Here is a 56,389-nt window from a genome sequence, read left to right as displayed (position 1 = left end):
TGGAGCGCTACCGCGCGGTCATGGACGCCTACCTGGCGGGTCTGGAGAAGGCCCGCGAGCGCGGCCTGGACCTCTCGAAGATCCACTCCGTGGCGTCCTTCTTCGTGTCCCGCGTGGACACCGAGATCGACAAGCGCCTCGACGGCATCGGCACGGACGAGGCCAAGGCCCTCAAGGGCAAGTCCGCCCTGGCCAACGCGCGTCTCGCCTACGAGGCGTTCGAGGAGGTCTTCTCCTCCGACCGCTGGGCCGCCCTCGACAAGGCGCAGGCCAACAAGCAGCGTCCGCTGTGGGCCTCGACCGGCGTCAAGGACCCGGCGTACAAGGACACCCTGTACGTGGACGACCTGGTCGCCCCGGGCACGGTGAACACCATGCCGGAGGCCACCCTGGAGGCCACCGCCGACCACGGCCAGATCGTGGGCGACACCATCCGCGGCACCTACGAGGACTCCCGTCAGGTCCTCGCCGCCGTGGCGAAGCTGGGCATCTCGTACGACGAGGTCGTCCAGCTCCTCGAGGACGAGGGCGTCGACAAGTTCGAGGCGTCCTGGAACGACCTGCTCAAGTCGACCGAGGCGGAGCTCGCCCGCCGCGCACCTTCGGAGGCGTAATCACCTTGAGCGCAGTCACCGGAGCGAACCCGCTCCGTGACGCCGCAGACCGACGGCTCCCGCGCATCGCGGGGCCGTCGGGTCTGGTGATCTTCGGTGTCACGGGCGATCTGTCCCGCAAGAAGCTCATGCCCGCGGTCTACGACCTCGCCAACCGTGGTCTGCTGCCGCCGGGCTTCTCGCTGATCGGCTTCGCCCGTCGCGAGTGGCAGGACGAGGACTTCGCGCAGGAGGTCCACGACGCCGTCAAGCAGCACGCCCGCACGCCGTTCCGCGAGGAGGTGTGGCAGCAGCTGATCCAGGGGATGCGCTTCGTCCAGGGCGACTTCGACGACGACGACGCCTTCGACCAGCTGAAGACCACCATCGAGGAACTGGACAAGGCGCAGGGCACCGGCGGCAACTTCGCCTTCTACCTGTCCGTGCCGCCGAAGTTCTTCCCCCTGGTCGTCCGGCAGCTGAAGAAGCACGGCCTGGCCGACCAGAAGAACGGCTCCTGGCGCCGGGCGGTCATCGAGAAGCCCTTCGGTCACGACCTGGCCTCCGCCAAGGAGCTCAACGAGGTCGTCCACGAGGTCTTCCCGCCCGACGCGGTCTTCCGCATCGACCACTACCTCGGCAAGGAGACCGTCCAGAACATCCTGGCGCTCCGCTTCGCCAACACCCTCTTCGAGCCGATCTGGAACCGGTCGTACGTCGACCACGTGCAGATCACCATGGCCGAGGACATCGGCATCGGCGGCCGGGCCGGCTACTACGACGGCATCGGCGCCGCCCGTGACGTCATCCAGAACCACCTGCTCCAGCTGCTGGCGCTGACCGCGATGGAGGAGCCCGCCTCCTTCGACGCCGACGCGCTCGCCGCGGAGAAGACCAAGGTGCTCGGCGCGGTGAAGCTGCCGAAGGACCTGGGCAAGTCCACCGTGCGCGGCCAGTACGCGGCCGGGTGGCAGGGCGGCGAGAAGGCCGTCGGCTACCTCCAGGAAGACGGCATCGACCCCCAGTCGAAGACCGACACCTACGCGGCCATCAAGGTGGAGATCGACAACCGCCGCTGGGCGGGCGTCCCCTTCTACCTGCGCACCGGCAAGCGCCTGGGCCGCCGGGTCACCGAGATCGCGGTGGTCTTCCAGCGCGCCCCGCACTCCCCCTTCGACCAGACGGCGACGGAGGAGCTCGGCCAGAACGCGCTCGTCATCCGCGTGCAGCCGGACGAGGGCGTCACCATGCGGTTCGGCTCCAAGGTGCCGGGCACGCAGATGGAGGTCCGGGACGTGTCGATGGACTTCGCCTACGGCGAGTCCTTCACCGAGTCCAGCCCCGAGGCCTACGAGCGGCTCATCCTCGACGTCCTGCTCGGCGACTCCAACCTCTTCCCCCGCGTCGAGGAGGTCGAGCTGTCCTGGAAGATCCTCGACCCGATCGAGCAGTTCTGGGACAAGCACGGCAAGCCCGCGCAGTACCAGTCCGGGACCTGGGGTCCGGTCGAGGCGGACGAGATGCTCGCACGAGACGGCAGGAGCTGGCGCCGGCCATGAAGACCGACCTGACGGACACCACGTCCTCCAAGATCAACAAGGCGCTGGTGCTCGGGCGGCGGGCCATCGGCACCCCGGCCGTCGGCATGGTGCTCACCCTCGTCATCGTCACCGACGAGGAGAACGCCTACGACGCGCTCAAGGCGGCCAACGAGGCGTCCCGCGAGCACCCCTCGCGGACCCTCGTCGTCATCAAGCGGGTCTCGCGCTCCCCGCGGGACCGCGCCAAGGCGCGGCTCGACGCCGAGGTCCGCCTCGGCGCCGACGCCAGCACCGGCGAGACGGTGGTGCTCCGGCTGTACGGCGAGGTCGTCGACCACGCCCAGTCGGTGGTGCTGCCGCTGCTGCTGCCGGACGCGCCCGTCGTCGTCTGGTGGCCGGTGAACTCGCCGACCGACCCGGCGAACGACCCGCTGGGCGCCCTCGCCCAGCGCCGTGTGACCGACACGTACGCCGCCGAGCAGCCCATCCAGGAGCTGACCGCGCGCGCGGACGCGTACACCCCGGGCGACACGGACCTCTCGTGGACCCGGATCACCCCGTGGCGCTCGATGCTGGCCGCCGCGCTCGACCAGGTCGCGTGCGAGGTCACCTCGGCCGAGGTGGAGGGCGAGGAGTTCAACCCGAGCGTCGAGCTGCTCGCCATGTGGCTGGCGGACCGGCTGAAGATCCCGGTGCGGCGCTCGACGTCGGCCGGTCCCGGCCTCACCTCGGTACGGATGGAGACCAGCCTCGGTCCCATCGTGCTCGACCGGCCGGACGCCGCGCTCGCCACGCTCTCCATCCACGGACAGCCGGACCGCGGCGTGGCGCTCAAGCGCCGCGAGACGGCCGAGCTGATCGCGGAGGAGCTGCGCCGCCTCGACCCGGACGACACCTACGCCTCGGCGCTGCGGTTCGGCCTGGAGCGGCTCGACGAGGAGGCGGCGACCACCGCGCCCGTCACCGTCCCCGCCGAGGAGGCCCCCGAAGCCGAGGCTCCGGCCCCGGCGGCCAAGGCCGCGAAGAAGGCCCCGGCCAAGAAGGCGGCGGCCAAGTGAGCGCCCCTCAGCTCGTCGTCCACCGCGACAAGGAGCTGATGGCCCAGGCCGCGGCGGCCCGGCTGATCACGAAGATCGTGGACGCGCAGGCCGCCCGCGGCACCGCCTCGGTGGTGCTCACCGGCGGGCGCAACGGCAACGGCCTGCTCGCGGCGCTGCGTGCGGCGCCCGCGCGGGACGCGGTCGACTGGGCGCGGCTCGACCTGTGGTGGGGCGACGAGCGCTTCCTGCCCGAGGGCGACCCGAAGCGCAACGTCACCCAGGCCCGCGAGGCGCTGCTCGACAGCGTCCCGCTGGACCCGGCCCGGGTGCACGCGATGCCGGCCTCGGACGGCCCGTACGGCGACGACGTGGAGGCCGCGGCCGCGGCGTACGCGGCGGAGCTCGCGGCGGCGGCCGGTCCCGGCGACCACGGCGGGGTGCCCACCTTCGACGTGCTGATGCTGGGCGTCGGCCCGGACACCCACGTGGCCTCGCTCTTCCCGGAGCTCCCGGCGGTCCGCGAGACCGAGCGGACGGTGGTCGGGGTGCACGGCGCGCCCAAGCCGCCGCCGACCCGGGTCTCGCTGACCCTGCCGGCGATCCGCGCCGCCAAGGAGGTCTGGCTGCTCGCGGCCGGCGAGGACAAGGCGAAGGCCGCGGCCATCGCCCTGTCCGGCGCGGGCGAGGTGCAGGCCCCGGCGGCGGGCGCCTACGGCCGCTCGCGGACGCTGTGGCTGCTGGACGCGGCGGCGGCCTCGGAGCTGCCCCGCGCGCTGTACCCCCCGGCCACGGCCTGAGGACGCGCCACGGAGGCCCGGTTCACCCTTCGGTGGACCGGGCCTCCGGCGTTTCCGGGCTTCGTACGGGCCGGCTGCGCACGGACTCCTCACGTACGGACCCACCCTGTACGGGCTCGTCGCGTACGGGCTCCAGGAAGGGGCCCAGCAGGTCCGGTACGGCCTCGGCGGCGAAGGTCAGGCCCTGGCTCTCGCCCGCGTCGTAGACGGCGTACGCGCCCTCTCCGGCGGCCGTCGTGGCGCTCAGCGTGAGCACGCCGGCCCGGCGCTGGAACCAGGACTGCTTGACCGTCCAGCCGATGACCCCGGCCCGCTGGAGGGCGACGGTGGAGCGGCGCACGGTGCCCGAACGGGTGACCAGGTAGGCGCCGCTGACGCCGTGCCCGAGGTTCCGGTAGGCGTCGAGGGCGAGGACCAGCGCGAGCGGGGTCACCAGGGCGGCGAAGGCGGCCGCCGCGTACCCCAGGACCGGGGTGAGCCAGGCGCCGAGCAGGGCGAGGACGGCCGCGGGGCCGAGCCCGGTCCACAGCGCCCAGCCGAGCCGCCTGCGGCGGGCGGCCCGGGGGTGCCCGGCGAGCGGGGCGCCGGTCGGCGGCTCGGGCTCGCGCAGCACCTGCGCGGCGACCCGGTCCGCGACGGCGCGGGGCACCGGCGGCACCAGGTTCTTGAGGTCGGCGTGCTTGTCGTCGTCGTTCTGGGCGAGCCCGGTGGCGACGGCGTCGACGCGGGCCGCGCGGAAGAGCCGTACGCCGAGCGGTTCGACCAGCTCCACCCCGCGCAGCCTGCGCTCCTCCAGGGAGATCGAGCGGGCCGTGAACAGGCCCCGGCGGACCCGCAGGGTGCCGCCCGGCTCCCGCTCCAGGCGGTAGCGGAACCACATCTCGACCCAGAGGCCGAGGGCGCCGAACAGGCCGGCGACCAGCGCGATCAGGACGAGGTCGACGAGCATCCAGAGCAGCGAGACGTCCTCGAAGCGGTCCCCTATCCAGTGGATGACCTCGTCCTGCGCGCCGAACCAGTCGCTGACCTGCATCACGGCACCGCCCGCCGCGACGGCGAGCAGCGGGGTGACGAAGGAGACCGGGGCGTAGCGGATCCAGCGCGGGTCCACGGCGGCGAGGACCCCGTCGTGGACGGGGTCCTCGGGACCCTCGAGCCGGGCCAGCAGGGTGTGGCGGAGCCGCTCGCCCTCGGCGCGGGCGACCAGGTCGAGTTCCAGGGTGGAGTCGCCGTCGGTGTGTTCGCCGGTGCCGATCCCGACCTTGACCAGGCCGAGGACGCGTTGCAGCGGGTTGGCGGTGAGGTCGACGCTGCGGATCCGCTCGCGGGCCAGGGAACGCCGTTTCACCACGACGAGACCGGTGTGCAGCTCGACCAGTTCGGGGCCGATCCGGTAGCGGGTGCGGCGCAGCCGGACCCAGTCGGCGGCCGTGCCTCCGCCGATGAGCAGCACAGCCCCGGCGAGGACCCAGGCGGCGGCCTGCCAGGCGGGCCGGGAGCCGGAGGAGAGGCTGAGGAAGGCGGGCAGGGCGCCGCCGCCGGCGATCCCGCACAGGACGGCGGCGCCGGCCAGGAGGGAGCGCGGGTGGAGGCGCCGCCACTCCCGTGCCGGGTCGGCGGCCCGCGCCGGGGCGGGGTCGGGGTCCGTGACCGGGCGGGTACCCGTGTCCTCGCTCATGTGGCGTCCCCGGGGGTGGCCCGGGTGATCGCGGTGAGCCGTTCGGCGAGCTCGGCGGCGAGCTCGTGGTCGAGGCCCTCGATCCGCAGCGCCCCCTTGGAGGAGGCGGTGGTGACGGTGACCGTGGCCAGCCGGAAGCTCTGCTCCAGCGGGCCCCGTACGGTGTCGACGGTCTGGATCCGGGACATGGGCGCGATCCGCCACTCCTGCCAGAGGGCACCGGTCCGTACGTACACGGCGTCCTCCGTCACCTCCCAGCGGTGCACCCGGAACCACCAGGAGGGGAGGAGGGCGGCGCAGGCGAGCCCGAGGACCGCCACGATCGCGGCCGGGAGCAGCAGCCAGAACCGTGCCGGGGTGATGAGCCACCCCAGCACGGCCAGGACGGCCACCGGCACGGCCGTGGTGACGAGCAGCTGGACCCGCCACCAGGGCACGGCCCGGCGGTCCACGGCGTTCCTGGGCGGGCGCAGCCGCACCGCCCCCTCCCCCGTGGTCATCCGTCAGTCCCGGCCGCGCAGCGAGCGGTAGGCGGCGACGAGCCCGGCGGTGGAGCTGTCGAGCCGCTCGCCGCCCTCGCCCTCGGTGAGCACCGGCTCGATCCTCTTCGCGAGGACCTTGCCGAGCTCGACGCCCCACTGGTCGAAGGAGTCGATGTTCCAGACGGCCCCCTGGACGAAGACCTTGTGCTCGTACAGCGCGACGAGCTGGCCCAGCACGGACGGGGTGAGCGCGTCCGCCAGGATCGTGGTGGTCGGGTGGTTGCCCTGGAAGGTCTTGTGCGGGACGAGCTCCTCGGGAACGCCCTCCGCCCGTACCTCCTCGGGCGTCTTGCCGAAGGCGAGCGCCTGCGTCTGGGCGAAGAAGTTCGCCATCAGCAGGTCGTGCTGGGCGACCAGGCCGGCCGGCAGGTCCGCGACGGGCCGGGCGAAGCCGATGAAGTCGGCCGGGATGACCTTCGTGCCCTGGTGGATCAACTGGTAGTAGGCGTGCTGGCCGTTGGTGCCCGGGGTGCCCCAGACGACGGGGCCCGTCTGCCAGTCGACCGGCTGCCCGTCACGGGTCACGGACTTGCCGTTGGACTCCATGTCGAGCTGCTGGAGGTACGCGGTGAACTTCGACAGGTAGTGCGAGTACGGCAGCACGGCGTGCGACTGGGCGTCGTGGAAGGCGCCGTACCAGATGCCGAGGAGGCCGAGCAGCAGCGGGGCGTTCTCCTCCGGGGCGGCCGTGCGGAAGTGCTCGTCGACCAGGTGGAAGCCGTCGAGCATCTCGCGGAAGGCGTCCGGCCCGATGGCGATCATCAGGGACAGGCCGATGGCGGAGTCGTACGAGTAGCGGCCGCCGACCCAGTCCCAGAACTCGAACATGTTCGCCGTGTCGATGCCGAACTCCTCGACCTTCTCGGCGTTGGTCGACAGGGCCACGAAGTGGCGGGCGACGGCCTCCTGGCCGGCTCCGAGACCGGCGAGCAGCCAGTCGCGGGCGGAGGTGGCGTTGGTGATCGTCTCGATGGTGGTGAAGGTCTTCGAGGCGACGATGAAGAGGGTCTCCGCCGGGTCGAGGTCGCGGACGGCCTCGTGCAGGTCGGCGCCGTCGACGTTGGAGACGAAACGGAACGTCAGGTCGCGCCGGGTGTAGGAGCGCAGCACCTCGTAGGCCATGGCGGGGCCGAGATCCGAGCCGCCGATGCCGATGTTGACGACGTTCTTGATCGGCTTGCCGGTGTGACCGGTCCACTCGCCGGCGCGAACGCGGTCGGCGAAGGCGGCCATCTTGTCGAGGACGGCGTGCACCTCGGGGACGACGTCCACGCCGTCCACCTCGACCACGGCGCCGCGCGGGGCGCGCAGCGCGGTGTGCAGGACCGCCCGGTGCTCGGTGTTGTTGATCTTGTCGCCGCGGAACATGGCGTCGCGCAGCTCGGCGACGCCGGTGGCGGCGGCGAGCTCGCGCAGCAGCGCCAGGGTCTCGTCGGTGACGAGGTTCTTGGAGTAGTCCAGATACAGGTCGCCGACGCGCAGCGTGAAGCCGGTGCCGCGCGCCGGGTCGGCGGCGAACAGCTCGCGCAGGTGCGTGTCGCCGAGCTGCTCGCGGTGCTTGCCGAGGGCCGCCCACTCGGGCAGCTGGTTGAGCCTGGTACGGCCTTCGTTACTCATCTCGGACATCGCCCATTTCTTCGTCATGCCGCGTCTTGTCGCGTGTGTGCCCCGCTGCCCCTCCAACCTAATTGATCCGGTGTGCGAAACGCGTTCAGTGGCCGCCGCGGTGCAGCCGTCCCGCGTAGCGGGCTTCGAGGAGGGCGTTGCGCTCGTGGCCGCCGGGGAGGTTGGCGGAGACGTAGACCGGCGGCTCGTGCCCCTCCGCGAGCAGCAGCGCGACGGCTTCGGCGACGACCATCTGGACGAGCAGGGAGGAGGTGAGTGTGGAGATGCCGCACAGCGCGGTGCCGTCGGGGAGCGGGAGGACGGCGTCGCCGGCGGGGGCGCAGTTGTCGAGCACGGCGTCGGCGAGGTCGGCGAGCCGGTGGCCGGCGGGGTGCAGCGCGGGGACGGCGTGGGTGTGCTCCAGCGACGTGAGCGCGACGAGGCGGTGCCCGGCGGTGGTGACCTTGAGCGCCATGTCCACGATCGAGTTGTTGACGCCCGAGTTGGAGATGATGACGAAGAGGTCCTGGGGGCGGGGCGTGGCGAGGGCGTAGAGCCGGTCGGCGAGTCCCGGGGAGCGTTCGAGCAGCGGGTCCCGGAGGACCTCTGGGTCCTCGCCGCCCCGCAGCACGAGGTCGGCGAGCGCGATCCGGCTCGTCGGCACGAGCCCTCCGGCCCGGCCGGCCACTTCGAGCGCGGCGGCCTGCGAGTGACCGGTCCCGAAGGCGTGGATCACCCCGTCGGCCGCCACGCAGTCGGCGAAGAGCCGGGCGGCGGCGGGAACGGCGTCCTTGTTGGCGGCGGCGGCCCGGTCGAGGGCCGATCGGGCCAGGTCGGCGAACTGGGTTGCGGTGGGGGTGGGTTGGGGCATGCGGTTCGCTCCTCTGGTTCAGACAACCGGGCAGTGCGAGATCTTTCGGCTCAATGAACCAGTCCGGTGGGAGCGCGTCAAGGGTGCCGCTTCCACCCGTGGGGCGACGGGGGCCGGAACCTCCGCGGGGGTGGGGGTGTCCGGACTGCGACCTTCACTTCGCTTCGTTCCGTTACGGGCGCCGCCACGTCCGGACACCCCCACCCCCGCTCCGGCTCCGGCCCCCTCCCGCCGTCACGAGACCTCGCCTCCCGCCCCGCGTCGCGGACATCCGTGCCGCGGGACGGCGCCCTTCCCCTTGCCGACCATCGTTCCGCAGAGCGGTGCCCACCCCGTCGCGGACACTCGTTCCGCAGGGCCCGGGGTTCCCCGGACGAAGCCTGGGGAGGGCGGGCCCGACGGACGGCGACCCCTGCCAGGCCCGGGATTCCGCGCCCGCCCCGTCAGACCCGCAGCCGCGCCAACGCCACCGCCCCCGCGAGCCCGTCCCGGACCGGGTCCGGAGTGAGCCCCAGCGCCGACACCCGCGCCCTCAGGCGCTCCAGCAGCGGGCCCCCAGGGCCCAGGAGACCCCCGGTCACCACCAGCGGCTCGCCGGGGCGCGGGCCCAACGCCGCCACCGTGGCGCACAGTTCGTCCGCCGCCCGGTCCAGCAGGGCCGACGCCACCTCGTCCCCCGCCCCCGCCGCCTCCACCACCACCGGACTCAGCGCGGCCAGCCGCACCGGCTCCGCCCCGTACGCGTACCGGACGACGTCCTCCTTGGCCAGGCCCCCGCAGAGCGCGCCCACCGGTCCGGTGAGCGCGGTCGAAGGCCCCCGTCCGTCCAGCGAGCGCAGCACCGCCCGCAGCGCCTCCCGGCCCAGCCAGAAGCCGCTGCCGGCGTCGCCGAGCAGCCAGCCGTCGCCGTCGGCGGCGCGGATGGCCCGGCGGCCGGCGACCCGGGCGGCGGCCGCGCCCGTGCCGGCGATGAGGACGAGCCCGTCGGCCGGGGTCCCCTCGCCGCCGGCGAAGGCGACGTCCGCGTCGCCCCGCACCTCGACCCGCGCCGCCCGCACGCCCGCGCGGGCCAGCGCCTCCGCGAGGGCCGCGTGCGCCCGCTCCCGGCCCCCGCCGGGCCCGCCGCCCGCGAAGCCGCCCACCACGGCCGCGACGGCTCCCCCGCCCGGCGGCAGGGCCCCGCACAGGGCCTCGCCCAGATGGCGGACGAGCGCGTCGGGGGCGACGCTCAGCGCGTTCCCGGCGCCCCCGGTGCCCTCGCCGAGCACCCGGCCGGTCGCCGCCTCGGCGAGCCGTGCCCTGGTCCGCGTACCGCCCGCGTCGACACCGACCACCCACTGAATCCCGGATTCGTTCATCAGCCCGCATGGTGATTGATAGATTCATCGGAACACAAGACCCACGAAGGCCGGCACCTCATGATCACCGCGCTGATCCGCTCCGAACTCCCCCGGATGTCCGGCTCCTTGCGCAAGGTCGGCGACTGGGTCCTCGCCGATCCGGCCCGGGTCTCCGGGCTGTCCGCCGCCGAGCTGGGCCGCCGTACGGGGACCTCGCAGGCCACCGTGACCCGGTTCTGCCACGCCCTCGGGCTCGACTCGTACCAGCGGCTGCTGCTCGAACTCGCCCGGGAGCAGGGGCAGGAGAGCGAGGCGGCCGAACGCACGCCGCTCGGGCCCGAGATCGGACCCGAGGAGCCGCTGGAGCGGGTCGTGGCCGCCGTCGCCCGCGCCGACCTCCAGGCGCTACGCGCCACCGCCGAGCAGCTCGACCTCGGCGCCCTGGAGCGGGCCGCCCGGGTCCTCGCCCAGGCCCGCCGGATCGACGTCTACGGGGTCGGCGCCTCCGGGGTGCTCGCCCTGGAGACCCAGGCCCGGCTCTTCGGCATCGGCTGCGAGGCGCGCGCCTGGACCGAGGTGCACGCGGCGGAGACCTCGGCGGCCCTGCTGACCCCCGCGGACGCGGTCGTCGCCCTGTCCCACTCGGGCGCCACCCGCGAGGTGCTCGGGCCGCTGCGGCTGGCCGCCGAGCGGGGGGCCGCAACGGTCGCCGTCACCGGGGACCCGCGCTCGCCGGTGGCCCGCGCGGCGGGCGTCCACCTCACCTCGACGGCCGCCGGGACCGGCTTCCGGCACGGCGGATTCGGCACCCGCCACTCGGTGCTGCTGATCCTGGACTGCCTGTACGCGCGCGTGGCCCAGCTGACCTACTCGCGTGCGACCGCCGCCCTGGCGCTCACCGCGCACATCGCGGACGTCCACCGCGGCTGACGACGAACGGGCCCCGCCCGCGAACTCGGTTCGCGGGCGGGGCCCGTTCGGTCACATCATCACACCGTGCTCAGATCTCGCCACGGAGCTTGGCAAGCGCCTCGGCGAGGATCGCCTCGCCGTCCGCGTCGCTGCGCCGCTCCCGTACGTACGCGAGGTGCGTCTTGTAGGGCTCGGTGCGCGGCGGGTCCGGCGGGTTGTCCCGGTCCTGACCTGCCGGGAAGCCGCAGCGCGGGCAGTCCCAGGTCTCCGGGACCTGTGCGTCACTGGCGAAGCTCGGCTGGGTCTCGTGCCCGTTCGAGCACCAGAAGGAGATGCGGAGACGGGGTGCGGACTCGCCCCGCTCGGCCTCGCCCATCGGCCCCGCTCCGACCCGGCTTCCCCGGATCGCGTTGCCACTTGCCACGGTCGTAACTCCCTGCGTGATGGTGCTCGAAGATGCCCCAGTCTACGTAAGGCCCAACGCGCGTCCAGTGATTGGAGTTACCCGTCCAGCTTCATCAGCAGGCCAAGTACGACAATGCACGCGAACCACAGCAGACCGACCACGACGGTGATGCGGTCCAGGTTGCGCTCGGCGACCGAGGAGCCGCCGACGGACGACTGCATGCCGCCACCGAACATGTCGGAGAGGCCGCCGCCCTTCCCCTTGTGCATCAGCACGAGCAGCATCAGCAGCGCGCTGAAGACGATCAGGGCGATCGAGAACCCCATAACCACGGCTGGACCAACTTCCTCGGACTTATACGGACGGGGGCCGGGCGCCTGCCCGACCCCCGCAAGGGTACGACGTATCTCCGCTACCGCATACTCACTGGTCGCGGAAGCGCACGATCTTGACGAACTCGTCGGCGTCCAGCGAGGCACCGCCCACCAGCGCGCCGTCGATGTCGGCCTGCGCCATGATCTCGGCGACGTTCGAGCCCTTGACGGACCCGCCGTACTGGATGCGGATCTTGTCGGCCACGTCCTGCGAGTACAGCTCGGCCAGCTTGCCGCGGATCGCCGCGCAGACCTCCTGCGCGTCGTCCGCGCCGCAGACCTTGCCGGTGCCGATGGCCCACACGGGCTCGTAGGCGATCACGATGGTCTCGGCCTGCTCGGCCGGGAGGCCCTTCAGGCCGCCCTCGACCTGGGCCAGGGTGTGCGGGACGGCCTCGCCGGCCTCACGGACCTCCAGCTCCTCGCCGACGCAGAGGATCGGGGTGATCCCGTGCTGGAAGGCGGCCTTCACCTTGGCGTTGCACAGCTCGTCGGACTCGCCGTGGTACTGGCGGCGCTCCGAGTGGCCGACGGCCACGAAGGAGCACTTCAGCTTCGACAGCATCAGGCCGGAGATCTCGCCGGTGTAGGCACCGGACTCGTGCGCCGAGATGTCCTGGGCGCCGTACTTGATCTTCAGCTTGTCGCCGTCGACCAGGGTCTGCACGGAGCGCAGGTCGGTGAAGGGCGCGAGGACCGCGACCTCGACGGCGTCGTAGTCCTTGTCGGTGAGCGCGAAGGCGAGCTTCTGGACGTGGGCGATGGCCTCGAGGTGGTTGAGGTTCATCTTCCAGTTGCCCGCCATCAGCGGGGTGCGGGTGTTGCTCATAAAGCGGTCAGTCCTCCAGTGCGGCGAGGCCGGGGAGCGTCTTGCCCTCGAGGTATTCGAGGGAGGCGCCGCCGCCGGTCGAGATGTGGCCGAAGGCATTCTCGTCGAAGCCCAGGATGCGGACGGCGGCGGCCGAGTCCCCACCGCCGACCACGGTGAAGGCCGGGGAGTCGACAAGCGCCTGCGCGACGGCCTTGGTGCCCTCGGCGTAGTCGGGGTGCTCGAAGACGCCCATCGGGCCGTTCCAGAAGACGGTGGCCGCGTCGGCGAGCTTCGAGGCGTAGAGCTTGCGGGTCTCCGGACCGATGTCCAGGCCCTCCTCGGTGGCCGGGATGGCGGTCGCGGCGACCGTGGTCGGGTTGGCCGGGGCCTTGGTCTTCAGGTCCGGGAACTCGGCCGAGACCAGCACGTCGACGGGGAGCACGAACTCCACGCCGCGCTCGTCGGCGCGCTTGAGGTAGTCCAGGACAGCCGGGATCTGGTCCTCCTGGAGCAGCGAGATGCCGACCTCGTGGCCCTGGGCCTTGAGGAAGGTGTACGCCATGCCGCCGCCGATCAGGATGCGGTCGGCCTTCTCCAGCAGGTGGTCGATCACACCGAGCTTGTCGGAGACCTTGGCGCCGCCGAGGACGACCACGTACGGGCGCTGGACGTCGCTCGTCAGCTTCTTCAGGACGCCGACCTCGTTGGCGATGAGGTAGCCGGCGGCGTGCGGCAGACGGGCCGGGAGGTCGAAGACCGAGGCGTGCTTGCGGTGCACCGCGCCGAAGCCGTCGCCGACGTAGAGGTCGGCGAGGGCGGCGAGCTCGTCCGCGAAGGCGCCGCGCTCGGCGTCGTCCTTGGAGGTCTCGCCGGCGTTGAAGCGCAGGTTCTCGATGACGGCCACCCGGCCGTCGGCCAGGCCCGCGACGGTCGCCTTGGCCGAGTCGCCCACGGTGTCGGTCGCGAAGGCCACGTCGGCGCCGAGCAGCTCGCCGAGCCGCGCGGCGGCCGGGGCGAGCGAGAACGCCGGGTCCGGGGCGCCCTTGGGGCGGCCCAGGTGCGAGGCGACGACCACGCGGGCGCCGGCGTCGGCGAGCGCCTTGACGGTGGGGACGACGGCGCGGATGCGGCCGTCGTCGGTGATGGTGGTGCCGTCGAGCGGCACGTTGAGGTCGGCGCGGACGAACACCCGCTTGCCGGAGACGCCTTCGGCGAGAAGCTCGTCGATCGTCTTCATCTGTTCACTGACTCCCTTGGTACACGCGGTGGAGCACACGAGACAGGGCTCGCGCAGCGCGTCTTCGCGCTGCCCGAGCCCTGCTCACATCGAAAACCCGCCCTGAAGTTTAGAGCTGGCCGCCGACGAAGACGGTGAGGTCGACGAGACGGTTGGAGTAGCCCCACTCGTTGTCGTACCAACCGAGGATCTTGACCGTGCTGCCTTCCTGGACCATGGTCAGGGAGGCGTCGAAGGTGCAGGACGCCGGGTCGCTGACGATGTCGGAGGAGACGATCGGGTCCTCGGTGTAGAACAGGATGCCCTTCAGGGAGCCGTCCTCGGACGCCTTCTTGAAGGCCGCGTTGACCTCGTCCTTGGTGACCTCGCGGTCGAGCGTGACGACGAGGTCGGTGGCGGAGCCGGTCGGGACCGGGACGCGCATCGCGATGCCGTCGAGCTTGCCCTTGAGCTGCGGGAGGACCAGGGCGGTGGCCTTGGCGGCACCCGTCGTGGTCGGGATGATGTTCTCCGCGGCGGCGCGGGCGCGGCGCAGGTCCTTGTGCGGGAAGTCCAGGATGCGCTGGTCGTTGGTGTACGCGTGGACCGTGGTCATCAGGCCCTTGACGATGCCGAAGTTCTCGTCGAGGACCTTGGCCATCGGCGCCACACAGTTGGTGGTGCAGGACGCGTTCGAGATGACGTGGTGGTTCGCCGGCTCGTACTTGTCCTGGTTGACGCCCATCACGATGGTGATGTCCTCGTCGCTGGCCGGAGCCGAGATGAGGACCTTCTTGGCGCCGCCGGCGATGTGCTTCTCGGCGTCGGCCTTCTTGGTGAAGATGCCGGTCGACTCGATGACGATGTCGACGCCCAGCTCACCCCAGGGGATGTCGGCCGGGTTGCGCTCGGAGAGCACCTTGATGGTGTGGCCGTCGACCGTGATGGTGTCGGCGGTGTGGGTCACCTCGGCCTTGAGGCGGCCCAGGATGGTGTCGTACTTCAGCAGGTGGGCCGTGGTCGCGGTGTCACCCAGGTCGTTGACAGCCACGATCTCGATGTCGGCACCCTGCTCAAGGAGCGCGCGGAAGTAGTTGCGACCGATACGGCCAAAGCCGTTGATGCCTACGCGGATCGTCACGAACCGATCTCCTCGTTAGGTACGCCGGGTTTCGACGCCCGGCGAGCTTCTCTTTTGGGATGTCCCCGACCGCTTACGACCCTACCTCTCCCAGCGGCCGAGAGTGACATCCAGTGCAGCCGTACGCGCCCTGAAAGTGCTGGAAAAAGGCCGACAGCCCTTACCTACCAAGAGGTAAGGGCCATCGCGGGACCTTCGCCCCCACTACGGAGAGTGACCGAAATCCATGCTCGCCTGAGCGGCCGGATCAGCGTCGGAGCGAATTAAGGGCCTTTCCGAGCAGAGCCGCCCGATCCGCCGCATTCGGGACGTGCTCCAGACCGAAGCCGAAGAGGACGGTGTCACGGGTGGTGACCGACGCCTGGGAGTGGAAGAGCGCCTCGGAACGGGTCCAGTCGGATCCGTTCCCGGGGCTGCCGGCCGGAGCACCCGGTACGGACCAGTTTCCGGTCCCGGTCTCGAAGCCCTCGGTCTCGGCGACGGCGCCGGCGGAGAGCCGGAGGTCGTCGACGAAGGCGCCCATCTCGCCGGTGCCCGGGTCGGAGACGTAGGAGACGGCCAGCTCGACCTGCTTGCCCGCGTACGCGCTCAGGTCGATCTTCGCCTGCCGCCAGCCGTTGGAGGGGCCGGTGAAGGCGTTCCAGGCGCCGGTGGTGCCGGTGGCGGCGCAGCCGTCCTCGCCGACCGTGAGGTAGTGGGCGAGGAAGGGGTGGCCGCGCACGTAGTAGCCCTCGCCGCAGTCGGCGGGCGGCTCGGCGGAGGTGCCGCCGTTGGCGTCGGGCAGGGTGGTCCAATCGTCCTGGCCGACGGTGTGGGCCTCGACGATCACGTTGTCGTACCCCGGCTCGGTGTCGTAGCTGACCTGGAAGGTCAGGTTCGGCTGCTGGGCGGCGACGACGCCGGTGAGGTCCACGGTCCTGGCGAGCCGCGCCCAGGTGTTGTCCGAGTGCCGCAGGGCAGCGAACCGGCTCCCCTCGTAGGGCTCGAAGGGGGTCCGGATGCCCGGGTAGTCGCCCGCCGAGGCGCTGTCGGCGAACTGCGGGAAGAGCGCGGGCTTCAGGGTGTCGGAGGTGACGGTGTAGGCGCCCGCGTTGTCGAGCGGGTTGCCCTCCGCAGCGCCGAGCGGCGCGCCGGCGCCGCCGAGGCGGCCGGCTCCGGCGAAGGAGACCGGGCCGTTCAGACCGGCCCTGCGGTAGGCGCCGAGGTAGTACTGGGCGAAGTCGTTGGACTCGGCCCGGCCGATGGTGACCAGGCCGCCGGACTTCTCGCCCGCGTTGATCAGCTTGCCGCCCTCGTTGAGGTAGGCGCGGACCGCGAGCAGCGAGCCGCCGGAGGGCTGCTCGGCGCCGGAGTACCAGACGACGGTGCGGAAGTGGCTCAGCACGCCGAGGGGGTGCGGGGCGCCCTGGGTGGCGACGTCCCAGACGGCGGCCCGCCGGCCGTTGGCGGCGACGGCCTTCACATAGGCGTCGGCGTTCTTCGCGGCGGCGGTGCCGCCCTCCTCGGCGAGGACGAGGACGTCGCCGCGGGGCCGCTCGGCCACGGTGTACGTGAACGGGGCGGACGCGGTGGCCCTGCCCTCGCGGGTGCGGGCCGTGTACCAGACCTCGACCTTGTCGCCGGGCCGGGTGCCCTCGACCTCGGCGCGGAACTGGTCGAAGTAGAGGTTGTCCTCGCCGCCGAAGGTCTCGCCGCCCTTCCAGGGCTCCAGGCCCTCGCGGTGGGTGCGGCCGCCGTTGATCCGGTAGTTGAGGGTCTTGGCGCGCAGCGACTTGCGGGCGGTGACGGCGACCTCCTGCTCCTGGCCGCGGGCGGCGTAGGAGGTGGCGAAGGCGTCCGGGGTGAAGTCGGGGGCCTCGATGCCCACCGGGGAGACGGGCCGGTCCGGGTGGGCGGCGGTCTCGGCGACGGCGAGCGCGAAGGGGATGTTCTTGGCGAACTCGGCCTGGATCAGCTTCTCGTCGTCGGGGAAGGTGAAGACGGAGGCGCAGTCCGCCGGGTTCCAGGCGTCGTTCGGGTCGACGCGGGAGGCGGTGGCGCAGGTCGACATCTCCGGGGTGAACATCTGCATCCCGTTGACGTTGGCGGCGTGTCCGTCGGCCTCGCCGTTGGTGATGTAGAGCTCCGAGGAGACCTGCGGGCGGTAGCCGGGGACCGCGGACTTCTGCGGGGTGCCGGCGAGCGCCCTGAGGGCCACGTCGTCGGGGGTGTCGGTGGCGACCTGCCAGCCCACGCCGTACAGCAGCAGCTGGGCGGCGGAGTGGTAGTTGATGCCGTACTGGAAGCCGATGCGCTTCTCGAAGGCGTCCAGGGCGCGGGTCTCCGGCTCGGAGGCGGCGCGCGGGCCGCGATAGGTCTCGTCGGCCGCGTCGGGCGACGAGCCCTCGTCGTCGTAGCCCCACTTGTAGCCGAAGTTGCGGTTGAGGTCGACGCCGTCGCCGGACTCGATGCGCCCGTCGCCGTTGTTGTCGCGCAGGTTCTTGCGCCACTGGCGGTTGGCCGGGTCGGCGTGGGTGTAGTCGTAGCCGTCGGGGTTGGCGGAGAGCACGAACCACAGCTCGGTGGTGTCGACGATCCGGGTGAGGCGGCTGTCCTTGCCGTAGCCGTCGAGGTAGTGGTGCATCAGCCGCCGGGTCATCTCGGGGGTGATCCACTCGCGGGCGTGCTGGTTGGACATGTACAGCGTGGCGGGCCGCGAGCCGTCCCTGCTCTTGGCGGCGCCCTTGCTGATCTTGAGGGCGAGGATGTCCTGGCCCTTGACGGTCTTGCCGATCGAGACGACCTTGGTGATCCCCGGGTGGGACCGGGCGGTGTCCATGATCTCCTGCTTGAGCCCGCCGGGGCCGCCGTACGGGCGGAAGACTCCGTCCCCGGCGCCCGCGACCCGCTTCTCCGCCTGGGCGGAGAGGGTGTGCTCGGTGATCCGGACGCCCTCGCCGCGCAGTTTCCCGGCTTGCGCGTCGGTGAGGTAGAGCTCGACGGTGGCGGAGCCCTCGGCGGGCACCTGCTCGCTCAGTTCGCGGGCGTCGGTGCCGGCGTCCAGGAGGAGCGGCAGCTGCTCCTGGGAGACCTCGGCCCGCCACACGGAGAGTCCGTCGCCCTGGCCGGCGCCGTCGGCGTTCGGCTGCGCCCCGGCGACGGGTGCCGCCGCCAGTCCCGCGATCACCAGTGAAGCGGCGGCGACCGCCGCCCTCACCCTGCGCCTCATAAGCCCCCCTTGCTCTTGTCTGCCACGAAAGTGAACAGACGCCAGGCTCGTGGTGACTCACGGGCCTCGTCAAGGGTGCGTACGGCGTGCCGAAACGGAAGCTGCCGGCGCCTCAGAAGGGCACCGGCAGCGCGGAGTTGAACGGAATCGGCCGTTCTGGTGAGGGGTCAGCCGACGAGGCTGTCGTCCAGCTCCTCCGTCAGGTTGGACTCGGTCCCGGGGATGCCCAGGTCCTGCGCCCGCTTGTCCGCCATCGCGAGCAGCCGGCGGATCCGGCCGGCCACCGCGTCCTTGGTCAGCGGCGGGTCGGCGAGCGCGCCCAGCTCCTCCAGGGAGGCCTGCTTGTGCTCCATGCGCAGCCGGCCGGCCGCGGCGAGGTGCTCGGGCACCTCGTCGGCGAGGATCTCCAGGGCCCGCTGCACCCGGGCGCCCGCGGCGACCGCCGCGCGGGCCGAGCGGCGCAGGTTGGCGTCGTCGAAGTTGGCCAGCCGGTTGGCAGTGGCGCGGACCTCGCGGCGCATCCGCCGCTCCTCCCAGGCCAGCACCGACTCGTGCGCGCCGAGCCGGGTCAGCAGGGCACCGATGGCGTCGCCGTCGCGGACCACCACCCGGTCCACGCCGCGCACCTCGCGGGCCTTCGCCGCGATGGAGAGCCGGCGGGCCGCGCCGACCAGGGCGAGGGCGGCCTCCGGGCCCGGGCAGGTCACCTCCAGGGAGGAGGAGCGGCCCGGCTCGGTCAGCGAGCCGTGCGCCAGGAAGGCGCCGCGCCAGGCCGCCTCCGCGTCACAGGTGGCACCCGACACGACCTGCGGGGGCAGTCCCCGGATGGGGCGGCCGCGGCCGTCCACCAGGCCGGTCTGGCGGGCCAGCTGGTCGCCGCCCGCCACCACGCGCACCACGAAGCGCGAGCCCCGGCGCAGTCCGCCGGGCGCCATCACGATCAGTTCCGAGCTGTGCCCGAAGATCTCCAGGATGTCCCGCTTGAGGCGGCGGGCCGCCATCGCGGTGTCCAGCTCCGCCTCGATCACGATCCGGCCGCTCACCAGGTGCAGCCCGCCCGCGAACCGCAGGATCGACGAGACCTCGGCCTTCCTGCAGCAGGTCCGGGTGACGGGGAGCCGGGAGATCTCGTCCTTCACCGCTGCCGTCATCGCCATGGGCCGATCCTTCCATGCATCCGAAAAATACGGTCGTACGCGGCGGCCAACAGCTCCGGGTCGTGCTTCGGAGCACCGTCGGGCCTGGCCACCGGCGCCAGCTCGACCGCGGCGCCGAGCCGCTTGGCGGCGTCGGCGAGGGACTCGCGATCGGGCACGGCGGCCTCGTCGGCCAGCACCACGTCCAGGGCGAGTTTAGGGGCGTGTCGTGCCAAAACCTCCAAATGACGCTGCGGGGAGAAGCCCTCTGTTTCTCCGGGCTGCGGCGCGAGGTTCAGCGAGAGCACCCGGCGGGCCTTGGTCTCCACCAGGGCGTCGAGCAGCTCGGGCACCAGCAGGTGCGGGATCACCGAGGAGAACCAGGACCCCGGGCCGAGCACCACCCAGTCCGCGTCCAGGACCGCCTCGACGGCCTCGGGCACGGCCGGCGGGTCGTGCGGCACCAGGTGGACGGACTGCACCTCGCCGGGGGTGAGGGCCACGGTGGCCTGGCCGCGGACGGTGTCCACGTCGAGCGGGCGCTCCGGGTCGTGGCCCTTGACCAGGGCCTGGAGCTCCAGCGGCACGGCGGACATGGGCAGCACCCGGCCGTGCGCGCCGAGCAGCTTGCCGACCAGGTCGAGGGCCTGGACGGGGTCGCCGCCCAGCTGCTCCCAGAGCGCGACGATCAGCAGGTTGCCGACCGCGTGGCCGTGCATCTCGCCCTTGGACTGGAAGCGGTGCTGGATCACCCGGGCCCAGGTCTGGCCCCAGTCGTCGTCGCCGCAGAGCGCCGCGAGCGCCTTGCGCAGGTCGCCGGGGGGCAGCACGCCCAGCTCCTCGCGGAGCCGGCCGCTGGAGCCCCCGTCGTCGGCGACGGTGACCACGGCGGTCAGGTCGCCGGTGATGCGGCGCAGGGCGGCGAGGGAGGCCGAGAGCCCCATGCCGCCGCCGAGGGCGACGACCTTGGGCTGGGCACCGCGCCTGCGGAGCGTGCGCCGCACCGAGAGGGTGGACGCGCGCCGCTTGTACGGCTTCACTCGCGCCCCATGTCCCGGTGCACGACGACGGTCTCGACGCCCTCCGCGGCGATCCGGGCGGCCAGCTTCTCGGCGGTGGCCACGGAGCGGTGCTTGCCGCCCGTGCAGCCGACGGCGATCGTCACGTACCGCTTGCCCTCGCGGCGGTATCCGGCGGCGATCAGCTGGAGCAGCTCGGTGTAGCGGTCGAGGAACTCCTTGGCGCCGGGCTGGTTGTAGACGTAGTTGGCGACCTCTTCGTTCAGACCGGTGAAGGGGCGCAGCTCGGGGACCCAGTGCGGGTTGGGCAGGAAGCGCATGTCGACGACGAGGTCGGCGTCGACGGGCAGGCCGTACTTGAAGCCGAAGGACATCACGGTGGCCCGCAGCTCGGGCTCCTCCTCGCCGGCGAACTGGGCGTCCATCTTGGCGCGCAGCTCGTGGACGTTGAGGCTGGAGGTGTCGATCACCAGGTCGGCGTCGCCGCGCAGCTCGCGCAGCAGGTCGCGCTCGGCGGCGATGCCGTCGACGATGCGGCCGTCGCCCTGCAGGGGGTGCGGGCGGCGGACCGACTCGAAGCGGCGGACCAGGGCGTCGTCGGAGGACTCCAGGAAGACGATCCGGCGGGTGACCTGCTTGGAGTCGAGGTCGGCGAGGGAGTCGCGGAGGTTGTCGAAGAACTGCCGGCCGCGGACGTCGACGACGACCGCGATCCGGGCCACGTTGCCCTGCGAGCGGGCGCCGAGCTCCACCATGGTGGGGATCAGCGCGGGCGGCAGGTTGTCGACGACGAACCAGCCGAGGTCCTCCAGGCACTTCGCCGCGGTGGACCGGCCTGCTCCGGACATGCCGGAGATGATCACCAGTTCGGGGGTGGCCGCGTCGGCGTTGTTCTCGCCCGCGGGCTCGGTGGTGCCCGTGTCCATGTCTGGCGCTCCGTCTTCGTGCTCGTTGTGCGGGTCGTGCGGGTCGTGCGGGTCGCTCTGGTGGTTCTGGTCGCTCTGGTGCTGCTCGGCCTGCGGTTCGTTCGCGTGCTGCCGGTCGTGCGTGGTCATGCCGTCGTGCCCCCGTCGTCTTCCATGATCTCTCCTGTTGCCGTGTTCACGGCGGGCGCGGCCGGGGCCGCCGTCGCGAGCGCCACCGCCACGGCCTCCGCCGTCTTGCGGCCCATGCCGGGGACCTCGCAGATCTGCTCGATTGTCGCCTGTCGGAGGCGTTTGACCGAGCCGAAATGCTTGATGAGTGCCTGTTTGCGGGTCTCGCCGAGGCCGGGGACGGCGTCCAGGGGGCTGCTGCGGATGCGCTTGTTCCGCTTGGACCTCTGGTAGCGGATGGCGAAATCGTGAGCCGTGTCACGTACCCGCTGGAGGAGGTACAGCCCCTCGCTGGAGCGGGGCAGCACCACCGGGTCGTCGTCGCCGGGCAGCCAGACCTCCTCCAGGCGCTTGGCGAGGCCGCAGACGGCGATGTCGTCGATGCCGAGCTCGTCCAGGGCCCGCCGGGCCGCCGCCACCTGCGGCTGTCCGCCGTCGACCACGACGAGCTGCGGCGGGTAGGCGAAGCGCTTGGGGCGCCCCTCGTCGTCGCGGCCCTCGGGCGCGTCGGCCGCCTCCTCCGCCGGGACCTCGCCGTCCACCCACTCGCCGGTCCTCTCCTTCTCGGCGAGGTAGCGCTTGAACCGGCGGCTGATCACCTCGTGCATGGACCGGACGTCGTCCTGCCCCTCGAAGCCCTTGATCTGGAAGCGGCGGTACTCGCTCTTGCGCGGCAGCCCGTCCTCGAAGACGACCATGGAGGCCACGACGTCCTCGCCCTGGAGGTGGGAGATGTCGAAGCACTCGATGCGCAGCGGAGCCGAGTCGAGGTCCAGGGCGTCGGCGATCTCCTCCAGGGCCCGGGAGCGGGTGGTGAGGTCGCTGGCCCGCTTGGTCTTGTGCAGCACGAGGGCCTGCTGCGCGTTGCGCGCGACGGTCTCCATCAGGTCCTTCTTGTCGCCGCGCTGCGGGACCCGCAGCGAGACGTTGGACCCGCGGCGGCCGGAGAGCCAGGCGGTGACCGCCTCGGCGTCCTCCGGCAGGGCGGGCACCAGCACCTCCTTGGGGACCGCGTCGCCGGTCTCCTCGCCGTACAGCTGCTGGAGGGCGTGCTCGACGAGCCCGGCGGTGTCGACGGCCTCGACCTTGTCGGTGACCCAGCCGCGCTGGCCGCGGACCCGGCCGCCGCGGACGTGGAAGATCTGGACGGCGGCCTCCAGCTCGTCCTCGGCGAGCGCGATCAGGTCGGCGTCGGTGGCGTCGGCGAGGACGACCGCGCTCTTCTCCATGGCCTTGCGCAGCGCCCCTATGTCGTCGCGCAGCCGGGCGGCCTTCTCGTACTCCATGTCCTCGGCCGCGACCATCATCTGCTTCTCCAGCCGGCGCAGGTACGTGCCGGTGCGGCCGGTCATGAAGTCGCAGAAGTCCTCGGCCAGTTCGCGGTGCTCCTCGGGGGTGACCCGGCCGACGCAGGGCGCCGAGCACTTGCCGATGTAGCCGAGCAGGCAGGGCCGGCCGGCCGAGGCGGCGTTGCGGAACACGCCCGCGGAGCAGGTCCGCACCGGGAACACCCGCAGCATCAGGTCGACGGTCTCGCGGATCGCCCACGCGTGCGCGTACGGCCCGAAGTAGCGCACGCCCTTCTTCTTGTGGCCGCGCATGACCTGGACCCGCGGATACTCCTCGTTCAGCGTGACCGCGAGGTACGGATAGCTCTTGTCGTCCCGGTACTTCACGTTGAAGCGGGGGTCGAACTCCTTGATCCAGGAGTACTCCAGCTGCAGCGCCTCGACCTCGGTCGACACGACGGTCCACTCCACGGAGGCGGCCGTGGTCACCATCGTCGCCGTCCGCGGGTGCAGGCTCGCGAGCGGCTGGAAGTAGTTCGCCAGGCGCTGCCGGAGGGACTTCGCCTTCCCGACGTAGATCACCCGGCGGTGCTCGTCGCGGAATTTGTAGACCCCCGGCGAGTCGGGGATCTGTCCCGGCTTCGGGCGGTAGCTGGAGGGGTCGGCCATGGTTCCCACCCTACTGGCGGGGACCGACACTCCGACCGTGCGCGCTCGTTGGCCGGACATGGCGAACGAGGTTTCAGGACGGCTCGCGGACCGGGTGTGCGTGGTCACCGGTGCGGCGAGCGGGATCGGCCGGGCGACGGCGCTGCGCTTCGCGCGCGAGGGCGCCCGCGTGGTGGCGACGGACGTGGACGCGGAGCGGCTCGGCACGCTCGGCGACGGCATGGTGACGGTGGTGGGCGACGTCTCGCGGGACGAGGACGCCCGGCGCATGATCGCCACGGCGGTCGAGCGCTTCGGCCGGCTCGACGTCCTGGTCGCGAACGCGGGGGTGATCCCGCTGCTCGACGTGACCGAGGCGACCGGCTCGGACTTCGACGAGGTGATGGCCGTGGACGGCCGGGGCATGTTCCTGACCTGCAAGTACGCGATCGAGGCGATGCGCCTCACCGGGGGCGGCGCGATCGTCTGCACCTCGTCGGTCTCGGGCGTCGCCGGCCAGGCCCGGCAGGCGGTCTACGGCCCGGCGAAGTTCGTGGCGACCGGACTCACCAAGCACCTGGCGGTGGAGTGGGCCGCCCACGGCATCCGGGTCAACGCGGTCGCCCCCGGCACGATCGAGACCGAACGCGTCGCCGCCGTCCGCGGGGAACCGGGCGGCCCCGCCTACCTGGACACCGTCGCCCGGGCCCACCCGATGGCCCGCTTCGGCCGCCCGGAGGAGGTCGCCTCGGCCATCCTCTTCCTGGCCTCGGACGAGTCCTCCTTCGTGACGGGGGCGGTGCTGCCGGTGGACGGGGGGTATCTGGCGCAGTAACGCCGCCCGCCCGCTCCCCGGACGGAACCCGGGGAGCGGGCAGGCACGACGCGACGGCGCCCCGCCGCTCGTACCTCAGGCCTCCCGGGACCCGCGCCGCCTCCGTATCGCCGCGGTCGCGGTCAGCCCGAGGACCAGGACGGCCCCGGCCCCCGCCGCGGTGGACGCGGCGGTGACAGCGGGCCCGTCGGAGACCGCGGGCGCGGCCACCGCCGGGGCGGGAGCGGAGGTGTCGAACCCGCCCGCCGCCCCCTTCTTCGCGTACGCGGACCCCGGCAGCTTGTCCCCGTACGCCTTCACCACCCGCTCCCGGTACGCGACGAGGCTGGTCCCGTTCTTCCCGACCGCCCGCACCGCGTCCTCGTCCAGCGGCAGCACCTTCGCCCCCTTCTGGACGTACCACGCGTCGATCTGCGGCTCGCGGAAGACGGTCCCGCCGGGCAGCGCCCGCAGGCCCTGTCGCGCGTAGCGCACCTCGTCGTCGCCGGTGGCGATGTTCACCACCCGCCAGCCGCCGGCCCCGCGCACGGTCCACAGCGAGGCGGTCTGGCCGTCGGCGGCGACCGCCCTGCTCGCGTGGAACTCCACGCGGGCGACGGGCGCCCCCGGCTTCCCGGCGACGAAGTCCGGCGAGAGGATCCGCACCGGCACGGACGCGCCCTCGATCCGGGGCGCGGCCGCGGACCGCGCGAGGGCGGCGCTGCCCTTGGCGTCCCGGGCGAAGAAGCGGGCGAGCGTGTCGAGCGTCTGCGGCGCCGCCACCGCCTGCTCGGGGGTGGGGGCGGTCGGCGGGACCGGGGCCGGGGCCGCGTCGGCCGGGGCGGCCCCGAGGACGACCAGGGCGGCGGCGGTCAGCAGGCCCGCGCCCAGGGCACGTGTGCGTACGGTCATCGTCGTCACGCCCCGATCCGGTAGAGCGAGTGGGTCCAGGAGAAGGAGTTGTTGTTCACGTACCAGTCGTGCGAGGCCCAGTTGTAGCGGTCGCTGGACGGCCAGGGGTCGCCCCAGTAGACCCAGCTGTTGGCGTCGTCGTAGCCGTAGATCACGTGCATGTGGCCGCCGCCGCTGGACCACTGGATCCGGGTCTCGACCGGCCGGTTGGCGTTGATCTCGGTCTGCACGGTGGAGTAGCGCAGCCAGCCGTCCACGTACGAGCCGGGGTTGATGCCCGCCCAGCTCAGCCCGGTCTGGACGTTGCCGAGGGTGGCCTGCGAGTTGGGGCACTCGTAGCCCTGCTGGCGGTTGAAGGCGGCGTTGCAGAACTGGTTCTGGCTGTAGGAGCGGCCGAACCAGGTGGCGATGGTGTTGCCGGCCGCCGCCCAGCACCAGTTGGTCTTCTGCTGGGCCTGCATGGTGATGTTGAGGCGCTTGTAGGCGTACGCCGACACGGTGTCGCCCTGCGTCCCTGAGCCGTCCGGCGCGGCGGACGCCGGCGTGGCGGGCAGGACGAAGAGTGCGGCGGCCGCGGCGAGTGCCGCGAAGGAGAGCTTTCTCTTGCGCATCGCGTTCCTCCCGAGGTGGGGATGTGGGGAGTTGGAGGAGAGGAGCGCGTCCGGACGCTGGTCAGGAGCATCGGCCGTTGTCCGGAACGGGTCAACACGCTTCAATGCGGGATGACGGCGAGCTGTGAACGGTGTGACCCGGCTGTGAACAGCGGCCCCCGGTCCACCAGCCCGCCCGTCCCGGGCGGTGCCGTACTCGTCCCGCCCTGACGTGAACGTTCACTGAGGAGTCCTCGTGGGTCACACCGAGGCCGATCTGGCGCAGTTGCTGCACACCGGCCCGTTCCACCTGGCGCTGCGCACGGCGCTCGCGGTGCGCGGGCTGCCGCTCCAGCGGGTCCAGCACCATCTGGCGCACCGGGGCATCAAGGTCGGGGTGACCTCGCTGAGCTACTGGCAGCAGGGCGCCCGCCGCCCGCAGCGGCCCGAGTCGATGAAGGCGGTCCGGGCCCTGGAGGAGGTGCTCCAGCTGCCGGGGAACTCGCTCATCCGGCTGCTCGCCGAGGACGTCGCCGCCCGCGCCGACGTGGAGCGCCCGGCGACCCGCTCGTACCGCTCGCTGGTGGAGGCCTCCGGGGTGGTGGAGGAGCTGCTGGCCGAGCTGGAGAGCCCGGCGGACGGCGGGCTGCACACGGTGGGCCACCACGAGCGGGTGCGGATCGGGGCGGGGCGGGAGCTGCTCGGCCGGGACTCGCAGCAGGTGGTGCGGGCGCACCGGGACGGCATCGACCGCTATCTGGCGATCCACTGGGGCGACCCCGGCTGCGATCCGTCCCGGGTGGAGGTGCGGGCGGCGGAGAACTGCCGGACCGGGCGGGTGCGGCGGCACGTGGAGGCGGGGGTGGTGGTCGCGGAGCTGCTCTTCGACACGCGGCTGCGGGCCGGCGACACGTACTTCTTCTCGTACGGCTTCGAGGACGGGACGGGCGGTACGAGCCGGGAGTACGTGCGGGGCTTCAGCTTCGCGGGCGGGCAGTACGTGCTGCAGGTGCGCTTCGACGAGGCGGCGCTGCCGGTGCGGTGCCGGCGGTTCGCCCAGGCGTCGGCGGGTGCGCCGCGCGGCGGCCGGGCCGAGCTGACGGTGAGCGGCCGGCACCGCGCGGTGCACCTGGTGGAGCAGGGGGTGCGCCCGGGGATCCTGGGGATCGACTGGGACTGGGCCTAGCGGCGGCCCTGCGTCTCGGGCTCTACGCCTCGGGGCCGGCGATCAGCTTGCCGTTCTCGACGCGGACCGGGACCTCGGGCAGCGGCACGGTCGCCGGGCCCTGGAGCGCCTTGCCGGTGGTCACGTCGAAGCGGCTGCCGTGGCAGGGGCAGTTGCCCTCGTTGTCCTCGATCTTGTCGAGGACGCAGCCGGCGTGGGTGCACTGGGCGCTGAACGCCTTGTACTGACCCTTGGCGGGGCAGTGCACCAGGAGGCGCTGCTCGCGGTAGAGCTTGGCGCCGCCGACGGGGACCTCGTCGGGCGCGCCGAGGGCGACCGGCGCGGTCGGGGTCGGGGTCTGGGCGTGGCCCAGCTTGGAGTCCGTGGAGCAGGCGGAGACACCCAGCCCGGCGGCCCCGGCGAGGGCGGCGCCTTTCAGCACGGTGCGGCGGGTGGACTGGCCGGACATGAGCGCTCCACGGGTTCACGGGGAAATCGGGGACAAGCCACCCGAAGCGGGTGACCCGAACGACGATACCGGCGCGCTCGCGGGGGCCTGCGGCGGGGCTGTCGTGACGGGTGGGGCATGGGTTACCTTCCGGTACGTGATCGTCGTCGCCGGTGAATCCCTGATCGACCTGGTTCCGGACGGGGCCGCTGGCCCCCTGTCCCCGCTGCTGCCCCGGCCGGGCGGCGGCCCGTACAACACGGCGGTGGCCCTCGGGCGGATCGGCGCGGAGGCCGCCTTCTGCTCCCGGGTCTCGACCGACGCCTTCGGCGAGGCCCTGCTCGGCGGCCTGCGGGCGGCGGGGGTGGCGACCGGGCTCGTGCAGCGCGGGCCCGAGCCGACGAGCCTGGCGGTGGCCTCGGTGGGCCCGGACGGCTCCGCGCGCTACGGCTTCTACGTGGAGGGCACGGCGGACCGCCTCTTCGTGCTCCCCGAGCGGCTGCCGGAGGGGGTGCGGGCCGTGGCCTTCGGGACCTGCTCGCTGGCCCTGGAGCCGGGCGCGAGCGCGTACGAGGAGCTGCTGCGGCGCTCGTCCCGGGAGGGCGTCTTCACCCTGCTCGACCCGAACGTGCGGCCCGGCCTGATCCCGGACCCGGCGGCCTACCGGGACCGCTTCGCGGGCTGGCTGCCGTACGTCTCGCTGCTGAAGCTCTCGGAGGAGGACGCGGCCTGGCTGGGCGGCTCCCCGGCCGGCTTGCTGGAGCGGGGCCCGGGGGCGGTGGTCCTGACCCGGGGCGCCGGGGGCCTGACGGTCTTCACGCGCGGGTTCGAGGTGTCGGTGCCGGCGGTACGGGTGCGGGTGGTGGACACGATCGGCGCGGGCGACACGGTGAACGCGGCCCTGCTGCACGGGCTCGCCGGCCGCGACCCGGCCGCCCTGTCCCGGGAGGAGTGGCGGGAGCTGCTGTCCCTCGCGGCCCGGGCGGCGGCGTTGACCTGCACGAGGGCGGGCGCGGAGCCGCCGTACGGGCACGAGCTGGGCGACGGCTGAGGGGGTGGCCCCGCCGGTGTCGGCGGGGCCACCCCCTCGGGGCCGGGACGGGGCCGGTCGTCGGTGCCCGTCAGGCCTTGCGGGCCCTGGCGGTCGTCTTCTTCGCGGCGGTCTTCTTGGCCGGCGCGGCCTTCTTGGCGGCGGTCTTGGCGGCCGTCGCCTTGGTGGCGGCCTTGGTGGCCGTCGCCTTCTTCGCGGGGGCCTTCTTCGCGGGGGCCTTCTTCGCGGGGGCCTTCTTGGCGCTCCGCGCTGCCGGGACCGTGGCGTCGCTGATCCGGTCGGCGCCCAGGACCTCGCGGAGGAACTTGCCGGTGTGGCTGGCCGGGACGGAGGCGACCTCCTCGGGCGTGCCCTCGGCGACGACGATGCCGCCGCCGCTGCCGCCCTCGGGACCCATGTCGATGATCCAGTCGGCGGTCTTGATCACGTCGAGGTTGTGCTCGATGACGATCACCGAGTTGCCCTTGTCGACCAGGCCGGACAGGACCTTGATCAGCTTCGAGATGTCCTCGAAGTGGAGGCCGGTGGTCGGCTCGTCCAGGACGTAGACCGTGCGGCCGGTGGAGCGCTTCTGGAGCTCGGAGGCCAGCTTGACGCGCTGGGCCTCGCCACCGGAGAGGGTGGGCGCGGACTGGCCGAGGCGGACGTACCCGAGGCCGACCTCGTGGAGCGTGCGCAGGTGGCGGGCGATGGTCGGGACGGCCTCGAAGAAGTCCAGGGCCTCCTCGATCGGCATGTCCAGGACCTCGGCGATGGACTTGCCCTTGTAGTGGACCTCCAGGGTCTCCCGGTTGTACCGGGCGCCGTGGCAGACCTCGCACGGGACGTAGACGTCCGGGAGGAAGTTCATCTCGATCTTGATGGTGCCGTCGCCGGAGCAGTTCTCGCAGCGGCCGCCCTTGACGTTGAAGGAGAAGCGGCCGGGCAGATAGCCGCGGACCTTCGCCTCCATGGTCTCCGCGAAGAGCTTGCGGACGTGGTCGAAGACGCCGGTGTAGGTCGCCGGGTTCGACCGCGGGGTGCGGCCGATGGGCGACTGGTCGACGTGCACGACCTTGTCGACGAGGTCGTCGCCGTCCACCCGGGTGTGCCGGCCGGGCACCGACTTGGCGCCGTTGAGCTCGCGCGCCAGGTGGGTGTAGAGGATGTCGTTGACCAGCGTCGACTTGCCGGAGCCGGAGACTCCGGTGACCGCGGTGAGGACGCCCAGCGGGAAGGAGACGTCGATGTCCCGCAGGTTGTTCTCGCGGGCGCCGTGCACGGTGAGGCGGCGGCCGGGGTCCACGGGGCGGCGGATGTCCGGGGTGCCGATGGCCCTGCGGCCCGACAGGTACTGCCCGGTCATCGACTCCTCGTTGGCGAGGAGCTCCTTCAAGGGGCCGGAGTGGACCACCTTGCCGCCGTGCTCGCCGGCGCCGGGGCCGATGTCGACGACCCAGTCGGCGACCTTGATGGTGTCCTCGTCGTGCTCGACGACGATGAGCGTGTTGCCCATGTCGCGGAGCCGGACCAGGGTCTCGATGAGCCGGTGGTTGTCGCGCTGGTGCAGACCGATGGAGGGCTCGTCCAGCACGTAGAGCACGCCGACCAGGCCGGAGCCGATCTGGGTGGCGAGCCGGATGCGCTGGGCCTCGCCGCCGGAGAGGGTGCCGGCGGCACGGTTGAGCGAGAGGTAGTCGAGGCCGACGTCGACGAGGAAGCGGAGCCGCTCGTTGACCTCCTTGAGGACCCGCTCGGCGATCTTCTTGTCGCGGGCGCTGAGGGTGAGGCGGCCGAGGAAGTCGGCGCAGTCGCTGATCGACATGGCGGACACCTCGGCGATGGACTTCTCCATCACGGTGACCGCGAGCACGATCGGCTTGAGGCGCGTGCCCTCACAGGTGGGGCAGGGCACCTCGCGCATGTAGCCCTCGAAGCGCTCGCGGCTGGAGTCGCTCTCGGCCTCGCTGTGCCGCCGCTTCACGAAGGAGACGGCGCCCTCGAAGGCGGGGGTGGTGTAGGCCCGCTCGCGGCCGTACCGGTTGCGGTAGCGGACCTCGACCTGGGTCTTGTGGCCGTACATGAGGGCCTTCTTGGCCCGCTGCGGCAGCCCGGCGTACGGGATGTCGGTGCGGAAGCCCAGCGCCTGGGAGAGGCCGCCGATGAGCCGGCCGAAGTACTCCTTGGTGTGGCCGTGCGACCAGGGGTGGATGGCGCCCTCGTCGAGGGACTTCTCCTCGTCGGGGACGACCAGCTCGGGGTCGACCTCCATGCGGGTGCCGATGCCGGTGCAGTCGGGGCAGGCGCCGAAGGGCGAGTTGAAGGAGAAGGAGCGCGGCTCCAGCTCCTCGAAGGACAGGTCGTCGTACGGGCAGTAGAGGTGCTCCGAGTACATCCGCTCGCGCTCGGGGTCGTCCTCGGCGAGGTCGACGAAGTCGAGCACGACCATGCCGCCGGAGAGGCCGAGCGCGGTCTCGACCGAGTCGGTGAGCCGCCGCTTGGCGCTGTCCTTCACGGTGAGGCGGTCGATGACCACCTCGATGGTGTGCTTCTCCTGCTTCTTCAGCGTCGGCGGCTCGCTGAGCTGGATCGTCACCCCGTCGACCCGGGCGCGGCTGTAGCCCTTGGTCTGGAGGTCGGCGAAGAGGTCGACGAACTCGCCCTTGCGCTCGCGCACCAGCGGCGAGAGGACCTGGAAGCGGCTGCCCTCGGGCAGCTCCAGGACCTTGTCGACGATGGCCTGCGGCGACTGGCGGGAGATCGGCCGACGGCACTCCGGACAGTGCGGCTTGCCGATGCGGGCGAAGAGGAGCCGGAGGTAGTCGTAGACCTCGGTGATCGTGCCGACCGTCGAGCGCGGGTTGCGCGAGGTCGACTTCTGGTCGATGGAGACGGCGGGCGACAGACCTTCGATGAAGTCGACGTCCGGCTTGTCCATCTGGCCGAGGAACTGACGGGCGTAGGAGGAGAGCGACTCGACGTACCGGCGCTGCCCCTCGGCGAAGATCGTGTCGAACGCGAGGGAGGACTTGCCCGACCCGGAGAGCCCGGTGAAGACGATCAGGGAGTCACGGGGGAGGTCGAGCGAGACGTTCTTGAGGTTGTGCTCACGAGCGCCACGGACGATGAGACGGTCGGCCACGCCGGTCCGCACCTTTCTTGAGAGAGCGGATGTGCCTGACACACCCAACAACCAAGGATGCCGGATGCTTCCGACGAGCCTATAGCACGCACATTCGATTTCCGGAGTTCCGCTGCCCTCTTCACCCGAACGAGTGGCGACACCCCGGCGGCGCTAGGGTCTGCGCCATGATCGACCATGTGCGTGACCTGACCTCCGTACGCGAGGCGACCGACCGGCTCCTCGCCGCCGCCTCCTCCTGGGACAACGCGGCGCTCGCCGAGCCGTCACGGCTTCCGGGCTGGACCCGTGGCCACGTCCTCGCCCACCTGGCCCGCAACGCCGACGCCCTGGTGAACGTGCTCCAGGGCCTGCCGATGTACGAGGACGGCGAGACCCGCGACGCGGACATCGAGCGGGACGCCGTCCGCACCCTCGACGTCCAGCTCGCCGACCTGAAGGCGACCGCCGACCGCTTCCAGGCCGTGTGCGACGAGCCGGCCGACTGGGACCGGACCGTGGAGCTGCGCAACGGCGTCACCGACAGCGCCTCCCGGGTGCCCTTCCGCCGCTGGGTCGAGGTCGCCCTGCACCACGTCGACCTGGGCGCCGGCTACGAGCTCGCGGACCTCCCGGAGGAGTTCCAGCTGCGAGAGATCGCCTTCCTCGCCGACCGCTGGTCCGGCCGCCCCGAGGTGCCGCCGGTGACCCTGCGCACCCCCGACGGCGCCGACCGTGGGCGGACCGGCGGGGACAAGGGCGCCCCGGTGACCGTCACCGGCCCCCTGGACGAGCTCCTGGGCTGGCTGGCCGGGCGCGGCGACAAGGGTGCGCGGCTCGCCGCCGAGGGCGGCCCGCTCCCCCAGCTCCCGCCCCTGTAGGCGCCGTTGCCGCCCCGGGCCCCCGCGCCCGGGGATAGGCTGAGGCCATGACGTACAGCGGAGCGGTGAAGGTCGGCGGACCTGCGGACGTGCACGAGCTGACCGACCTGATGATCTCGAAGGTCGCGGTCGGCCCGATGGACAACAACGCGTATCTGCTGCGCTGCCGGGCGACCGGCGAGCAGCTGCTGATCGACGCGGCCAACGAGGCCGGGACCCTGCTCACGCTGATCGGTGACGACGGCATCGCGTCCGTCGTCACCACCCACCAGCACGGCGACCACTGGCAGGCCCTGGAGGAGGTCGTCGGCGCCACCGGCGCCCGTACCTACGCCGGGGCGTACGACGCGGAGGGCATCACCGTCCCGACCGACGTCCTCGTGCAGGACGGCGACACGATCCGGGTCGGCCGGGTCGAGCTCACCGCCCGGCACCTCGTCGGGCACACCCCGGGCTCGATCGCGCTGGTCTACGACGACCCGCACGGCCACCCGCACGTGTTCACCGGCGACTGCCTCTTCCCGGGCGGCGTCGGCAACACCTGGGGCGACGCGGAGGCCTTCGCGAGCCTGATCGACGACGTCGAGACCAAGCTGTTCGGGGCCCTGCCGGACGAGACCTGGGTCTACCCCGGCCACGGCGGCGACACCACGCTCGGTGACCAGCGTCCGCACCTGGAGGAGTGGCGCGAGCGCGGCTGGTGATCCCCCGGTGATCCCGTCGCGCCCCCGCACGCCCCCGTAACCCGGACGGCGGGCGGGTAGTTGGCGCGACATGCGCCACAGTCACTCTCCGTCGATGGGGCGGCTCGCCGCCGCCTCCCTCGTCGGCACCGCCATCGAGTTCTTCGACTTCTTCGTCTACGGGACGGCCGCCGCGCTCGTCCTCGGCCCGCTCTTCTTCCCGCACTTCTCGCCCCTCGCGGGCACCCTGGCGGCCTTCGGCACCTTCGCGGCCGGCTTCGTCGCCCGGCCGCTCGGCTCGGTCCTCTTCGGGCACGTCGGCGACCGCTACGGGCGGCGGCCGGTGCTCTTCGCCTCGCTGGTGCTCACCGGCTGCGCCACGGTCGCGGTCGGCTGCGTCCCCACGTACGAGAGCATCGGCATCGCCGCCCCGGCGCTGCTGCTCGTCCTGCGCTTCCTCCAGGGGCTCGGTCTCGGCGGGGAGTGGGGCGGGGCGGTGCTGCTGACCGCCGAGCACGCCCCGGAGCGGCGGCGGGCGCTGTGGGCGAGCTTCCCGCAGATCGGGCCCTCGGTCGGCTTCGTGCTCGCGAACGGGGTGATGCTGGCGCTGACCGCGGGACTGAGCGACGCGGACTTCCGCTCCTGGGGCTGGCGGGTGCCGTTCTGGGCCGCCGGACTGCTCGCCGCGGCCGGTCTCGGGCTGCGCTCCTCGCTCGCCGAGACGCCCCAGTTCGAGGAGCTGGCCGCCTCGGGGCGGCGGGCGGAGGCACCGCTGGCCGAGGTGTTCCGCGGGCACTGGCGGCTCGTGCTCCTGACGGCGGGCGCACTGGCCGTCGGGTACGCGGTCTTCTACGCGGTCTCCACCTGGGCGCTGGCCTACGGCACCGAGCGGCTGGGCGTGTCCAGCACGGTGATGCTGGTCTGCGTGATGGCGGCGGTGGCGATCATGGGGGCGGTGACCCCCTTCGCGGCGATGCTCGGGGACCGCTTCGGGCGCCGGACGCTGTGCCTGGCGGGCTGCGCGGCCTCGGCGCTGTGGATGTTCCCGATGGTGGCGCTGCTGCACACCGCGCGGCCGCCGCTCATGTTCCTGGGCTTCCTCGGCTCGATGCTGGCGTTCATCACGATGTTCTCGGTGGTCGCCGCCTATCTGCCCGAGCTGTACGAGCCGCGGGTCCGCTGCACCGGCGCGGCCGTCGGCTACAACCTCGCCGGCGTGCTCGGCGGGGCGCTCACCCCGATCGTGGCCACGACGGTCTCCGAGGGCGGCGAGGGGCCGCCGTGGGGCGTGGCCGCCTATCTGACGGTGGTGGCGCTGGTGAGCCTGGGCTGCTTCGCGCTGCTCCCGGAGACCCTGCCGTCCCGGGCGGTGGCACCGGAGCCCGCCCCGGAGCCCGTCTAGGCCGGGAACGGCACAGGGGCCGGTGCGGGTGGCGTGACACCACCGGGCACCGGCCCCTGCTCACGTCGGCCGTCAGGCGTCGACGCTGTCCTTCTCGGTCTCGCCGGCGTCGACCGCCGGGGCCTTCGCGGCCTCGGCCGCCTCACGCTGCTCCTGCTTCTTGGAGGCGATGAGGCTGGTGATCGTGGTGATGATCAGGACGCCGCAGATGACGGAGAGCGAGAACGGGATGGAGATCTCCGGGACGTGCACCCCGGACTCGTGCAGCGCGTGCAGCACCAGCTTCACACCGATGAAGCCCAGGATCACCGACAGGCCGTAGCTGAGGTGGACCAGCTTCTTGAGCAGGCCGCCGATCAGGAAGTACAGCTGGCGCAGACCCATGAGGGCGAAGGCGTTGGCGGTGAAGACGATGTACGGGTCCTGCGTGAGGCCGAAGATCGCCGGGATGGAGTCGAGGGCGAACAGCACGTCGGTGGTGCCGATCGCCAGCATGACGACCATCAGCGGGGTCATGATCCGCTTGCCGTTGTTGCGGATGAAGAGCTTGGTGCCGTGGTAGCGGTCGGCGACGCCGAACTTCTTCTCGATGGACTTGAGGAGACGGTTCTCCTCGAACTCGTCCTCGTCCTCGTCGGAGCGCGCCTCCTGGATCAGCTTCCAGGCGGTGTAGATGAGGAACGCGCCGAAGATGTAGAAGACCCACGAGAAGCTCGTGATGATCGCGGCACCGGCGGCGATGAAGATCGCGCGGAGCACCAGGGCGATCAGCACGCCCACCAGCAGCACGCGCTGCTGGAGGTGGGAGGGCACCGAGAACTTCGCCATGATCAGGACGAAGACGAACAGGTTGTCCACGCTGAGGGACTTCTCGGTGATGAAGCCGGCGAAGAACTCGCCCGACGCCTGGCTGTTGCCCCAGATGAGCAGGCCGATGCCGAACAGCACCGCGAGGGCGATCCAGACGATCGTCCAGATTCCGGCTTCCTTCACCGACACGTCATGGGGCTTGCGCCCGATGAAGAAGTCGACTGCGATCAGGGCACCCAGACCGAGAATGGTCAGTACCCACAGGGTCATCGAAACGTCCACTGCGCCTCCGGCGTCGTACGGCTTGTGATCAGCGTCGTCGCTGCCGGAGGTCTCTTCCACCCGGGCGAGAGCCCGGGCCGACGCCCCGGGATCAGATCGTCGATCTGTCCGTACTGACGGGTACGCCGCGCATGGGGAGTACTCCCCTCCGCGCAAAACAGACTACCCGAAGAACCAAGGAAAGGTAAAGAGAAGGGTAAAGTCGAGCCAAACCCGCAGGTCAGGGGCCCCACTGCCGTCGGGCATCGGCTACCTGGGAAAGCACCTGCCGCAGCACGTCGCTGCCCCGGGGGACCGTCGGCGGCTCGTAGGTCCAGGCGTGGCCGACCCAGGGGTCGGCGAGGTGGTCGTCGGGCACCGGGGTGAGCCGCGTGAGCGAGCGCCACAGCGGATCGAGCACCGGTCCGTACGCGGCGGCGTCCGCCCGGTCCGCGACCATCAGCAGGTGCAGCCCGACCTCCGGGCCCTCGTCGGCGAGATAGCGCAGCTGGTTGACCGCCCGGTCGTCGAAGCCGTGCGGGAAGTCGTGCACGACGAGGAGGTGCTCGGCGGTGTCGACGCCGGGCGGCAGGTCCTCGGCGGCACCCGCGCGGACCGCCATCTGCAGCAGGTCGACCCGCTCGGTGAGCTGGGCGAGGGTGGCCGAGACCCCGGCGGCCCCGGCCGCGGGCGGGCCGGCGAGCACCCCGGCCTGGACCAGCGGGGCGAACGCGCCCGCGCCGGACCCGGCCGGGTCGATCACCCGCACCCGGAAGCCGTCCGCCGGATACACCGCGACCAGCCGGGCCACCAGCGCGACGGCCGTCTCCAGGGCGAGCCGGCGCAGCTCGGTCTCGTCCAGCAGGGCGGCCGCCTCGGAGTGGCCGCACCCGGCGTCCACCCAGAGTCCGCGGGCCAGCGGGAGCCGGGCCAGGAACGGGATGCGCAGCCCGGTGCGCTCGGGGAGGTGGAGGTCGCCCAGGCGGACGGCCATCGGGGCCTCCATCGGGACCCGGTAGGCCTGCCAGACCGGGCTGTCCCAGCGGGCGTAGGCGGCGGGCAGTGCGGGCTCGACGACCTCGGACTCGGCGGTGAGCTGCGCGAGGTCGCGGTCGAGGGCCTCCTGGGCGCGGGCGGTGAGCTCGTCGTGCTTCGCCTTGGCCGCGGCCCGGGCGGCGTCCCCGGCGCCGCCGATCCGGCTGCGCGGGTCGGACAGCGCCCGGTCGAGCTCCTGGTCGAGGCGGGACTCGGCGAACTGGCACGCGCTGCGGTAGGCGGCGGCGGTGCGGGCCAGGTCCTCGAACATGCCCCAGACCTGGTTGTAGAGGCGCTCGTCCATGGACCAGCCGGTGGCGTCGCCCGCGACGGGGAGCGGGTGGGCGGGCGGGGCCGGGGGCTGCTCGGGCCGCGGCGGCGCGGCGTCGGGGGCGGGGCGGCGGCGCGGGTGCGTGTAGTCGACGGGCCCGCCGGGGGCCGCGGGGGTCGCGGGAGTGGCCGGGGCCGGCTGCCGGACCCGGTCGGTGTCGGGGACGCGCGGGGGCGGAGCGGCGACCGAGCGGGCCAGACCCTGGGCGACGGCCTCCAGGATCGAGGCGGCGAGCTCCGCGGGGCGCTCCAGGCCCTGGTCGGCGAGGAGCGCGGCGAGCCCGCCCTCGTACCCCTGGCCGACGGCCCGGACCTTCCAGGCGCCCTGGCGGCGGTAGAGCTCCAGGGCGACGAGCGCGGACTCCCGGTCGAGGCCGGTGATGGTGTAGTCGGCGATGCCGGTGCCGTCGGGTGCCGTGACGGTGACGACGGGGGCCGCGGCGACCCCGAAGCGGGCCGGCCCCTCCACCCCGACGGGCAGGGCGAGCAGGACGCAGACGCGGTGGACGGCGGCCTCGACGGCCTCCAGGTCGACGGCGAGCCGGTGCTGGGTCGCGGCCTGCCGGGGCACCTCGATGCCGGGCAGCGCGGCGGCCCCGGGGTGGGCGACGGCCCCGGAACCCGGGACGCGTCCCCCCTCGTCGACCAGGGTGGCCGCGGCGAGGACCGGATGACCGGCCGAGACCCGGATCTCCAGGCGGGTGTGGGGCAGGGGGTGGTTCTGCCCCCGGACCAGCTCGGCGGTCATCTGCTGCGTCTCTCCGTACGTGCGAACGTGGTGCTCGGGCGTGCTTACAGGACCGGGAAGATCGAGGGCATGAGGTCCTGGAAGGTGCGGCCGTTGGCCGGGTTGCCCAGGGCCGTCATCTGCCAGCCGGCACCGGCCCGGTGCACCTTGGCCATGATCTGGGCCGTGTACTGGCCGCCGCCGGCCAGCGTGTAGCGGGCGAGCTCCTGGCCGTTGGTCTCGTCCACCAGGCGGCAGAACGCGTTCTGCACCTCCTGGAAGGTCTGGCCGGTGAAGGAGTTCACCGTGAAGACGATCTGGTCGATGTGGACCGGGACGCGCTGGAGGTCGACCAGGATCGCCTCGTCGTCGCCGCCCTGGCCGACGCCGCCCACCAGGTTGTCGCCGGTGTGGCGGACCGAGCCGTCGTCGCTGACCAGGTGGCGGAAGAAGACCACGTCCACCGGCTGCTTGTCGGCGAACAGCACGGCGGAGGCGTCCAGGTCGATCTCGCGGGTGCGCGAGCCGAACAGGCCGCGGCGGGGCGCCGCCTGCCAGCCGAGGCCCATCCGCACGGACGTGAGGTTGCCCCCGTCCTTCTTCTCCAGGCTGATGGCCTGCCCCTTGGTCATGTTGACCGTCACGCGCTGCCCCTCTCATCGGTGTGAGCAGCACCCTACGCAGGGGCACTGACAACGCGCCGGGCGCGGGCCGGTTTTGTGTCGGTGTTGCAACACACCGGCCCGCGGGCCGGTCAGGCCAGGCCCGCCTCCTTCATCTGGCGCAGTTCCTTCTTCAGCTCGGAGACCTCGTCGCGCAGCCGGGCGGCGACCTCGAACTGCAGCTCGGCGGCGGCCGCCTTCATGCGGTCGGTCATCTCCTCGATGATCGAGGCCAGTTCGGTCGCGGGGCGGTCGCCGAGCTCGACGGTGGAACCGGCCTTGCCCGCCCTGCCCTTCGGGGCGTGTGCGGCGAGCGAGGGGACGGGCGCCTTGGCGCCCTTGCCGTCCTTCGACTTGCGGTAGCCGCTGCCGAGCAGCTCCTCGGTGTCGACCTCCTCGCGCGCGATGGTCGCGACGATGTCGTTGATCTTCTTGCGCAGCGGCTGCGGGTCGATGCCGTTGGCCTTGTTGTAGGCGACCTGCTTCTCGCGGCGCCGGTTGGTCTCGTCGATGGCCTGCTCCATCGCCGGGGTGACCCGGTCCGCGTACATGTGGACCTGGCCCGAGACGTTGCGCGCCGCGCGGCCGATGGTCTGGATGAGCGAGGTGCCGGAGCGCAGGAAGCCCTGCTTGTCGGCGTCGAGGATGGCGACCAGGGACACCTCGGGCAGGTCGAGGCCCTCGCGGAGCAGGTTGATGCCGACCAGGACGTCGTACTCGCCGGCCCGCAGCTCGCGCAGCAGCTCGATGCGGCGCAGGGTGTCGACGTCGCTGTGCAGGTAGCGCACCTGGATGCCGAGCTCCAGGAAGTAGTCGGTGAGGTCCTCGGCCATCTTCTTGGTGAGCGTGGTGACCAGCACGCGCTCGTCGCGCTCGGTGCGCAGCCGGATCTCGTGCACCAGGTCGTCGATCTGCCCCTCGGTGGGCTTGACCACGACCTCGGGGTCGACGAGTCCGGTCGGGCGGATGATCTGCTCGACGAAGCCGTCGCCCCGGGACAGCTCGTAGGTGCCGGGGGTGGCGGAGAGGTAGACGGTCTGGCCGATCCGCTTCTGGAACTCCTCCCACTTCAGCGGCCTGTTGTCGAGGGCGGAGGGCAGCCGGAAGCCGTGGTCGACGAGGGTGCGCTTGCGGGAGGCGTCGCCCTCGTACATCGCGCCGATCTGCGGGACGGTCACGTGCGACTCGTCGATGACGAGCAGGAAGTCCTCCGGGAAGTAGTCCAGGAGGGTGTTGGGCGGGGAGCCGGGCTCGCGGCCGTCGAAGTGCATCGAGTAGTTCTCGATGCCGGAGCAGGAGCCGATCTGGCGCATCATCTCGATGTCGTACGTGGTCCGCATGCGCAGGCGCTGGGCCTCCAGCAGCTTGCCCTGCTTCTCCAGCTCCTCGAGGCGCTGCTCCAGCTCGCGCTCGATGTCGTTGACGGCCCGCTCCATGCGCTCGGGGCCCGCGACGTAGTGGCTGGCGGGGAAGACGTACAGCTGCTGGTCGTCGCTGATGACCTCGCCGGTGAGCGGGTGCAGCGTGGAGAGCGCCTCGATCTCGTCGCCGAACATCTCGATGCGGACGGCGAGCTCCTCGTAGACCGGGAAGATCTCGATGGTGTCGCCGCGGACCCGGAAGGTGCCGCGGGTGAACGCCAGGTCGTTGCGGGTGTACTGGATGTCGACGAAGCGGCGGAGCAGCTGGTCGCGGTCGATCTCGTCGCCGACCTTGAGGTCGACCATCCGGTCGACGTACTCCTGCGGGGTGCCGAGGCCGTAGATGCAGGAGACGGAGGCGACCACGACGACGTCCCTGCGGGTCAGCAGCGAGTTGGTCGCGGAGTGGCGCAGCCGCTCGACCTCCTCGTTGATCGAGGAGTCCTTCTCGATGTAGGTGTCGGACTGCGGGACGTACGCCTCGGGCTGGTAGTAGTCGTAGTACGAGACGAAGTACTCGACCGCGTTGTTCGGCAGGAGCTCGCGGAACTCGTTGGCCAGCTGGGCGGCGAGGGTCTTGTTCGGCGCCATCACCAGGGTGGGGCGCTGGAGCCGCTCGATCATCCAGGCGGTCGTCGCCGACTTTCCGGTGCCGGTGGCGCCGAGCAGGACGACGTCCTTCTCGCCGGCGCGGATGCGCCGGTCGAGCTCGGCGATGGCGGCGGGCTGGTCGCCGCTGGGCTGGAAGGGGCTGACGACCTCGAAGGGCGCCACCGTACGTTCGATCTTGGAAACGGGCCGCATGGAACCACCGTACGACCCGGCACTGACAGCCGGGCGGTGATCGGCTCGGCGCCGTGGCCGGAGCGGCGGTCGGATCACCAGTCCTGGGAGCGGTAGGTGCCCCGCTGGGTGTGTCTGCGGGCCGTGCGCGCGGCGGGCCGCGCGGACGACCAGTTCGCGGGCTCGCCGTACGCCGGGGCGCGGCGCGGCGCGGGTACGCCGGGGGCCCCGTGGCGGTAGCCGCCGCGGGCCGTGGGCTTCTGCCAGTCGGGCTCGCCCATGACGAGCAGCGGGTCGAACATGACCACGACGGCGGCCAGCAGGAGGAAGACGGCCGGCCCGATCAGCATGGGCAGCAGCAGCGAGGTGGCGGTGTCGCCGCCGCCGGGGGCGGGCGTGCCGTGCAGCTCGACGTCGACCGCCGCCATGGCGGTGTAGTGCATGCCGCTGACGGCCACGCCCATCACCAGGCTGGCGCCGAGGCTGGCCAGGAAGCCGTGGATGGAGACGGCCGCCCAGAGGGAGACGGTGGCGGCGACGACGGCGATGACCACCGAGAGGGCCACGGTGGGGGTGTCGTAGGTGATCTGGCCGTGCAGCCGCATGCCGGCCATGCCGAGGTAGTGCATGGTGGCGACGCCGAGGCCGGTGATGGTGCCGCCGGTGACCAGGGTCAGGGCGGTGGCGCCGCGGTAGCCCACGATGAAGATGCCGACGCCCACCATGACGATGGCGACGCCGAGGCTGGCGAAGGTGAGGGGCCGGTCGTAGCTGATCGGGGCCTGCTGGACGGAGAAGCCCATCATGGCGATGAAGTGCATGGTCCAGATGCCGGTGCCTATGGAGGTGGCGCCGAGCGCGAGCCAGCCGGCCTTGAAGGTGTCGTCGTGGCGCAGCGACCGTGTGGTGCAGCGCAGTCCGAGCGCCGCGCCCAGGCAGGCCATGAGGAAGGCCGCCACCGGTGTGACGAGGCCGTAACTGAATCCGTCGACCGTGCCCTGCATGAGCGTCTGTCCTCCACCCCTGGTGCGACGTCGTCCGAAAACAGTCGGTACCGCTGAGTAGTGCTACCGGATTATGGCGTCCGACGGGTCCCCTCGGCCACGGTGTCCGGGAATTGACCTGCCCGGTTGTCAGTGCCGGGTCGTACGGTGACCGGCATGGAGAACGAGCGGCCGGAGACGGGACGGACGGCGCTGCGGGTGGAGTGGACGGTGGTGCCCGGCACCATCGGTCCGCTGCTGCTCGCCGCGACGGGGCGGGGTCTGGTGAGCGTGGTCTTCCACGCCGACGACCGGGTGCGCGACCGGGCTCTGGAGCGCCTCGCGGGCGCGCTGGGCGGGGAGCTCGTGCACAGCCCGTCGGGCCTGCTGGCGGAGCCGGTGCGGCAGCTGGAGGCGTACTTCGGCGGGGGGCTCCGGAGCTTCGACGTCAAGCTCGACTGGTCGCTGGTGACCGGATTCAACCGCCAGGTCCTGCGCGCGCTCGCGGACGGCGTCCCGTACGGGACGGTGGTGGGGTACGGGGAGCTGGCCCGCCGGGTCGGGCAGCCCGCGGCGGCCCAGGCGGTCGGGGCGGCGATGGGCGCCAATCCGCTGCCGGTGGTGGTGCCGTGCCACCGGGTGGTGGAGAGCGGCGGCGGGATCGGGGGCTTCGGCGGGGGTCTGGAGACCAAGCGCAGGCTCCTCGCCCTGGAAGGGGTGCTGCCGGAACCGCTGTTCTGAGCCAGGGCGGCTCCAAGGGGGGGTCGCCCGGCCGTTCCCACACTGTGAGAAGGCTGGCACTATGCGTAAGTGACCAACACGCCAGGCGCCCCTGACGCGCTCCAGTCGACCGAGATATCCGGCCCCCTCTCCCCCGCGCGGCTCCCGGCGCTGCGGCGGCGCATCCAGGCGGTGCTGATCGCGACCCAGATCCTCGGCGGGCTCGGCATCGCCACCGGAGTGGCGCTGGCCGCGGTCCTCGCCAAGGAGGTCAGCGGTACGGAGGCGCTGTCCGGGCTCGCCTCGACCGCCTCGGTGGCCGGCCCGGCCCTGCTCGCGATGCCGCTCGCCTCGCTGATGGCCACCCGGGGCCGACGGGCCGGACTCGTCCTCGCCTATCTCGTCGGCGCCCTCGGCGCGGGCGTCGCGGTGCTCGGCGCGGTGCTCGACAGCTTCCCGGTGCTGCTCGCCGGCCTGGTCGGCTTCGGGGCCGGTTCCTCGGCCAACCTGGCGGCCCGCTTCGCCGCCGCCGACCTGGCCGAGCCCGACCGACGGGCCCGGGCCATCTCCACCGTGGTGTGGGCCACCACCATCGGCGCCGTCCTCGGCCCCAACGTCGCCGCCCCGGCCGGGGAGAGCGTGGCGGGCCTCGGCATCCCGGTGGCGGCCGGGCCCTTCGTCTGGGCCTCCGGCGTGTTCGTGATCTCGGCCCTCGTGGTGGCGGTGCTGCTGCGCCCCGACCCGCTCCTGACGGCACGGGCGCTGGCCGGCCCGGAGGGGGACGCGGCGGCCGAGGGCCGCTCCCTGAAGGCCGGCCTGCGGGCGGTGCGGGAGTCCTCCCGGGCCCGGCTCGCCCTGGTCACCGTGGCCGGCTCGCACACGGCGATGGTGTCGATCATGTCGATGACCCCGGTCGCGCTCAGCCACCACGGGGCCGACATCCGGCTGATCGGCCTGGTGATCAGCGGGCACATCGCGGGCATGTACGCCTTCTCGCCGGTGATGGGCTGGCTGTCGGACCGGCTCGGCCGGCTCTCGGTGATCGGCCTCGCCGTCGCGCTGACCGCCGTCGCCGCGCTCCTCGCGGGCACCGCCGGGGCGAGCCACGGGCAGACCGCGCTCGGCCTCTTCGTCCTCGGCCTCGGCTGGTCGGCCGGGCTGGTCTCCGGTTCGGCGCTCCTCACGGACTCCGTCCCGCAGGCCGCAAGGGCGGCGGTCCAGGGGCTCTCCGACTTCATCATGAACACCGCCGCCGGGGTCGGCGGCCTGGCGGCGGGGCTCATCGTGTCAACGGTGGGATACGGCTGGCTGAACGCGGTGGGCGCGTGCCTGCTGGTCCCGATGGCGGTGCTGGCGCTGCGGGGGGCGGTGCGGAAGGGCTGAGCGGTCCGGGCGCGGATCCGATGTCCACGATCCATCCGGGTCCGAGGTCCACCCGTGTCCACGAGCCGCCCGCCTCAGCGCACCGCCACCGGCGAGCTCGCCCCCTCCGCCACCCGGCGGGGCGCCCCCGTCCCGTCCGCGGGCACGCTCCACACCGCGCCCCCATAGGCGTACGAGACGGTGCCGGGGCCGGTCCAGGAGGCCTGGTCGTCGACGGACCGGGGGTCGGCGAGCGGGTGTTCGCGCAGGGTGGCGAGGTCGAGGACGTGCAGCCGCCAGGGTGCGGCGGGGTCGGTGGAGACCTTCTTCTTGTAGGCGATGCGGGTGCCGTCCGGGGAGAGCGAGGGGCACTCGACGTTCTCCTTGATCGCGCGCGCGGACCACTTCCGCAGGTCGCCCTCGACGAGGTACGTGTGCCCCTGGGTGGCGACGGTGGCGTAGAAGCGGTTGTCGTCGCGGGCGAAGCTGACGCCCCAGTAGTTGACGTCCGGGGCGTGGTGGCGGCGCCCGTCCAGGGTGAGCGGGATCTGCTCGATGTTCTTGATCAGGTAGCCGGTGCGCAGGTCGAGGATCGAGGTCCTGGTGGAGAACGCGGAGGTGGCGTAGGAGTCGCCGGTCGCGAAGGCCGTCCAGGCGAGCACCTGTCCGGAGGCGGAGACCCGGGCCCGGTTGGGGATGCCGGGCAGGCTCATCCGGCGCAGTTCGCGCAGCTGCCGGTCGAGGACGATGACGTACGAGCGGGCCGGCAGCCCCGGCCGGCGCTGGAGGCAGAGCGCGGTGCTCCCGGCGGCGTGGAAGCGGTCGCAGCGCGGCCCTCCGACGCGCCGTGCGGCGGGCGCCGCCGGGTCCTGGCGGGCGACGCGTCCGGAGGCGGTGTCGCGGAAGTAGAGCGCGCCCGGGTGGCCGTCGAGCCCGAAGCCGGCGTCGGCGCCCTCGGCCCGTGCCGACGGGTGGTCGGCGGCGGCGCGCAGGGTGTAGGCGGTGGCGCCGCCGAGGAGGAGCAGGGCACCCAGGGCGAGTGCCCACAGGCGACGGGCGGTCATGTCGGGGTCCTTCCGTGCGAGGGGTCGGCGGGCAGCAGGCGGGCGGCGCAGACCAGGGCCGCCGCGAGGCCGGCCGAGGCGAGGAGGAGCGCGGTGGACGGGCCCCACAGGGTCCAGGCCGCGCCGAAGCCGGTCGCCGCGACGACCTTGGCGAGGGCCTGCGCGGTCTGGACGAGGGCGAGGCCGCTCGCCCGCCGCGCGGCCGGGAGCAGCGGTCCGGTGAGGGCCATGAGGACGCCGTCGGTGGCGGCGTAGAAGACCCCGAGCAGGGCGAGGACCCCGCCGACGAGGAGCGCGTCCGGGACGGGGGCGAGGAGCAGGGCCATGGCGAGGAGCAGGGCGCCGTGCCCGTACAGGAAGGGGCGTCTGCGGCCGATGCGGTCGGCGAGCCGCCCGGCGGGCACGGCGAGCAGCAGGTAGGCGGCCGCGGCGCCGAGCGGCAGGAACGGGAACCAGGTGGCGTCCAGGCCGGTCCTGCGCTGGAGCAGCAGGTAGAGGAAGGCGTCGCCGACGGTGGCCGCGCCGAGGAGCGCGGCGGCGAGCGTGACCCGGCGTACGGCGGGACGGCGGAGCAGGGCGGCGAGGCCGAGCGGTCCGCGGGCGGCCCCGACGGTCTCCCGGCGTCCGCCGGGGACGAGCACGACGAGGAGCAGCACGCCGAGGAGGCCGACGCAGAAGCTGACGACGAAGACGGCGTCGTACGCGTCGGCGGTGGCCCACAGCAGCGCGAAGGCGGCCAGGGGGCCGAGGAGGGCGCCGGTGGTGTCCATGGCCCGGTGCACGCCGAAGGCGCGGCCGAGGGCGTCGGGCGGGCTTTCGAGGGTGATGAGGGCGTCGCGCGGGGCGGTGCGGATGCCCTTGCCGAGCCGGTCGGCGGCGAGGGCGGCGGCGATGAGGCCGGTCGCGCCGCCCGCGAGGAGCAGGCCGAGCCGGGAGCAGGCGGAGAGGGCGTAGCCGAACCCGGCGACCCGCTTGTGCCGGCCGCCGCGGTCGGCGGCGTGGCCGCCGAGGAGCCGGACGAGTGCGGTGGCGCCGGTGAACAGCCCGTCGAGGAAGCCGAACTGGAGCGGGGTCAGGCCGAGTCCGAGGACCAGGTAGAGCGGCAGGACGGCGGTGACCATCTCGGAGGACACGTCGGTGACGAGGCTGACCGTGCCGAGGGCGAGGACGGTGGCGGGGACGCGCCGCCGCACCCCGGAGGGGGCGGGCGGCGCGCCGCGGCGACCGGTGGTCGCGAGGTACATCAGTGGCAGGTGTAGGTCGGGCCGGTGTCCTTGACCGCGCCGTCGGTGCCCACGTACTGCCAGCTGTACGTGGTGTCGGTGAAGTCCAGCTTCAGCACCCCGTACGGGCCGCTGATCCGCTTCTGGCTGTTGGGCTGGACGGTCTCGATGTCGTACGGCTCGGCGCCGCCCATGCCTCCGACGATCTCGACGATGCCGTCGGCGGTGGCCTTGCCGTTCGGGTCCTGCGGGGCGAACCGCTCGTAGTGGTGGTCGTGCCCGTTGAGGACGAGGTCGGCCTTGGCCCCGTAGAGGATCTGCCAGACGGGCTTGGAGACGGGGTCGTTGCCGTGGCCGCCGGAGGAGTACAGCGGGTGGTGGAAGTAGGCGGCGACGCAGCCCTTGGCGTTGCGGGCCAGGTCGTCCTTGAGCCACTGGATCTGGGCGGGGTCGTCGAAGGAGTTGGAGTCGAGGGCGACGAAGTGCCAGTTGCCCTCGTCGTAGCTGTAGTAGGGCTTGCCCTGGGGGTAGGCGAGGGCGCCGAAGTACGACTTGTACCCGGCGAGGGAGCCGGCCGGGTCGTAGGTCTCGTGGTTGCCGGGCACGGGGCGCGTCTTGGCCTTGAAGGCGCCCCAGGTCTTGTCGTAGTAGGCGCGGTAGTCGCTCAGGCGGGCGTCGTCGTACTGGTTGTCGCCCATCGTCAGGTAGAACCTCGGGTTGATCCGCTGGGCCTGGGCGGCGGTCTTGGGGTGGGCGCAGGAGCTGCTGGAGGCGGTGCACTGCGCGGCGATGTCGCCGGCCGCGACGACGGTGAAGCCGGTGGGCGGCGGGGTGGTGCCGTCCGTCGTCCCGTACACCTCCACCTCGTAGAGGGAGTAGCCGTACGAGGTGCCGCGGGCGGTGCCGTAGACGCGGAGGTAGCGGCCCTTTCCGGCCAGTCCGGTCCAGTCGTCGGTGCCGCCGTTGCCGGCGGTCTCGGTGGCGAGGGCGGTCCAGGTGGCGCCGTCGGCGGAGACCTCGACGCGGTAGGCCTTGGCGTAGGCCGCCTCCCAGGAGAGGCGGACGCGGCTGACGGTGGAGGCGGCGCCGAGGTCGACGCGCAGCCACTGGGGGTCGGATCCCTCGGCGCTGGCCCAGCGGGTGGCGGGGTCGCCGTCGAAGGCCTTGGCGGGGGTGAGGGAGGAGTCCTCGTCGGAGGAGGAGGTGGCGGGCTTGCCGCGGGAGAGGAGCGGGTCGGCGGCGTCGGCGCGACCGGGGGCGCCGAGCAGCAGACCGCCGGTGAGGAGGAGGACGGCGGCGAGGAGGAGGGACAGTGCGGTCGGGCGGGGTGGGGCGGAGGCGTTCAGGCGCATACCTGGGACTCCCTGGCCTGGGGACGGCGAGAGCTGGACACCGGTGCGGGCAGCGCGGCCCGGCCCGCGTGGCAGGGGCGCCACGGGGCGTGCTGCGGTGCACGGCGGCCGGGTCAGAGCTCTCGCTGAGCGCGTCACGCCCGCTCCCCGGGGTAGTCCTGGGGAGCGGGCGCCGCGCCAAGCCGCTGCCGGGGATCGTAGTGGATAGGAAAGTTTCCTACCAGACTCCGGACCCGGCTCCTCCGGAGGGAGTTCAGAGGCTGATGTGGTACGCCTTGCGCAGGGTCTCGTGGACGGTCCAGGTGGTGCGGTCGCCCTCGCGCAGCACACAGGCGTCGCCGGGGCCGATCTCCAGGGTGTCGCCGCCCTCGACCTCGACCGTGGCGCGGCCGCTGACGACGACGAAGAGCTCGTTCGCCTCGGTGTCGGTGACCACGCCGGGGGTGATCTGCCAGATGCCGCGGAGCTGCTTGCCGTCGGCGGACTCCCACAGGACCTTGCCGGTCACCTCGGGGGTGCCGGAGACGATCTGGCCGGGGTCCAGCGGCTCGGCTTCGAGCTCGGCATCGGGGATGTGGACGGCGAACGAGGGCTGCGCGTGAGTGGTCATGGCCGGTGACTGTAGCGGGATACCGGCGCCGGTACGGGGCCGGGACCGCCTGGAGGAATCCCTTCCGTTTCATGCTCCGACCAGGCACTTCGCCAGGGCGCCCGGCACGACGGAATCCGCAGGAGGGGTTTGCGGCGCGGGCGTGCGCCAAGGGGCGGCCGGGGTGCGCGGAAGGGGCGCGCGGGGCACCGATTCCGCAGCCGCCCGGCGGCCGCCCGCGCACGCGCGCGGGGAGCGTGATCCGGGCCCCGGGGCGCGTCCACGACCTGGCGGCACGTCACGACCCTGAAACCCGCTGTCCGGGCGGGAAGCGCCGGCGGACATCCTCGCTGGTGGGAGGCAGCGCCTTTGGTGGGGCCAATGGCGGTCGGGTGGATTATGTCCGGTTCGCTGACATCGACGGCGCGGGGGCGGCACACTCCCCCCGAACCACTCCCGTTCCTCCCCCACTCGGACAGGAGAGTGCGATGCCCCCCACCCGAACCCGCGCCCGCGCGGCCGTCCTCGGCGCGACGGCCCTGCTGACCGCCGCCTCGGCCCTCCCCGCCGCCTCCTCGGCCTCCGCCGCGGCGTCCGCCGCCGCCACCGCGCGCTCCGTGCCCGCGGCGAGCTCGGTGGTCCCCGTACCCGCGGCGGCCTCGGCGGCCTCGGCGGCCGATCCCGCGCCCGGCGCCTGGTACAAGGCCGCCCGCGACACCCTCGGGCCGCAACGGCTCACGCCCGCCCAGCACAGACTCGCCGCCGCAAAGCAGGCCGCGGCGGAGTGGACGTACGCGGGGGCGCGCGCCCTCGCCGGGTACAAGCTCTCCGGCGCCCTCCACCAGTCACAGAAGACCTCCTACTGGTGCGGCCCGGCCACCCTGGTGATCACCCAGTCCGCCCACGACGAGGTCGGCGGCCGCTCGCAGCAGGACGCGGCGACCCTGCTCAAGGCGACCAGCAGCGGCACCGCCTGGTACGGGATCGACATCAACGTTCCGAACCCGACCGGCTACCCCATGGCGGACGCCCTGAACTACCGCCTCCCGGGCGCCGGCTACGTGCCCAAGGCGCTTCCCTACACCCCGACCGCCACCGACAAGGCCACGTTCAAGCAGCACATCACGCACGACACCGACAACGACTACGCCATCGCGGGCAACGCCTGGGAGGTGCCGGGCGGGCCGCATCTCGTGGGCCACCCCAACATCGAGATCTTCCACTGGGTCTCGATCGACGGCTACAACACCGACACGGCGGCCGGCGAGGTGAACTACCTCGATCCGGTGGGCGGCGTCAGCACCGGCGTCATCTCCTGGGCGGGCCCGGTGCCGAAGTCCGCGCACATCTCGTCCGACACCCTCACCACCATCATGGGCGGCCGTGGGTACGTCTGGTAGGCGACGCCTCCTGTCACCGCCGCTCCTGACGGGCGCCCTGCTGCTGGCGGGGTGCTCGTCGGGCGGCGGCCCCGAACCCGCTCCCGCGCGGACGTCGCCCACGTCGGCGACCTCTTCCGCGTCCTCCTCCGCGTCGGCGGCGGCGTCCGCGTCCGCACCCGCCGTGCGGGCCGCGGCCTGCCGGGTCGCGCTGCCCGCCGCCTGGCGCTCCGCCTTCGCCGCCGGCGCGTACCGGCCGCCGCAGGGAGAGCACGCGGTCCTCACGGAGACCGGGCCGGGCTGGACCGTGCTCCAGCTCACCGGCGCCGCGGGGCGCCGCGCCGTCCTCGTACGCCGGGGCGAGGCCGCGCCGCGCACCCTGCTCCGCTTCGCCGATCCCGTCGAGCACCAGCTGCTGGCCGCGGACTTCGACGGACGCCGGTGGGCGGTGTTCGCGGTCCTGGAGGGACGGACCCTGGACAGCCCGTGGAGCCTGTACGTGTGGGACGCGGCCACGGGCGGGTCCCGCCGGCTCGCCCGCGCCGACCGGCCGGGCCCCCTCCCCCGCCCGTTCGTCCGCGACGGCACCGTGCTGTGGGCGCAGGGCACGGGCTCCGGCAAGGCCGCCGTCCTCGCCGCCCCCGCCGGGGGCGGCACCGCGCGCGCGTGGCACACGGGCGTGCTGGACGGCCCGTTCGCCGCGGGCGGCCTCCTGGTGTGGCGCGAGGCCGTCGGGAACGGGACCCGGCTGGCGGCCGTCTCGCTGCGGGACGGGCGCCCGGCGGCACTGCCCCCGCCGGTCGCCGCCCTGCGCGACATCCGGTCCGCGGTGTCCGACGGCACGACCTGGGCGTGGGTGGCGGGCGAGACCGCGCCCCGGCTGATGGTGTGGCGCGCGGGCGAGGCCCGGCCCTCGGCCGCCGTGACCGCCTCCCCCGCCGTCGACGGCATGGACCAGCTCCGGGTCTCCGGCCGCCTGGTCACCTGGCGGACCCCGGAGACCTCCTACGGCCTGGACCTCGACGCGGGCGCGTACGCCGAGATCACCCCCGCCTACGGGTACGCGCAGGCGGCGGGCGGCGCCCTGGCCCTCGCGTACAGCGTGGGCGACGCGAAGGCGACGGGGGCACGGGCGGTGATCCAGGTGGTGGACGCGGACCGGCTGCCCGGGCTGCCGCGGTGCGGCGGGAGCGCCGCGACCGACGCGCCGTGACGGGCAGGCCGTGACGGACGGCCCGTCACGGACGGCCCGTCACGGAAGGCCCGTCACGGAAGGCCTGTGACGGAAGGCCTGTGACGGAAGGCCCGGAACGAACGGCCCAGGCAGACGGCCCAGGACAGACGGCTCAGGCCAGTCGTCCTGTGGCCGATGCGCGCCACCGAGGTTTGCCGGGACCGCGGTTGCGTCAGAGATCCCCCATGTCCACACAGGTGTCCGAGGAGGTACGGGAGGCGCTCCACGAGCGGCGTCCCGTCGTCGCGCTCGAGTCGACGATCATCGCCCACGGTCTGCCACGCCCCCGCAACCTGGCCGTGGCAGGCGAGCTGGAGGCACTGGTACGGGAGGGCGGAGCCGTCCCCGCCACCATCGCGGTGCTCGACGGCACGGCCCGGGTCGGCCTGGACGAGGCCGGGCTGACCCGGATCGCGGAGGACCCGACGGTGCGGAAGCTCGGGCACCGCGATCTGGCGCCCGCGCTCGCGACCGGGGCGACGGGCGCCACGACCGTGTCCGCGACGGCCTGGCTCGCGGACTCCGTGGGCATCCGGGTCTTCGCGACCGGCGGCCTCGGCGGGGTCCACCGGAACTGGGCCGAGACCCAGGACGAGTCGGCCGACCTGCGGCTGCTCGCCCGGGTCGGCGTGACGGTGGTGTGCGCGGGGGTCAAGTCGATCCTCGACGTGCCCGCGACGCTCCAGCGCCTGGAGACGCTCGGCGTGACCGTCGTCGGCTACGGGACGGACCGCTTCCCCGGCTTCTACCTGACGTCGTCGGGCGAGCCGGTCGACTGGACGCTGCGCACCCCGCAGGAGGTGGCGGCGGTGATACGCGCCCAGGACGGGCTCGGCGGTCCGCGGGCCGCGCTGATCGTCGCCCATCCGGTGCCGCGCGAGGACCAGCTCGATCCGGCGCTGCACGACCGGGTGCTCGCCCAGGGCCTCGCGTGGGCGAAGGAGAAGGGGATCACGGGGCAGGCGGTGACGCCGTTCCTCCTCGACCATCTGACGGTGCACACGGAAGGGGCGTCCCTGGAGGCCAACCTCGCGGCGGTACGGGGCAACGTGCGGCTCGCGGCGCGGATCGCGGCGGCCTACCGCGGGCGCCCGTGACCGGCCGCGCCGGACTCCTGGTCGTCGGGGACGTCGTCACGGACGTGATCGCCCGGCACCGCGAACCCCTGGCGCCGGCGACGGACACCCCGGCCCGGATCCGGACGCTCCCCGGCGGGGCCGGGGCGAACGTGGCCTGCTGGGCGGCCCGTTCGGGCTGCGCCGACGTGCGGCTCCTGGGGCGGGTGGGCACCGACTCGGCGGCCTGGCACGAGCGGGAGCTGCGCCGCGCGGGCGTACGGCCGCTGCTCGCCGTGGACCCGGACGCGCCGACCGCGTCGGTCATCGCCCTCGTGGGCCCCGACGCGGAGCGCACGTTCCTCACGGACAGCGGGGCCTCGCTGCGCCTGGCGCCCGGGGACTGGTCGCCCGCGCTGCTCGACGGGACCGCCCGGGCGCATCTGTCGGGGTACCTGTTCTTCGCCGGGCCGAGCCGGGAGACGGCCGGGCGGGTGCTGCGGGACGCGCGCGCGGCGGGCGTCCCGGTGAGCGTGGACCCGGCATCGGCCGGGTTCCTGACGGAGCTGGGCGCGGAGCGCTTCCTCGGGGCGGTGGACGGCGCGGAGTGCCTGCTGCCGAACGCCGACGAGGCCCGGCTGCTGACCGGCCGCACGGACCCCGACGAGGCCGCCGCGGCCTTGAGCCGGCGCTTCCCGCTGGTCGCGGTGACCCTGGGCGGCGAGGGTGCCGTGGTCGCCGTGGAGGGGCGGGTGACAGCCCGGGTGACGGCACCGCCGGTCCGCCCCGTGGACTCCACCGGCGCCGGGGACGCCTTCACGGGCGCCTTCCTGGCCGCCCTGCTCGCGGGCGCGGACCCGGCGTCGGCGGCCGGGGCGGGCTGCCGTGCGGGGGCGGAGGCCGTCACCGGGGTGGGCGGGCGGCCCTGACGAGCTCGTCAGGGCCGCGTCTTCCGGATCGTGCCGGGCCCGTCTCGGCTCCCTTTCGCCGTGGTGATCTTGGTGGTGCAGTATGCAGTTCGCGCGCACCGAGATCCGGGCGCGAGGACGTGTTTGGGGGGTCTGATGGAACGTCGTACGGTCCTGCGGGGTCTGGTGGGTCTGCCGGTCGGGGCGGTGGCCGCCGTCTCCGCCGCACAGCCGGCCTGGGCGGACTTCGCCACCAAGGTGAATCCGACGGTGAACTGGGGCACCTGGGAGGGCTGGGGCACGTCCCTGGCCTGGTGGGCCAATCAGCTCGGCCCCCGGGAGGACCTCGCCGACGTGCTGTTCAGCCGGAAGACCGTCTCCTTCCGCGGGCAGTCGCTGCCCGGCCTGGGGATGAACGTCGTGCGCTACAACGCCGGCGGCTCGGGGACGAACAGCATCGGCGGCAGGACGATGAAGCCGGCTCCGACGCTGGACGGCTTCAAGCAGATAGAGGGCTACCAGCGCGACTGGTACTCGGCCGACCCGCAGTCGGCGAGCTGGAACTGGTACGCCGACGCGAACCAGCGCGACATGATGTGGCTGGCCAGGGACCGGGGCGCCGACAAGTTCGAGCTCTTCAGCAACTCGCCGATGTGGTGGATGCTGAAGAACGACGACCCGCGCGGCGCGGCGGACCCGCTGACCTGCAACCTGCAGGACGGGAACTTCGGCCGCCACGCCGCGTACATGGCGACGGTGGCGCGGTACGCGCACGACCACTGGGGCATCGACTTCACCTCCGTCCAGCCGGTCAACGAGCCGGGGGCGCGCTGGGGCGGGTTCCCGGCGGGCTCCATCGGCGGGCAGGAGGGCTGCCACTACGACCGGCGCCAGCTGGCCGAGATCATCCGGCAGACCCGCACGCAGCTGGACGCCCGGGGACTCCAGTGGATGATGGTGGCCGGCATGGACGACTGGGGCGTCGGCAGCGCCGTCTACCACTGGAAGAACAACGCCGACTTCGACGCCGCCACCCGCGCGGCCGTGGGCCGGGTGAACGTCCACGGCTACGAGATGGACGGCGACCGCGCCGCGCTCTACGACGCCGTGGCGGCGGACGGCAAGAACATCTGGATGTCCGAGTACGGCGACGGGGACACCAGCGGCCTGACCCTCGCGCGCAACCTCAACTACGACCTGCGCTGGCTCCACCCCACGGCCTGGGTCATCTGGCAGATCCTCGACTGGGAGAACTACGGGGCGATCACCCTCACCAACGGGGTGATCGGCGCCGTCAACCCGAAGTACTTCGTGCTGGCCCAGTACATGCGCCACATCCGCCCGGGCATGCGGATCATCGACGCCGGTCACCCCGACGCCGTCGCGGCCTACGACGGCGTCAACCACAAGCTCGTCGTCGTCGCCGTGAACCACGGCGAGGGGCAGTGGATCGACTTCGACCTGTCCCGGTTCACCAAGCCCGGCAAGGACGGCGCCCCCATCGACCGCTGGGCCACGGGGACGGACGCCTCCGGCGAGCGCTACCAGTACCACGCGGACACCTTCGTCCGGGGCAACCGGTTCTGGTCCTACTTCAACGCCCGTACGGTGCAGACCTTCGAGGTCTCCGACGTGTACCTGTAGCCGCCGCGGCGCCGCTAGCCGGTGGCCGGGGAGTCCTCGAACCCGGCCCAGGCGGGGCGGCGCGGGTCGTCGACGCGCACGACGGCGTCGGCGACCCCGGCCGGGCCGACCTCGTCCTCGTACCGCTCGAAGGCGGGGAGGGCCCAGGGCTCCTCCGTACGGCGGGCGAGGGCGCCGGGCGACAGGCTCAGGTGCACCTTCAGGTCGAAGGGGAACCAGTGCCCGAGCAGGAACGGGCCGTGCAGGACCAGAACGCCGCCGGGCGGCAGCGGTACGGCGGGGCTGCGGGTCGCCCGGTCGGTGGCCGGGTCCCACAGGTCCGGCAGCACCAGGCCGCTGCCGCCCGGTTCCAGCGGGCCGAAGACCTCCCGCCACAGGGCCCCGGTGTCGAACCAGCCGCCGTAGTACGCGTCGGGGTCCTGCCTGCCGTACTCGAAGCGCAGCGAGGCGGGCCGCAGGAAACCGGCCGTTCCGACCACGAGCACGGACCGACCGCGCAGCCGCAGCGCGTCGGCGACCCGCCCGGCCAGCTCCGCTCCCGGTGCGGCGGGGGCGCCGTCGATCCCCACCTTGAGCCAGGCGCTGCCGTCGGCGGGCTCGGCCCCGTCGACCCGGCCGGCCACCGCCTCGGCGAGCCGCTCCCAGCTGATCGCTTCGAATCGCATCCGTCCCATCCTGCCGCACGGGCCGCACGGGCCGCACGGGCCGCACGACGCGATTCGGGACTCTGGATTCGGGATTCGGGATTTGGGATGTGGGATCCGGGATTCGGAACTCGGACCTCTGGATTCGGGACTCGGGGTTGTGGATCCAGTCTTGACCTTGCCCTTGGCGGCAGGGTTCGAGGATCACCCCATGGACACCAGCACGCAGCGGAAGAACGCTCACAGCACGGCCGGCACGGCCGCCACGGACGGCACCACCCGGGTCGTCGTGGTCACGGGGGCCGGGACCGGCATCGGCCGGGCGACGGCGCGGACCTTCGCGCGCGAGGGGGCGACGGTGCTCGCCGTGGGACGCAGGCCGCAGCCGCTCGCGGAGGCCGCCGAGGGCTTCCCGGGCATCCGCCCCCTGGTCGCGGACATCACGGCGGAGGGCGCGCCCGAGGAGATCGTGGCGGCGGCGGTCGGCGGGTACGGGCGGCTCGACGTGCTCGTCAACAACGCCGGGATCGGCGGCGGCGGGCCGCTCGGCACGCTGGGCCGCGAGGCGATCGGGCCGCTCCTGGAGACCAACCTCGTCGCCCCGGTCCTGCTCACCCAGGCGGCCGTCCCGGCGCTGGAGGCCTCCGGGGGCGTCGTCGTCAACGTCACGACCACGATCGGACAGCGCGGCTGGCCCGGCGGCTCCGTCTATCCGGCGACCAAGAGCGCGCTGGAGACGCTGACCCGCTGCTGGGCCGTGGAGCTGGCCCCGCGCGGGGTGCGGGTCGTCGCCGTCGCGCCCGGCGCGATCGAGACGCCCATCGCCGACCACATGGGGCTCTCCCCGGAACGGCGGAAGGCCCTGCGGGACTGGCAGCTCGCGCACATCCCGATGGGCCGGATCGGCCGCCCGGAGGACGTGGCCTGGGCGATCGCCTCGCTGGCCTCGCCGGACGCCGCCTACCTGACGGGCACGGTGCTGCCCGTCGACGGGGGTGCCCTGGTGGCCTGAACGGCGTGGTACGACTGCGCGGGGAGGTGGTGTCCTTGCGCATCGGCGAACTGGCCCGCAGGACGGGGACGACGGCGCGCGCCCTGCGCCATTACGAGCAGGCGGGGCTGCTCTCCTCGGAGCGCGCGGCCAACGGGTACCGGGTCTACGAGGAGGGCGCCGTGGTGCGCGTGTCCAATATCCGGTATCTGCTGGACGCGGGGCTGACGCTCGACGACGTGGCCGCGTTCGCGTCCTGCCTCGACGGGGACGTGCCCGCCGCGCCGCCGTCCGCCCGCGGCCTGGAGATAGCCCGCGAGCGGCTCGCGGTGCTCGACGCGCGGATCGCGGCCCAGACGGAGGCCAGGGACCGGCTCGCGGCCGCCCTGGCCTCGCCCGGGGCGGCCGCCGCACGGGAAGCCTTGGGCCACCACTCCTCGGACGGCTCCCGGGGCGGCGCCCGGACCGACGACTAGGGGGACGCCCGGACCGGCGCCCAGGTCGCCGACGGCCCGTCAGGAGGGCGCCGGGGCCGTCTCGACGAGCTCGGCCCGGCCGGCCGCGACGGCGTCGGCGAGCGTCGACTCCCCGTTCGCCAGGGCCCGGCAGGTCTCCGCGTCGGTCACCAGGCGCACGTCGGCGTCGACGGCCGCCCCGTCCCCGTACTGCGCCCGGCCGTCGGCCCCGGTCCGCACGTGGAACTCCCCCTCGTCGAGGGTGACCTGGACGACCCGCGCCCCCAGCGGTTCCAGGGCGGTGAGGAGCGGGATGGCGAACCAGTGGGCGCGCACGGCGTCCGTCGGCCGGGGCGCGTCGAGGGCGGGCGCGCCCCAGGCGGCGAGGGCGCGCAGGACGGGGAGGAGTTCGCGGCCGCGGTCGGTGAGTTCGTACACCGCCGCGGAGAC

Annotated in this window: 50 protein-coding genes (2 of these 50 cut by a window edge); 20 read left to right on the top strand and 30 right to left on the bottom strand. The window is 73.0% G+C overall.

Annotated features, from left to right (window positions below):
* The 4 genes in view from tal to pgl are tightly spaced (at most 5 nt apart) and all read left to right on the top strand, a layout consistent with a single transcriptional unit that may run on beyond the window.
* A protein-coding gene (gene tal / locus ABD981_RS30305; RefSeq protein WP_046907873.1) for a transaldolase crosses the window boundary here: on the top strand, window positions 1–614 show its 3' portion. 505 nt of this gene lie to the left of the window's left edge; the window shows 614 of its 1,119 coding nt (coding positions 506–1,119); its start codon lies beyond the left edge, outside the window; its stop codon occupies window positions 612–614.
* 5 nt (window positions 615–619) lie between these two features.
* Window positions 620–2,152: a glucose-6-phosphate dehydrogenase gene (zwf, locus tag ABD981_RS30300; RefSeq protein ID WP_046907872.1), complete on the top strand. Its 1,533-nt coding sequence runs from the start codon at window positions 620–622 to the stop codon at window positions 2,150–2,152.
* Window positions 2,149–3,192: a glucose-6-phosphate dehydrogenase assembly protein OpcA gene (gene opcA / locus ABD981_RS30295; protein WP_046907871.1), complete on the top strand. Its 1,044-nt coding sequence runs from the start codon at window positions 2,149–2,151 to the stop codon at window positions 3,190–3,192. Before zwf ends, opcA begins: the two co-directional genes overlap by 4 nt.
* Window positions 3,189–3,971: a 6-phosphogluconolactonase gene (gene pgl / locus ABD981_RS30290; protein ID WP_046907870.1), complete on the top strand. Its 783-nt coding sequence runs from the start codon at window positions 3,189–3,191 to the stop codon at window positions 3,969–3,971. Before opcA ends, pgl begins: the two co-directional genes overlap by 4 nt.
* 22 nt (window positions 3,972–3,993) lie before the next feature.
* Here pgl and ABD981_RS30285 read toward each other — a convergent pair whose 3' ends face one another.
* The 5 genes from ABD981_RS30285 to ABD981_RS30265 all read right to left on the bottom strand — a co-directional run bounded on the left by ABD981_RS30285 (window position 3,994) and on the right by ABD981_RS30265 (window position 10,025).
* Window positions 3,994–5,649, bottom strand: a complete 1,656-nt coding sequence (locus ABD981_RS30285) for a PH domain-containing protein (protein WP_123954484.1) — start codon at window positions 5,647–5,649, stop codon at window positions 3,994–3,996.
* On the bottom strand, window positions 5,646–6,149 hold the full coding sequence (locus ABD981_RS30280; protein WP_046907869.1) for a PH domain-containing protein: 504 nt from the start codon (window positions 6,147–6,149) through the stop codon (window positions 5,646–5,648). The genes ABD981_RS30285 and ABD981_RS30280 overlap by 4 nt, the downstream gene beginning before the upstream one ends.
* Window positions 6,150–6,152: 3 nt before the next feature.
* A complete protein-coding gene (gene pgi, locus ABD981_RS30275) occupies window positions 6,153–7,817 on the bottom strand; it encodes a glucose-6-phosphate isomerase (RefSeq protein ID WP_382748345.1) in 1,665 nt (554 codons plus the stop codon).
* Between the two features lie 85 nt (window positions 7,818–7,902).
* Window positions 7,903–8,667, bottom strand: coding sequence for a sugar isomerase domain-containing protein (locus tag ABD981_RS30270; RefSeq protein WP_046907868.1), 765 nt, complete (start codon window positions 8,665–8,667; stop codon window positions 7,903–7,905).
* 443 nt (window positions 8,668–9,110) lie between these two features.
* Entirely contained in the window at window positions 9,111–10,025 is a 915-nt protein-coding gene (locus ABD981_RS30265; RefSeq protein ID WP_345530416.1) for an N-acetylglucosamine kinase, read from the bottom strand.
* A 60-nt stretch (window positions 10,026–10,085) separates the two neighbouring features.
* Here ABD981_RS30265 and ABD981_RS30260 point away from each other — a divergent pair, with 60 nt between their 5' ends.
* Window positions 10,086–10,937 (top strand): MurR/RpiR family transcriptional regulator, encoded by an 852-nt coding sequence (locus ABD981_RS30260; protein WP_046911889.1) that lies wholly within the window; start codon window positions 10,086–10,088, stop codon window positions 10,935–10,937.
* A 70-nt stretch (window positions 10,938–11,007) separates the two neighbouring features.
* Here ABD981_RS30260 and ABD981_RS30255 read toward each other — a convergent pair whose 3' ends face one another.
* From ABD981_RS30255 to uvrC, 10 genes are all read right to left on the bottom strand, one after another.
* Window positions 11,008–11,343, bottom strand: coding sequence for an RNA polymerase-binding protein RbpA (locus ABD981_RS30255; protein ID WP_003976875.1), 336 nt, complete (start codon window positions 11,341–11,343; stop codon window positions 11,008–11,010).
* Window positions 11,344–11,420: 77 nt separating this feature from the next.
* On the bottom strand, window positions 11,421–11,651 hold the full coding sequence (gene secG, locus ABD981_RS30250) for a preprotein translocase subunit SecG (RefSeq protein ID WP_030205174.1): 231 nt from the start codon (window positions 11,649–11,651) through the stop codon (window positions 11,421–11,423).
* A gap of 97 nt (window positions 11,652–11,748) precedes the next feature.
* Window positions 11,749–12,504: a triose-phosphate isomerase gene (tpiA, locus tag ABD981_RS30245; RefSeq protein WP_046911906.1), complete on the bottom strand. Its 756-nt coding sequence runs from the start codon at window positions 12,502–12,504 to the stop codon at window positions 11,749–11,751.
* A 31-nt stretch (window positions 12,505–12,535) separates the two neighbouring features.
* Window positions 12,536–13,747: a phosphoglycerate kinase gene (locus tag ABD981_RS30240; protein WP_046911890.1), complete on the bottom strand. Its 1,212-nt coding sequence runs from the start codon at window positions 13,745–13,747 to the stop codon at window positions 12,536–12,538.
* Window positions 13,748–13,856: 109 nt separating this feature from the next.
* Complete coding sequence (gap, locus tag ABD981_RS30235) at window positions 13,857–14,867, bottom strand: type I glyceraldehyde-3-phosphate dehydrogenase (RefSeq protein WP_046911891.1); 1,011 nt, start codon at window positions 14,865–14,867, stop codon at window positions 13,857–13,859.
* Between the two features lie 247 nt (window positions 14,868–15,114).
* Window positions 15,115–18,075 (bottom strand): M14 family metallopeptidase, encoded by a 2,961-nt coding sequence (locus tag ABD981_RS30230; protein ID WP_046911892.1) that lies wholly within the window; start codon window positions 18,073–18,075, stop codon window positions 15,115–15,117.
* Window positions 18,076–18,242: 167 nt separating this feature from the next.
* The gene (gene whiA, locus ABD981_RS30225; RefSeq protein ID WP_046911893.1) at window positions 18,243–19,232 is read right to left on the bottom strand and encodes a DNA-binding protein WhiA; all 990 of its coding nucleotides are present in this window, start codon (window positions 19,230–19,232) and stop codon (window positions 18,243–18,245) included.
* Window positions 19,223–20,251: a gluconeogenesis factor YvcK family protein gene (locus ABD981_RS30220; protein ID WP_046911894.1), complete on the bottom strand. Its 1,029-nt coding sequence runs from the start codon at window positions 20,249–20,251 to the stop codon at window positions 19,223–19,225. Before ABD981_RS30220 ends, whiA begins: the two co-directional genes overlap by 10 nt.
* Window positions 20,248–21,285 (bottom strand): RNase adapter RapZ, encoded by a 1,038-nt coding sequence (rapZ, locus tag ABD981_RS30215; protein ID WP_123955193.1) that lies wholly within the window; start codon window positions 21,283–21,285, stop codon window positions 20,248–20,250. Before rapZ ends, ABD981_RS30220 begins: the two co-directional genes overlap by 4 nt.
* A complete protein-coding gene (gene uvrC / locus ABD981_RS30210; protein WP_046911895.1) occupies window positions 21,282–23,282 on the bottom strand; it encodes an excinuclease ABC subunit UvrC in 2,001 nt (666 codons plus the stop codon). The genes rapZ and uvrC overlap by 4 nt, the downstream gene beginning before the upstream one ends.
* Window positions 23,283–23,319: 37 nt before the next feature.
* Here uvrC and ABD981_RS30205 point away from each other — a divergent pair, with 37 nt between their 5' ends.
* Window positions 23,320–24,096, top strand: a complete 777-nt coding sequence (locus ABD981_RS30205; protein ID WP_240495478.1) for an SDR family NAD(P)-dependent oxidoreductase — start codon at window positions 23,320–23,322, stop codon at window positions 24,094–24,096.
* Window positions 24,097–24,171: 75 nt separating this feature from the next.
* On the opposite strand, the gene ABD981_RS30200 is transcribed toward ABD981_RS30205, so the two are convergent.
* Together ABD981_RS30200 and ABD981_RS30195 are read right to left on the bottom strand one after the other, a co-directional pair.
* On the bottom strand, window positions 24,172–24,987 hold the full coding sequence (locus tag ABD981_RS30200) for a hypothetical protein (RefSeq protein WP_046911908.1): 816 nt from the start codon (window positions 24,985–24,987) through the stop codon (window positions 24,172–24,174).
* A gap of 5 nt (window positions 24,988–24,992) precedes the next feature.
* Window positions 24,993–25,598, bottom strand: coding sequence for a papain-like cysteine protease family protein (locus ABD981_RS30195; protein WP_046911897.1), 606 nt, complete (start codon window positions 25,596–25,598; stop codon window positions 24,993–24,995).
* Window positions 25,599–25,833: 235 nt separating this feature from the next.
* Here ABD981_RS30195 and ABD981_RS30190 point away from each other — a divergent pair, with 235 nt between their 5' ends.
* Window positions 25,834–26,763, top strand: coding sequence for a hypothetical protein (locus tag ABD981_RS30190; RefSeq protein WP_046911898.1), 930 nt, complete (start codon window positions 25,834–25,836; stop codon window positions 26,761–26,763).
* 22 nt (window positions 26,764–26,785) lie between these two features.
* Here ABD981_RS30190 and ABD981_RS30185 read toward each other — a convergent pair whose 3' ends face one another.
* On the bottom strand, window positions 26,786–27,211 hold the full coding sequence (locus tag ABD981_RS30185) for a Rieske (2Fe-2S) protein (RefSeq protein WP_046911899.1): 426 nt from the start codon (window positions 27,209–27,211) through the stop codon (window positions 26,786–26,788).
* Window positions 27,212–27,347: 136 nt separating this feature from the next.
* Here ABD981_RS30185 and ABD981_RS30180 point away from each other — a divergent pair, with 136 nt between their 5' ends.
* Window positions 27,348–28,241: a carbohydrate kinase family protein gene (locus ABD981_RS30180; protein ID WP_046911900.1), complete on the top strand. Its 894-nt coding sequence runs from the start codon at window positions 27,348–27,350 to the stop codon at window positions 28,239–28,241.
* Between the two features lie 70 nt (window positions 28,242–28,311).
* Here the strand turns inward: ABD981_RS30180 and uvrA are convergent, their stop codons facing one another.
* Window positions 28,312–31,362, bottom strand: a complete 3,051-nt coding sequence (gene uvrA, locus ABD981_RS30175) for an excinuclease ABC subunit UvrA (protein WP_046911901.1) — start codon at window positions 31,360–31,362, stop codon at window positions 28,312–28,314.
* A gap of 167 nt (window positions 31,363–31,529) precedes the next feature.
* Here uvrA and ABD981_RS30170 point away from each other — a divergent pair, with 167 nt between their 5' ends.
* The 3 genes from ABD981_RS30170 to ABD981_RS30160 all read left to right on the top strand — a co-directional run bounded on the left by ABD981_RS30170 (window position 31,530) and on the right by ABD981_RS30160 (window position 34,307).
* Window positions 31,530–32,222: a maleylpyruvate isomerase family mycothiol-dependent enzyme gene (locus ABD981_RS30170; RefSeq protein ID WP_046911902.1), complete on the top strand. Its 693-nt coding sequence runs from the start codon at window positions 31,530–31,532 to the stop codon at window positions 32,220–32,222.
* A gap of 47 nt (window positions 32,223–32,269) precedes the next feature.
* Window positions 32,270–32,926, top strand: coding sequence for an MBL fold metallo-hydrolase (locus ABD981_RS30165; RefSeq protein ID WP_046911903.1), 657 nt, complete (start codon window positions 32,270–32,272; stop codon window positions 32,924–32,926).
* 94 nt (window positions 32,927–33,020) lie between these two features.
* On the top strand, window positions 33,021–34,307 hold the full coding sequence (locus tag ABD981_RS30160) for an MFS transporter (protein ID WP_046911904.1): 1,287 nt from the start codon (window positions 33,021–33,023) through the stop codon (window positions 34,305–34,307).
* Between the two features lie 72 nt (window positions 34,308–34,379).
* On the opposite strand, the gene ABD981_RS30155 is transcribed toward ABD981_RS30160, so the two are convergent.
* The 5 genes from ABD981_RS30155 to ABD981_RS30135 all read right to left on the bottom strand — a co-directional run bounded on the left by ABD981_RS30155 (window position 34,380) and on the right by ABD981_RS30135 (window position 41,340).
* Window positions 34,380–35,387 (bottom strand): TerC family protein, encoded by a 1,008-nt coding sequence (locus ABD981_RS30155; RefSeq protein ID WP_240495479.1) that lies wholly within the window; start codon window positions 35,385–35,387, stop codon window positions 34,380–34,382.
* A gap of 232 nt (window positions 35,388–35,619) precedes the next feature.
* Window positions 35,620–37,491 (bottom strand): TerD family protein, encoded by a 1,872-nt coding sequence (locus ABD981_RS30150; RefSeq protein WP_345530415.1) that lies wholly within the window; start codon window positions 37,489–37,491, stop codon window positions 35,620–35,622.
* Between the two features lie 44 nt (window positions 37,492–37,535).
* A complete protein-coding gene (locus ABD981_RS30145) occupies window positions 37,536–38,114 on the bottom strand; it encodes a TerD family protein (RefSeq protein ID WP_046907117.1) in 579 nt (192 codons plus the stop codon).
* Window positions 38,115–38,224: 110 nt separating this feature from the next.
* A complete protein-coding gene (uvrB, locus tag ABD981_RS30140) occupies window positions 38,225–40,357 on the bottom strand; it encodes an excinuclease ABC subunit UvrB (RefSeq protein WP_046907116.1) in 2,133 nt (710 codons plus the stop codon).
* A gap of 74 nt (window positions 40,358–40,431) precedes the next feature.
* Window positions 40,432–41,340: an MHYT domain-containing protein gene (locus ABD981_RS30135; RefSeq protein ID WP_046907115.1), complete on the bottom strand. Its 909-nt coding sequence runs from the start codon at window positions 41,338–41,340 to the stop codon at window positions 40,432–40,434.
* 156 nt (window positions 41,341–41,496) lie between these two features.
* Between ABD981_RS30135 and ABD981_RS30130 the strand changes: the two genes are divergently transcribed.
* Both ABD981_RS30130 and ABD981_RS30125 read left to right on the top strand, forming a co-directional pair.
* A complete protein-coding gene (locus ABD981_RS30130) occupies window positions 41,497–42,060 on the top strand; it encodes a methylated-DNA--[protein]-cysteine S-methyltransferase (protein ID WP_046907137.1) in 564 nt (187 codons plus the stop codon).
* Window positions 42,061–42,129: 69 nt separating this feature from the next.
* Window positions 42,130–43,422, top strand: a complete 1,293-nt coding sequence (locus tag ABD981_RS30125) for an MFS transporter (RefSeq protein WP_123954368.1) — start codon at window positions 42,130–42,132, stop codon at window positions 43,420–43,422.
* A gap of 74 nt (window positions 43,423–43,496) precedes the next feature.
* Here the strand turns inward: ABD981_RS30125 and ABD981_RS30120 are convergent, their stop codons facing one another.
* From ABD981_RS30120 to ABD981_RS30105, 4 genes are all read right to left on the bottom strand, one after another.
* Window positions 43,497–44,465, bottom strand: coding sequence for a TolB-like translocation protein (locus ABD981_RS30120; protein ID WP_046907114.1), 969 nt, complete (start codon window positions 44,463–44,465; stop codon window positions 43,497–43,499).
* A complete protein-coding gene (locus tag ABD981_RS30115; RefSeq protein ID WP_046907113.1) occupies window positions 44,462–45,709 on the bottom strand; it encodes an MFS transporter in 1,248 nt (415 codons plus the stop codon). Before ABD981_RS30115 ends, ABD981_RS30120 begins: the two co-directional genes overlap by 4 nt.
* Window positions 45,709–47,040, bottom strand: coding sequence for a discoidin domain-containing protein (locus ABD981_RS30110; RefSeq protein ID WP_046907112.1), 1,332 nt, complete (start codon window positions 47,038–47,040; stop codon window positions 45,709–45,711). Before ABD981_RS30110 ends, ABD981_RS30115 begins: the two co-directional genes overlap by 1 nt.
* A gap of 253 nt (window positions 47,041–47,293) precedes the next feature.
* Window positions 47,294–47,650 carry a cupin domain-containing protein gene (locus ABD981_RS30105; RefSeq protein WP_046907111.1) on the bottom strand — a complete coding sequence of 119 codons (357 nt, stop codon included), beginning with the start codon at window positions 47,648–47,650 and terminating at the stop codon, window positions 47,294–47,296.
* Window positions 47,651–48,117: 467 nt separating this feature from the next.
* Here ABD981_RS30105 and ABD981_RS30100 point away from each other — a divergent pair, with 467 nt between their 5' ends.
* From ABD981_RS30100 to ABD981_RS30080, 5 genes are all read left to right on the top strand, one after another.
* Window positions 48,118–49,029, top strand: a complete 912-nt coding sequence (locus tag ABD981_RS30100; RefSeq protein WP_046907110.1) for a hypothetical protein — start codon at window positions 48,118–48,120, stop codon at window positions 49,027–49,029.
* Window positions 49,013–50,221 (top strand): hypothetical protein, encoded by a 1,209-nt coding sequence (locus ABD981_RS30095; RefSeq protein WP_046907109.1) that lies wholly within the window; start codon window positions 49,013–49,015, stop codon window positions 50,219–50,221. Before ABD981_RS30100 ends, ABD981_RS30095 begins: the two co-directional genes overlap by 17 nt.
* 206 nt (window positions 50,222–50,427) lie before the next feature.
* Window positions 50,428–51,339: a pseudouridine-5'-phosphate glycosidase gene (locus ABD981_RS30090; RefSeq protein WP_046907108.1), complete on the top strand. Its 912-nt coding sequence runs from the start codon at window positions 50,428–50,430 to the stop codon at window positions 51,337–51,339.
* Window positions 51,336–52,226, top strand: a complete 891-nt coding sequence (locus tag ABD981_RS30085; protein WP_046907107.1) for a carbohydrate kinase family protein — start codon at window positions 51,336–51,338, stop codon at window positions 52,224–52,226. The genes ABD981_RS30090 and ABD981_RS30085 overlap by 4 nt, the downstream gene beginning before the upstream one ends.
* A gap of 135 nt (window positions 52,227–52,361) precedes the next feature.
* Window positions 52,362–53,849, top strand: a complete 1,488-nt coding sequence (locus tag ABD981_RS30080; protein ID WP_046907106.1) for a glycoside hydrolase — start codon at window positions 52,362–52,364, stop codon at window positions 53,847–53,849.
* A 14-nt stretch (window positions 53,850–53,863) separates the two neighbouring features.
* On the opposite strand, the gene ABD981_RS30075 is transcribed toward ABD981_RS30080, so the two are convergent.
* Window positions 53,864–54,514: a nucleoside/nucleotide kinase family protein gene (locus ABD981_RS30075; RefSeq protein ID WP_046907105.1), complete on the bottom strand. Its 651-nt coding sequence runs from the start codon at window positions 54,512–54,514 to the stop codon at window positions 53,864–53,866.
* A gap of 190 nt (window positions 54,515–54,704) precedes the next feature.
* Here ABD981_RS30075 and ABD981_RS30070 point away from each other — a divergent pair, with 190 nt between their 5' ends.
* Both ABD981_RS30070 and ABD981_RS30065 read left to right on the top strand, forming a co-directional pair.
* Window positions 54,705–55,505 (top strand): SDR family NAD(P)-dependent oxidoreductase, encoded by an 801-nt coding sequence (locus ABD981_RS30070; RefSeq protein WP_123954366.1) that lies wholly within the window; start codon window positions 54,705–54,707, stop codon window positions 55,503–55,505.
* Between the two features lie 35 nt (window positions 55,506–55,540).
* Complete coding sequence (locus ABD981_RS30065; RefSeq protein ID WP_205628141.1) at window positions 55,541–55,960, top strand: MerR family transcriptional regulator; 420 nt, start codon at window positions 55,541–55,543, stop codon at window positions 55,958–55,960.
* 39 nt (window positions 55,961–55,999) lie between these two features.
* Here ABD981_RS30065 and ABD981_RS30060 read toward each other — a convergent pair whose 3' ends face one another.
* On the bottom strand, window positions 56,000–56,389 hold the 3' portion of the coding sequence (locus ABD981_RS30060) for a winged helix-turn-helix transcriptional regulator (RefSeq protein WP_123954364.1). Its footprint extends 243 nt past the window's final position; 390 of the gene's 633 nt are visible here — the last part of the coding sequence; the start codon falls outside the window, past its right edge; the stop codon is at window positions 56,000–56,002.

The sequence above is a fragment of the Streptomyces showdoensis genome (assembly GCF_039535475.1).
GTDB classification, from domain to species: Bacteria; Actinomycetota; Actinomycetes; order Streptomycetales; family Streptomycetaceae; genus Streptomyces; species Streptomyces showdoensis.
Note: the sequence above shows the minus strand (reverse complement) of the source record. Positions and strands in the feature narration are given on the sequence as shown.

Excerpts from the sequence above, each read along its gene's own strand:
- opcA (WP_046907871.1), top strand. The coding sequence starts at position 2,149 with ATGAAGACCGACCTGACGGACACCACGTCCTCCAAGATCAACAAGGCG.
- ABD981_RS30285 (WP_123954484.1), bottom strand. The coding sequence starts at position 5,649 with ATGAGCGAGGACACGGGTACCCGCCCGGTCACGGACCCCGACCCCGCC.
- ABD981_RS30280 (WP_046907869.1), bottom strand. The coding sequence starts at position 6,149 with ATGACCACGGGGGAGGGGGCGGTGCGGCTGCGCCCGCCCAGGAACGCC.
- pgi (WP_382748345.1), bottom strand. The coding sequence starts at position 7,817 with ATGTCCGAGATGAGTAACGAAGGCCGTACCAGGCTCAACCAGCTGCCC.
- ABD981_RS30270 (WP_046907868.1), bottom strand. The coding sequence starts at position 8,667 with ATGCCCCAACCCACCCCCACCGCAACCCAGTTCGCCGACCTGGCCCGA.
- ABD981_RS30265 (WP_345530416.1), bottom strand. The coding sequence starts at position 10,025 with ATGAACGAATCCGGGATTCAGTGGGTGGTCGGTGTCGACGCGGGCGGT.
- ABD981_RS30260 (WP_046911889.1), top strand. The coding sequence starts at position 10,086 with ATGATCACCGCGCTGATCCGCTCCGAACTCCCCCGGATGTCCGGCTCC.
- secG (WP_030205174.1), bottom strand. The coding sequence starts at position 11,651 with ATGGGGTTCTCGATCGCCCTGATCGTCTTCAGCGCGCTGCTGATGCTG.
- tpiA (WP_046911906.1), bottom strand. The coding sequence starts at position 12,504 with ATGGCGGGCAACTGGAAGATGAACCTCAACCACCTCGAGGCCATCGCC.
- ABD981_RS30240 (WP_046911890.1), bottom strand. The coding sequence starts at position 13,747 with ATGAAGACGATCGACGAGCTTCTCGCCGAAGGCGTCTCCGGCAAGCGG.
- ABD981_RS30230 (WP_046911892.1), bottom strand. The coding sequence starts at position 18,075 with ATGAGGCGCAGGGTGAGGGCGGCGGTCGCCGCCGCTTCACTGGTGATC.
- whiA (WP_046911893.1), bottom strand. The coding sequence starts at position 19,232 with ATGGCGATGACGGCAGCGGTGAAGGACGAGATCTCCCGGCTCCCCGTC.
- rapZ (WP_123955193.1), bottom strand. The coding sequence starts at position 21,285 with ATGACCACGCACGACCGGCAGCACGCGAACGAACCGCAGGCCGAGCAG.
- uvrC (WP_046911895.1), bottom strand. The coding sequence starts at position 23,282 with ATGGCCGACCCCTCCAGCTACCGCCCGAAGCCGGGACAGATCCCCGAC.
- ABD981_RS30200 (WP_046911908.1), bottom strand. The coding sequence starts at position 24,987 with ATGACCGTACGCACACGTGCCCTGGGCGCGGGCCTGCTGACCGCCGCC.
- ABD981_RS30195 (WP_046911897.1), bottom strand. The coding sequence starts at position 25,598 with ATGCGCAAGAGAAAGCTCTCCTTCGCGGCACTCGCCGCGGCCGCCGCA.
- ABD981_RS30185 (WP_046911899.1), bottom strand. The coding sequence starts at position 27,211 with ATGTCCGGCCAGTCCACCCGCCGCACCGTGCTGAAAGGCGCCGCCCTC.
- ABD981_RS30170 (WP_046911902.1), top strand. The coding sequence starts at position 31,530 with ATGATCGACCATGTGCGTGACCTGACCTCCGTACGCGAGGCGACCGAC.
- ABD981_RS30165 (WP_046911903.1), top strand. The coding sequence starts at position 32,270 with ATGACGTACAGCGGAGCGGTGAAGGTCGGCGGACCTGCGGACGTGCAC.
- ABD981_RS30160 (WP_046911904.1), top strand. The coding sequence starts at position 33,021 with ATGGGGCGGCTCGCCGCCGCCTCCCTCGTCGGCACCGCCATCGAGTTC.
- ABD981_RS30155 (WP_240495479.1), bottom strand. The coding sequence starts at position 35,387 with ATGACCCTGTGGGTACTGACCATTCTCGGTCTGGGTGCCCTGATCGCA.
- ABD981_RS30150 (WP_345530415.1), bottom strand. The coding sequence starts at position 37,491 with ATGACCGCCGAGCTGGTCCGGGGGCAGAACCACCCCCTGCCCCACACC.
- uvrB (WP_046907116.1), bottom strand. The coding sequence starts at position 40,357 with ATGCGGCCCGTTTCCAAGATCGAACGTACGGTGGCGCCCTTCGAGGTC.
- ABD981_RS30135 (WP_046907115.1), bottom strand. The coding sequence starts at position 41,340 with ATGCAGGGCACGGTCGACGGATTCAGTTACGGCCTCGTCACACCGGTG.
- ABD981_RS30130 (WP_046907137.1), top strand. The coding sequence starts at position 41,497 with ATGGAGAACGAGCGGCCGGAGACGGGACGGACGGCGCTGCGGGTGGAG.
- ABD981_RS30120 (WP_046907114.1), bottom strand. The coding sequence starts at position 44,465 with ATGACCGCCCGTCGCCTGTGGGCACTCGCCCTGGGTGCCCTGCTCCTC.
- ABD981_RS30115 (WP_046907113.1), bottom strand. The coding sequence starts at position 45,709 with ATGTACCTCGCGACCACCGGTCGCCGCGGCGCGCCGCCCGCCCCCTCC.
- ABD981_RS30110 (WP_046907112.1), bottom strand. The coding sequence starts at position 47,040 with ATGCGCCTGAACGCCTCCGCCCCACCCCGCCCGACCGCACTGTCCCTC.
- ABD981_RS30105 (WP_046907111.1), bottom strand. The coding sequence starts at position 47,650 with ATGACCACTCACGCGCAGCCCTCGTTCGCCGTCCACATCCCCGATGCC.
- ABD981_RS30100 (WP_046907110.1), top strand. The coding sequence starts at position 48,118 with ATGCCCCCCACCCGAACCCGCGCCCGCGCGGCCGTCCTCGGCGCGACG.
- ABD981_RS30090 (WP_046907108.1), top strand. The coding sequence starts at position 50,428 with ATGTCCACACAGGTGTCCGAGGAGGTACGGGAGGCGCTCCACGAGCGG.
- ABD981_RS30080 (WP_046907106.1), top strand. The coding sequence starts at position 52,362 with ATGGAACGTCGTACGGTCCTGCGGGGTCTGGTGGGTCTGCCGGTCGGG.
- ABD981_RS30075 (WP_046907105.1), bottom strand. The coding sequence starts at position 54,514 with ATGCGATTCGAAGCGATCAGCTGGGAGCGGCTCGCCGAGGCGGTGGCC.
- ABD981_RS30070 (WP_123954366.1), top strand. The coding sequence starts at position 54,705 with ATGGACACCAGCACGCAGCGGAAGAACGCTCACAGCACGGCCGGCACG.